Here is a 57,671-nt window from a genome sequence, read left to right as displayed (position 1 = left end):
CATAATGTTAAAAGCACTTTTTCCAGATAAACAGTTACTGATCCGCCAAAACGGTGACGTAAAATACCTTACTTTGCCAAGCTGGCTGCAAGTAATGCTATTTTTCGTAGGTCTTGCTGTGTGCGTTATTGCTGGTGCGGGTAGCTATCAATACGTTGAGCTAAATGGCGTGATCACCGAACAACAGCAAGTCATTGAGCAAAAACAATCTGAACTCGATGCGCTACACCTATCCTATCGTGAAAAACACAGCGAACTTTCAAGTCGCATTTCTCAAATTGATGAAAAATCACAACTAATGACCAATATGCTTGAGTCATTACCTGAAGCACAGCAAGAAGAATTTCAGGCGCAACAAGACGCCACGCAAAAAGAAAATGCTCCTGTTCAACCAGAGCAACAAGCGAAAATATCTGACACCGAAACAAAGCCAGAAGACGCTGACGTTACAAAAAAAGCGCAAGATAAAAAACAAGATAGCAAACCTGAGCCTAAGGCTGAAAGTGAAGGTGAATCTGACACGCAAGATGACAGCACTAGCGAAGAAACCATTGAAAATGACATCGCGCGTGAAAACCAACTGCTTGATACTCAGTTTACTACCCTTGCTCAAGTTGTCGATGGCCGTACTGAGAGCCTATTAAAAGCGTTGGAAAAAGCTGGAGTTGACCACACAACCTTAATTAACAAAGAGTTAGATGAAACAGCTCAAGGTGGTCCATTTAATGCGGTTGATGCGTCTGTACTGAGTAAAGATCAGCAAGCGCTATTAGATAAAATCGTAGTACTTAATCAGCTAAGCGGTAATCTTGAATTACTACCGACCAGTTTGCCGGCTAAAGCATTTTATGTTTCAAGTAGCTATGGCCTACGTACCGACCCTGTTACCAAGCGCAGAGCAATGCACCGCGGCGTTGATTTAGCTGGCTGGCACAAAACTGAAATTTTTGCCCCAGCACATGGCACAGTAAAACGTGCAGGTCGCAATGGCGGCTATGGTAAATTTATCGAAATTGAACATAAGAATGGATTCGTAACACGCTACGGGCATTTAGCTAAAATTAACGTAAAACGTGGACAAGAAGTACAAAAGGACCAAGTTATCGGGTTAATGGGTAACTCAGGACGCAGTACAGGCACCCATTTACATTATGAAATTTTACACAATGAAAAACATATTAACCCGTTAAAATTAACTAAGGCATTTGAGAATGTTCTCCAATAAGAAAAAAAATTCGTTTCCTTCTATTATCTCATCAGACGTTGAAATCTCCGGGACAATTAACAACTCAGGCACAATTCAGTTAGAAGGCTGCATCATTGGCGAAGTGAATGTACAAAGCCTAACTATCGGCAATGACGGTCGTGTAGAAGGCGATATTAACGCGCAAGAAGTAATCGTAAAAGGCACTGTTAAAGGTACTATTAAGGCTAAAAAAGTAGTACTAGAGCAGTCGGCAAATGTAGTTGGCGATATTTTTCACGACACTATTAGCATTCAAGAAGGCGCTTCAATTCAAGGCTCTATGACACAAGCAGCAAAGCCTGTAGTAACAAATACTGAAGAAAAAGAACCGAAAAAAGAAAAGAAGACAGCCTAAATGACTTTATTACGTAATACCCTACTCGCGCTCACATCAGCCGCTATTTTATCTGCATGTTGGTTTCAAGATCCTGCTGTAAAGCAAGTTGAGCAATTTATTAGCGAACAAAAAGTCGATAAGCAAGACGAGAAATGGCGCACTAAACTAACGCTGCCGCCAAAACTTGAATTTGCACCAGACACAACCTACTACTGGGTACTTAAAACAAGTTTAGGCGAAATGAAATTTGAACTGTTTCATAAAACAGCGCCTATGCATGCCTCAAGTACGATTTATTTAACCAAGCTTGGCTTTTACGATTCACTGACGTTTCACCGTGTTATTACCGATTTTATGGCGCAAGGTGGCGACCCACTTGGCAATGGACAAGGTTTCCCAGGGTATCGTTACAGCGGTGAATTTGAACCTTTAGTATCGCATGATCAAAAAGGTCTATTGAGTATGGCCAATGCCGGTCCAAATACCGACGGTAGCCAGTTTTTTATTACCTTTCGCGCAACCCCGCACCTAGATGGCAAACATACCGTATTTGGCAAGCTAGTTAGCGATGAAGCAGTGTTAGATCTGTTTAACGAAAACGCGACACGCTTTGGTAAGCCAAAACAACAACTGATTATCCAATCAGCGCATATAATTACTGAATAACAAATCATTTAGTAACCAAGCGCTAACCACAAGCCTTGAGCCAACGCTTAAGGCTTGGATCTTCTAAGCATAACGTATACAATTCACCGCCCCTGATAATTGTAGTGAGATTATGCTAAAACTCGCCCTCGTTCTGCTTGTCATCTTTTGTCCAATGGCAATCGACCTTTACCTACCAGCCATGCCTCAGATGGCTGACAAACTCGATACGTCAATTACCAATATTCAATCAAGCATTACCGTTTATATGTTATGTGTGGGCTTTGGACAGCTCTTACTTGGCCCGTTAAGCGACCGTTTTGGCCGCCAAAAAATAGCGATATTTGGCGTTTTTGCTTACTTTATTGGCTCAGTACTTGCGGCGTTTTCCGATACCGTCACCTTGCTAATTATCGCCCGTATCATTCAAGGCATTGGTGCCGCAGCAACATTTGTTAGCACATTTGCGTTAGTACGCGACAATTACAATGCCAACAAAAGTGCCCAAGTAATTTCATACTTAAATGGTATAGTGTGCTTTATTCCTGCACTCGCCCCTATTTTAGGCGCTTGGCTAACCTTGCAATTTGGCTGGCAAACTAACTTTTACTTTTTAGCCGGATTTGCCGCAATCGGATTTATCGTGTTGTTGGTTGCGATTCCTAAACGCCCTGCTATTGCAACTCAGCAACAAACTGAAGAAAAACAGTCTTATTGGCAGATAATTTCACACCCAACGTTTTTGTTTAATGCCACCATTTGCATGCTGGCAATGGGCGCTATTTTGGCATTTGTCGCACAGGCGCCTAACTACTTAATTAATCAACAAGGACTAACAGAGCAAGAGTTTACGCTCTGGTTTAGCATCAATGCCACAGTCAGTATTATCGCCAGTTTCACGGCACCGCAACTGATCAAGCGCTCTACATCACTCGCCTTGTTATGTGGTTTATTGTTGATGGTTAGCGCTGCGTGTTTAGTTTTACTATTTCAATTTACGCTTGCCAATGTAAGTAGCTTTATGGCTGCTATTTTTGTCGGCTCAATTGGCTTTTCGTTCACTATGGGCGCAGCTGCAGGTAACGCGCTAGGGCCTTTCAAAAAGCAAGCAGGCAAAGCCTCAGCCTTGCTTGGCATGATGCAAATGAGCGGCGCTGGATTAATCGTTAGCTTAACCCAATACCTACCGCTTGCGATTCCATTTATTATTGCGCTGCACTTACTCAGTGTGCTGCCTTTTTTATTAACGCTAAAACGCTATCAAAGCGCGGCAAAACCAACGTACAACTAGAGACATCAATTAATGATTAACTTTGAATCGCTGCTGTCATTTATCACCTTAAGCTTTTTACTAGCGGTGTCTCCGGGGCCGTCAAATGCATTTTTAATGGCGCAAACATTTGCTAAGGGCAAAGACGCGGGCATGCAAACAGCATTTGGCTTCGCCACTGCGGGTGTAATACACACAATATTAGCCGTTGCTGGCCTCAGTGTTATTTTAAAAACATCTCAGTTAGCGTATCAAACAGTGCTGATAATAGGTGCGCTTTACCTTGTTTATTTAGGTGTCACCAGCATTATTGATAGCTTACGAAAACCAGAAGTTATTCATTGTGAGCTATCAAATAAAAAAGAAAAAAACATCTTCGTACAAGCTATGCTTACCGAGATTTTTAACCCAAAAGTTGCGCTCTTCTTTTTAGCCTTTATTCCGCAATTCGCCGACAGTTCGCTAAGCACACCGGTATGGTTACAGTTGCTTATTTTTGGCTTGCTGTATCCAATTTTGGCTTTCCCTATTGATGTGTTGTACGTAAAAAGCGGGAACAAGATTGCAGGTTACTTTAAACATCACCCAAGCGCGCAGCAATGGATTGATCGTATTGCCGGTAGTATTTTTGTTGTATTGGGGTTACGCTTGGTGTTCGAAGTATTTTAAAGTGTGAAAACATGGAACAAATTACCACTGCGATCCCTGCCAAAAAAAGCATTGCGCTTGTTGCCCACGATGGTAAAAAATCAGCGCTAACTCTGTGGTGTCAAAAACACCAAGATGTACTCAGTCAGCACAATTTATACGGTACCGGTACAACTGGCCACATAATTGAAAAAACCACTGGGCTGGCGGTTGAAAAGCTTTTAAGCGGTCCTATGGGCGGCGACCAACAACTTGGTGCTAAAATCGCCGAGCATGAAGTCAACCTACTGATTTTCTTTTGGGATCCTCTTGCTTCTCAGCCTCACGACCCTGACGTGAAAGCATTATTGCGACTAGCTGCGGTGTGGAATATTCCCGTTGCCTGTAATGAAGCAACAGCTGATATGCTAATTGCCAGCGAGCTGATGTCGCAACAAATACATCGCACAATTCCTGACTACCATAATTATTTGGCCGATCGCCTCGATTAAATCACTCAGAGTGCCTGACACGCAGAAACCGTGCAAAACGAGGCTTGCCGTATTTCGTCAAGCCATTGTAACGATATGTCACCATTGACCCTATCTCGGGCGGTGTGTTTCTCATAACATCTGACAAGCCACTGCCCAGTTTGATTTGTTGACCACTTGGCAGCTCAACAATCAATGCGCCAACTAACCCATGGTATTTTCCTTTACCCGGACTGTAACCCACTACCTTCGCTTCAGCATCCTGATGCGGCTTGAGCTTAAGTAAGTTATCACTGCGGCCATCGCTAAACTGAGCACGTTTTGCATGCAGCATAATGCCTTCGGCGCCTTGATTTATTCGGGCTTGATAGTAGGTATCCAACTCCTGATAAGTAGTAAATTGACGCTGTTCAATTGCCGCCAAATAATCAGAAGGCGTGGCTTCTATCAATGTTTTGTAATTCAAGTAGCGCTGGTGAAATGCTTGGCTGTGATTCGGCATATCAAATACATAAAACCTGATTTTACGCCACGCTTGATGATTTGCCTTGATATCGAGTACCGTGCTGGCAATAAACTCAAAACCACCATGGCTACTCCACAATTCACCATCAAGCCACTCGCTCGGCCAATGTTCAGTAAACCAAGTGGGCGCATGAATAACGTTACCATTTCGCGTCACAAGCTGGTTATTTTTCCATATGGCACGAACGCCATCAAGCTTTTCGCTCACTAGGTAATCATTAATGGGCTGTTTTTGATAAGATTTGGCAAGCTGCACTTCGACACAGTAAGCAGCAGATGTAACAAGTGAGAAGATTAAGAATAGAGTAATTTTAAGAGCCATCATTTCCTCCTTGAAAATTCAACGGCTCTTTAAAGTGTACTTTAAAATTTAAAGTTTGCTGGCAATAAGTGCCTGAACATCAAGTAACGATGAACAGCGACTATCAGCGTGTGAAAAGTCAGCGCTTAGGCTGTATTTATTAGGCACCACAACAGTGTATAGTTCAGCCGATTTGGCACTGCTAGAGCCGGTTACGGTATCTTCAACCGCAAGCCCTGAACTTGCTGTTAATGAAAAGTGCGCGATTGCCCTTAAATAAGGCTCTGGATGCGGTTTTGGCTGTTCAACATCATCACGTGTGAAAATCACATCAAAGTACTTTGCAAGATCATGTCCTGTCAAAATAGAATGCGCTTCTTCTTTTGCACTCCCGGTCACTAACGCAACCTTTAGTCCCTGCTCACGGCACCACGCTAGCAACGCTTTTGCACCCGGTAATAATGCGGGTAAATGCAATTTAGATATCTCAGCGAATACAATGTGTTTCTTCTTTGCTAATGCCGATGCGGATAAACCCAGCTGGTGCTCTTCAACAAGCACTTTTGCCGCTTCAAGCGTTGGTTTACCAGCAAACTGCTGGCAAAACTCAGTCTCACTAAAATGTAAATCAAACATCGCAAGTACCTTGTTCCAACTAACGGCATGCAAATGCTCGGAATCAACCAATGTACCATCTAAGTCAAAATAAACTGCACTTAACGACATTGGCTTAGCCTTGCTCTTGTAGTGACTCTGGCACTGGCGAACTTGCCACGTCGCCACTTTCCACTTCTACCAATTCATAACCACGCACTAAGCGCTTTACGGTGAGCACTGGCTTTTCTAACGCCTGTTTTTGACGCTCAATATCTTCTGCTAAGCCCGTTAAGCTTGTACCAAACGAACCCTCAGCCGTTTCAGACCAATTAACTGCTTTACCATTAATATTGTATTCAACAACATGTACTTGAAACAGTGTACCTTCGTCACTTGGGCATTCAATAACGCGATAATTCCAAAATGCAGACATAATATTTTCCTCTAGTTAACGCGCGCTGACTGTAGCATATTTCACCTCAGATATGGATAGCTAATGTGCTGCAAACAGCTATTTATGCTGGCGTCTATTTAACCTTATATAAATCAAACGAAATGTTTCGTTTGCAAAGCTAAATTAATCTAGTTTGGTCGCTCAAAATAAATAAAACGCGATACAAGTAACGAAGTAAACACAAAGTTCGCAGCATACAACTGCTTAAAGCTTGCATAAATATGCGCAAACTGTTTGTATAGTGAATAAATAAGCAATTTAGTGTAGAAAGTATGTGGTTGCAAAAAGTAGTTATATTGCTGATATTCGTGTTTAGTGTTCAATCTATCGCTAAATCAACAGAACTTATTGATGTACCCGTTTTAATCGCTGAAGACGTCAAACTACACTTACAACGCTTAAGTAAACAGACCGATATTCTGACTATTTCAGATTTTTCAAATTTACCGCAGGGGCGCGATTTAGTTGATGTTATTCTGCTCAACCAAGCATTGCACTTGGGCAAATGCCAGTGTCGTTTAGTATATTTTGATAATTCGGTATATGGCCGCAATATCGAACTGCTCAAAAGCGGAAAATACGCATTAAGCGCCGACACGCTATGGCTCTCTGATATTACAAGTCATGCCACTACATTACGCTCGAGCCAAGCGGTTATTCGCAATGGTGAATACGATGTTGGTTTATATACGTCAGTAAATAACGAGCGTGCATTAAAAGCGCAAAATAAAGAGGACATAGCGCGCTTAACCGCAATCTCAAATCGCTTTTGGAGTGCTGACTGGCAAGCAATTAATCAGTTAAACCCAATCAAGCTGGCACATATCGAATCATTTCCAAATATGAAGCGCCTTGTTAAAAGTGAAATTGCCGATTTTACCTTGCTGCATTTTCGCATAAATGATGATGATTTAAGCTTTGAGCAGTTAACGCCTATTCCAAATGTAAAAGCGGTACTGTGGGATAGCCGTCATTTCGCAATATCAACTCAATTTCCTAATTATCAACGTATTGCAGAAGCATTAAATAAAGGGCTTGAGCAACTTCATCGCGAAAATAAAATAACGAGCGCTTATTTGGCGGTGGGCATTAATCACCCTCTCACTTCAGACTGGAAAATACTAAATGCATCGGATGCACCCAATTACCAAATACAATCACCGTAAGCCATTCAGCAAGTGTAAGCGTATTGTTTTCTTAACAAGATATACTTAAGAAACCACGTATTAAACAATCGCTAAACGAAAAAAAGCCCATCAACTGATGGGCTTTTTGCTATGAAATCTAAATAAATAGGTGTTTAGAAAAATGACACCTTAAACTCAACACCCATAATACGAGGTTGGTTTACCATAGCAGCATTGTTTGAGAAATCTACACCACCAATGAATACTTGCTCATCAGTAATATTTCTAACAAATGCAGATACTTCGTATTCATTGTCGCCAGCTTCCCACAGGTAACCTGAGCGAATACCGCCTTCAAGTAATGCTTCGCCTTCAAATTCAACTGACTCATATAGGAAGAAGTCAATTGCACTGCGGTAAGACCAATCAGTGTATGCGAAGAACTCACCATCGCCAATTTCTTTACTGTAGCGTAGTGTGAAGTTAGAGATCCACTCTGGTGAATGCGGTAAGCTGTTGCCGTCTAAGCTATAGCCTTTACCTTCAACAAATGGGTCTGTAATTGTACAGTTAAAGCAGCCTTGCAAGAACAGTGAGTTGTCTTGTAATTCAGTTTTGTTGTAGCTGATATTGAATGTCGCGAATAGCTCATCAGTTAAAATCCACTCTGAATCTAACTCTAGACCGTAACCAACTGTTTTATCAGCGTTAAGTAAACGGTTAAAGTTTGCAGAACCACCTACTGCAGTTACTTGCTGGTCATCCATCTGGAAGTAATACGTTGTCGCGTTTACACGGCCACGGCCATCTAATACATCTGACTTAACACCAAACTCAATTGAGTTGATAGTTTCAGAATCAGCTACAGTTACTTCGTCACCAAATAAGATACGACCTTGAACACTTGGTGCACGGAAGCTATTTGCTGCACGTGCGAATAGGTTTACATCATCAGTAAGCTTATAAGCTGCACTTAAGTCCCATGATACGTGTGAATCTTCTGGGTTAGCAGATTTTTCTAGGTCGATATTGTTGAAATCGCCCGGAGTTACAAGACGTACCGCTCTAAAATCACGCTTGTCATCTGAATAACGAAGACCACCGCTCACTTTTAACTTATCTGAAACGTGGTAATCTGCTGAAGCAAATACAGCCCAAGCCGTTGTATCTTGCTCTTGGAATACATAACCCCAGTTGAAGTCGCCACCTAAACCATCAAAACCAAAGGTTTCAATTGTTTGTTCTTCGTTGTAGTAGTACGCACCCACTTGGTAATTAAAATCACCAGCAAAGTTACTTGCTAAACGAATTTCTTGTGAGATTTGGTCGTGTGATGGAATTGCGTCAGCACTTTCTGATGCAAGGAAAATGAAGCCAGGACCCATTTCAGGTGTTGGACAACCAAATACAAAGTCGTTACCACAACCATAACCACCATCAACGTCTGCACGTGAGTAAATCTCAGCGCTTTCCCAACCAGTGATTGACGTAAGCGTATGATCTTCAAAATCATACTCTAATTTAAGGCTTGAACCTTGTGACTCAACTTGCTGTGTAGCAAATTGAACTGAGTCTTGGTAAATCACTTCAGGATCAAAACCTGCAACAGGCTTGTTTGTGCCTTTTTCAATTGCATTTGCATGGAAAACAATTGGCTTACCATCTAAATCACGCGTGTGGTAATTTAGTAACGCAGTGAAATCACCTGCCTCATATAAAAATTGAATACGTGCCGCTTGCTCATCGTAACCACCGGTTACATCATTGATGAAGTTATTTGGCGCACGGTTATCAATATAATCGTCGCGCGTTTGCTTAAGTACTGAAACACGAGCTGAAAGGTTATCGGTTAAACCACCGCCTACAGCACCTTCAAAATCGACTGAATTAAATGTGCTGTAAGATAATGCACCGTAACCTTCAAATTCTTGCGACGGCTTAACTGAGTCAAACTTTACAAGACCTGCAGGCGTGTTACGGCCGAACAATGTACCTTGAGGACCACGAAGTACTTCTACACGCTCAACATCAAATACCGGAAAACCTTTTAAAATTGGGCTTTCTTGTACAACGTCGTCTACCACTAACGATACTGGCTGTGATGCATTCAGATCGAAATCGGTGTTACCTAAACCGCGCACGTAAAAACGTGGGAAAGTACGACCAAAAGAAGATTCAACTGATAAGCTTGGGATTTTCGCGTTCATAAAACGGATATCCATACCAGCAGAACTGTATGCGTCTAGGTTATCGCCTTGTAGCGCAGAAACCGCAACAGGCACTTCTTGCGCGTTCTCAACACGTTTACGAGCAGTTACTTGAATCACTTCTAATTGTGCAGATTCAGCGCCTGCTTCTTCACCCTGTGCAACCGCAGCACCTGATAAAACTAATGATGAGAATAACGAGCCTTGAATTAATTTAGCTAGCTTTGACTTTTGTAGATATTTCATGGTGGTTTAAAACCTTGTGCACTCAAAATAAAACGTTTGATTAGCTGAACTCAGTTGTCTTGAGACAGTCATAATCATGCTTGTATCCTTTTAAAGTGAATGGCGAAGTTCAACTTTACACGTGTTTAACGCGGACCCATCAATACGAGTACTTAATACTGCGGGTTGAACATCGCCGCAACAGCCAGCCTTCCGGTTAACATGTTGTTTACACCCGTATCCATTTGCGGCAAAAATAATACAAATTGCCACCGTTTAAAAAGGACATATATCCTTGAAAAGTTTTAACAGATCGAATATGAAATATAGTTTAAATGCACTTTTTTGCATCTTTTAGCAGCATTTTTTGCAAAATACTCTAAAAAAGTACATTTAAAGAAAGGACAAATGGCCGCACAGAAGTTACATGAAATTTACATTTCTATGCTGAGAGTAACTCCGGTGATGCCAAAGTAAGTTGATGTTGATGCAACAATGCCATAATTTGAAAGTGAATTTCATCACTAACTTGCAAGTAGGTTTCGAAGTTTGTGGTAGCAATATACGACAGCACGTACAATTCAACGGCAAACGGGCTAAACCCTTTAAAATAAACACGACACGGATTTTCATCTATCAACTCGTGGTTATCTAACAAGGCCTTTAGCGCCACATTAAACTGCTCCAACTGACTGTTTGACTCTGGCATCGCAAGCAATAACTTAGGGCGAAATGCCATCTTTTCACGTTCCGAAAAGTTTTCAATTTCCATATCAATAAACTTAGCGTTAGCAATGTACACCACTGTACGTTCGATAGTGCGCACGCGAGTGGCGCGTAAGCCAATCTCTTCAACTGTGCCAATAAACTGGCCAATACGGCATAAGTTCCCCACTTTAACGGGCGTTGATGAATAGAGAGTGATCGCCCCAATTAAGTTCTCGACCGACTTTTGCGCCGCAAGTGCAACAGCCAAACCGCCAATTCCTAAACCAGCCATAATGGTAGTGGCACTGAAGCCTAAATTCTCAAGCCAAATTAAGGCAGCTGCAATCACCAATAATGACTTAATGACATTGCCCGCAGGCCTTAGTAAGTAGGTTGCATGATCTTTTCCCTCGGCAATCAGTTTTTCTGAATACTTTTGCTTGAACAAATCGGCAATGCGCCATAAAAACCACAACCACGCAAAAATAGACAATGTCGACGCTTCAGCAACGGCTTTTACCGCAAAAGTTACATTCGAGGTATCTGCGTAATTGCGCGCTAGAATCGTGGCAGTCAAAAAGCTAAATGGGCCATAAAGAAACTGTATATAATTAGTGACTTTAAGATTGGCAAAACGGGTAACACGGATTAAAAGCCAAAAGCCCACTGAGGCAAGCACCACATAAAGCAGCAAGGTTACCGAAAAATAAAGCCATTGCCATAACATCACCCCCATAAAGCGATAACTTGGCAAATTCATCGATAGCCATTCACCTAACTCACTGTAGCCGTAGTACTTATCGAGCAACGGGGTTTTTGCCACCGTTGCATTTGAGATTTTCCAAATTCGATTATCGTTAAACGGAACTCGTTGCAGCAACACAGCAACTTTGCCTTCGGGCGTATCTATGGTGCCAACTAAATCGCGATAGTCAGGTACATTTTCAGGCAAGGTGCCCAATGGATCGTTCGACAAGCCATCAATATCAACCCACAGCGCACGGTCTAAACTGACATGGAGTTGGCGGGCGATTTCAGCTTTATGTGTCTCTTCTACCTTAAATGGTAGATTGCGAAAATCGAGGTAATTTGCAGCCTGCTCATAATCTGATTGACGTGCGGCGGTTAAAAACCCTTGCATGCTGCCGCGTGGTGTTTCGCGACCAAGCATATCCCAACCGATAAAGGTATTAAGTGACTTGTCTTGTGAATGAGTTTGCTCAACGTTTTCTTGTTCAAGCAAATCTTTAACGGTTACTTCGTTTTTCGACTGCGCTAACGCAACACCGAAAAACAGGAATAAACTCAAAAGCAAACTGTGCCAGATTGTGTGTTTCATGTGCTACATTCCCTATTCACATTTGAGTTTATTTTAGCGATTAACTGTGGCTTTTTGCCTTATTAAATAAAGCTACTTGCTCGTCACTTGGTTCATCAGTAAGACGACTGACAATCACAATCGCCAAAGTAGCAATAATAAAGCCAGGTACGATTTCGTACATTAAGCTACTTAAGCTATCACCATTTACACTAATTGGTAAATAAATCCACAGTAATACTGTCACCGCACCCGAAATAATCCCCGCAAGCGCGCCCTGCTTAGTCATACGCGACCAATACAAACTAAGTATAACAACTGGTCCAAACGCCGCACCAAAGCCAGCCCAAGCATTACTTACTAAACTTAAAATTGAACTGTCACGGTCATAAGCGAGGAAGATAGCAAGTAGCGCGACTGCAAGCACTGAAATACGGCCTACCGTTACTAAGGTTTTTTGTGACGCTTGTTGATTAAAGAACGCTTTGTATATGTCTTCTGTAAGCGAACTAGACGTTACCAACAGCTGTGATGAAATCGTACTCATAATCGCAGCTAGAATTGCCGCTAATAAAAAGCCTGCAATTAATGGATGAAACAATACTTGCGATAATAAAATAAAGATGGTCTCCGCATCTTTTAATTCAGTGCCCGTTTGATTGACATACACAACACCAACAAACCCTGTCGCTAATGCACCGATAAGCGACACAATCATCCAACTCATGCCAATACGGCGCGCAGTCGGTAAATCTTTAACTGAGCGAATAGCCATAAAGCGCACAATAATATGTGGTTGTCCAAAATAACCCAAACCCCATGCCATCGCAGAAACAACACCCAGTACAGAAACACCCGACGCAAAACTGAGTAAGCTTGGGTTAATTTGTTCTACCGTTGCCACCGCATTAGATAATCCGCCAACTTCACTTAGTACCACAAACGGCACTAACACTAAGGCTAAAAACATAATGCAACCTTGTACAAAGTCAGTCAGGCTAACCGCCAAAAACCCACCAAACAAAGTGTACACAACAACAACGCCAGCAGTTACATACAAACCTAACTCGTAGCTTAAGCCAAAACTTGATTCAAACAGCTTGCCGCCTGCAACCACACCAGATGAGGTGTAAAGTGTAAAAAATACAATAATTACAATTGATGAGATAACGCGTAGCACGCGCTTATCATCGTTAAATCGGTTTTCAAAAAAATCAGGAAGCGTAATTGAGTCATTTGCCAATTCGGTATAACTACGCAAACGCGGTGCAACAATCAGATAGTTAAGATACGCACCAATAATCAAACCAATGCCAATCCATGCACTACTGAGTCCCGACAAGTACATTGCACCAGGCAGACCCATTAGCATCCAGCCACTCATATCGGATGCGCCCGCCGATAATGCCGTTACACTTGGGCTTAAATTTCTACCGCCGAGCATATAGCCTGATACGTCACTCGTTGACTTTTTATAGGCATAAAAACCAATGCCTAACATCACGATAAAATATAAGGCTAACGAAAAAATTGTGCCGAATTCCAAGTTATCTCTCCTAGGTACTAAACTTAGTACTTTATTCGCATTTTCACATCAAATGCGAGCTGTCATAATATTTCACTATATCAAAACATTACTTTGATTTGTTTATTTCTTGCGATTAATGCAACTGATAGTGCGTCAAATTTGTTCACCTAGGAAAAAATAACCAAAAACAGGTGAAATGCACACTCAATTATCCTATATTCAAGTCATAAAAAATTCTAAAGACAACATACAGGACCTCTGCTTTTATGTATTTTTATGCAGCGAGACAGCCTATTCTAAACCGAGAAAAGAAGCTAATTGGCTACGAACTACTTTTCAGAGACAGTTTAGAAAATGTATTTCCTAATATAAACGAAGACGAAGCAACATCACGTTTAATTGAAGGTAGCCAATTAAGCCTTGGTTTAGAGGATATGACAGGCGATAAGCCTGCGTTTATCAATTTCACTCTTGAGACGCTACTTAAAGGGTATGCAAAAACCCTTGAGACAAAAGAAGTGGTTGTTGAAATACTTGAAACCGTACAACCGGGTAAACGCCTATTAGCCGCCGTAAAAGAACTTAAAGAAATGGGCTATACGATAGCGTTAGACGACTACAAACATGCCCCCGTATGGCGTCACTTCTACCCTTTCGTCGATATTATCAAAATTGACTGGCTCGACACCTCGCTTGAGCAAATACAAGAAATCATTGCTCAAACAAAAGACTTCCCAAGCATCAAATTTCTCGCAGAAAAAGTAGAAACTCCTGAGCAATTTGAAAAAGCAATGGAACTTGGATTTGATTACTTCCAAGGATTCTTCTTTGCTAAACCAGAAGTGGTACAAAGCCGTGCGCTAGCGCCAAACGAAATGACATTGGCTGAACTGCTTTACCAAACATCAAGCCCAGATATGGACTTAAAGAAAGTAACCGAAGTATTTGAGCGTGATGTTAACTTATCGTACAAGTTATTACGTTATTCAAATTCAGCGGCATTTAAGCGTCGCGCAGAAATCAGTACTATCAAGCAAGCGTTGGTTGTACTGGGTGTAGAAGAGCTAAAACGTTTCTTATCAGTACTATTTACGGCGCAGGTTGCTTCAGATAAGCCACCTGAACTAATGCGCCTTTGCTTAACACGCGCGAAGTTCGCTGAGCAATTATCTGAACAATCAGGTCAGTTCCAAGAATCATCTAAAGCGTTTTTAACTGGCATGTTGTCGCTTATCGACGGTATTTTAGATCAGTCTATGGACGCCATTTTAGAAAAGCTACCGCTCTCTGAAGAGATTAAACTTGCCATTCTAAAGCGTGAAGGCCGTTTAGCAGACTACCTTGGTTTGGTTGAAGCGTATGAACAAGCAAAATGGCAAGAAGCCAATGAGATTCAAACCAAACTGAACTTAAATGCAGATGATATTCCAACTGCTTACCACGATGCATTGCAGTGGGCTAATTTACAAATGGAAGCAATGAGTAACTAAGCTCAGAGACAATCTATTTTGCCCATAAAAAAACCGACAATTAAGTCGGTTTTTTTATGTCTTAAGCGAAATAGTTTAGCACTTTACAAGTTCTCGAAGAAATCGTCATTAGCAGTTTCCTCTTCGGTCTTTTCGACTTTTGGTAAAGGTGGATTACCATCATGCAGTTCGTAAAGCTGACGCTGAAGATAAATATCTTTCATAAACAAATATGGATCGAGTGATTCGTTCAGCAAAGCCTCCTGAGGAATAAGCGATGCACGCGCCTCTAATACTTTGATCACCCACTTACCAATTGTGGCTGGCGTACCAAGCGAGATACTTGGCAATACAAACGCATCCATCACATCACCAGAGATATTTCTCGCCGTACTTGGTCCGTAAGCAGGAAACATTAAATAAGGCCCGTCGCCAGCTCCCCATACACCAAGTGTTTGGCCAAAGTCTTCCGGCTCTTCAACCAAACCAATCTCTGAGGCAACATCAAAAATACCAAAAATACCCACAGTTGAGTTCACTAAAAAGCGTGCAACGCTAACGCCCGAATTTGAAATCTTGCCCTGCAGCAACGAGTTTGTTGCATCAATCGGCGCATCGAGATTATTCGTTGCATTAACTAAACCATTACGCACAGGCTGAGGCGTTACCTTGCTGTAACCTACCGCAGCTGGGCGCAATACGTACGCATCCAACACATCCATATTAAAGTCATAAATCGGACGGTTCATCGATTGCAACGGATCTCTTGGATCGTCTTTTTCTGGTGGCACCTGTGCGCAACCCGTTAACAGCAGTACAATAACTGCCGCTAATAGACTAAACACAGACTGGATTTTTTGATTAAGCACTCAGTATCCCTATTAAAACTTAAAGTAATGTATCAATTGTTAATTCAACTTGATTGACTTGCTCGATATCAAAACCTTTGGTCTGTCCTTCAAGTTCGCCAGCTTGCGTATCAACTTTATCGTCATTACTCACACGCGCTACCACTTTAACGCGTTTAAACTCAGCAAAGCTCATGCCCGCAACCATCGCATCACTTTCTGATAACGTTACTTGCAGCGGTAATTGCCATTGTGATTTTTTCACAACAGCTAACGGCATTGGTGGACCGCTTTCGGCTTTTGCAAATACAAATAACACACCATTACGCGGTAATTTGTCTTTCAGTTCATCTGATAACGTAATATTTACCGCGACTGAACGCACTTGTCCAAGTGAATTTTGTTTAGAAGTGTTAGATTGCTCAGCAACTTTCGCTTTTAACTCTTCAACGCGCGCTGACAACATTGCGTAGCTCGGGTTGGTTGTCGACATGCGTCCCAAAATAAGCTCAAACGCAGCAAGTGACTGCTGCCAATCACCACGCTCATAAGCAATTAGTGCGAGCATTGAGAGTGCGTCAGTATTGCTTGGTTCTAACTTTAATACTTGAGAAACCGCCTTCGCTGCTTGATTCATCGAACTTTCTGAACCTTCTAGCATCAGCACTTGTGCCTTACTAACTAGCGCGTTTACGCTTTTTGGGTTCATCGCAAGCGCTTTATCAAACGACATATTTGCTGCTTCAAAATCATTTAGCATAAGCATAATGCGGCCAAGTAACAACCAAGCCATCTCGTCGTCGCCCTGCTCGGCTAATTTAGTACGCAGACCTAACGCCAGCTGTTGCATCTCATTATTAGACAAAGGTTCGCCCTGCTGCAATACCGCACGCTTGCCGAGCTCTGGTAAGTTATCTTTCGCTTGCTGCCACTGAGTAAGTAAGTTATAGCTGCCTGTCATTAAATAAAACACCGCGCAGAATGTTAGCGTAAACATACTTGCCGTGAGCGCAATAACCGAACGGTTACCGCGCTGGCTTAATTGTTGCTCAGGCGCAAGCTCTTGTAATAAAGCTTTTTTTTGCTCAATTACCGCAGTGTTATAGGCATCGTCACTCAGTTTACCGGTATCAACTTCTTGTTTTAATTCATCAAGACGCGACTCATAGTCTGAAATACGAAGTGCGTTTGCATTAGGACTCGTTTTTACCGCTTTTTCTTTACGAATAAATGGAAAAACGACGAACAATAAACCAAATACAATTAACGCAGCAGCATAGATATAAAATGACGTGATCATGCTACTTCCTTATACTTGGCAATCAGTTTTGACAGTTTTTGTTCATCTGCATCCGTCCACGTTGAACGACTTTGTGCTTGTTTCTTTTGCTTAAATAAAATAAACACAAAACCAAGCAACACAAAGCCAAGTGGTAACACCCAAAGAAGCAGTGTTAACGGTGTCACTGGCGGCTTGTAGTGAACAAAATAACCATAGCGATCGATCATATAGTCAACCACTTGGTCTTTAGTATTACCCTCTTGTACTAGCTGAAGCACTTTATCACGTAAGTCTTTAGCAACCACTGCATCGGAGTCTGCAATATTTTGGTTTTGACATTTTGGGCAACGTAATTCAGCCGTTAATTGGCGAAATAATTGCTCTTCTTCTGCGCTATTAAATTGATATTGGTTCTCGGCGGCAAATAGCTGCGCAGCAAATACCGTTAATAAAACCATTAAAAAATTCTTCATTACTGGAGCTCTAATAACTTAGGTGCAAACTTGGCACGCCATACTCGTTCATTAATATCACCGGTGTGATGTAAAATTATCTTACCGTTTTTATCTACTAGGAAGTGCTCTGGCGCACCCGAAACACCTAAATCTAACGCCAGTGTGCGATTAAGATCGAGAATGTTAAATTGATACGGGTCACCTGTGCGCGCCAACATACCCTTTACTTCACTTTGCAATGCAGGTAAATCAAACACATCACCAAAGTCTGGGTCATAGCTTTGTTCGTAATACAAACCGATAATTTTTACACCTTGTCCGCGCAATTTAGTCAAATAAGGTAATTCAATTAAACACGTTGGGCACCAAGTCCCCCACACATTTAATAAGTACACTTCGCCGAGTAAATCTTTATCGCTCCAGCGCTTATTCTCATCCATTAGATCCGGCAGACTGAACGTTGGCATAGTGTGCCCTATACGCCCAGTTTCAATTTCCTTTGGATTACCAAATAAACCTTTCAGTAAAAAGACACACAGCACAGCAAAAATAATAAACGGCACTAACATTAAAGTTTTGTTTTTCATGCAATAGCCCCTTTAATGGTTGCCTTAGATGCCGCCGTTTTACGGCGATAGCGCTTATCAAGCATCATAAATACACCAGCAAGCGACATTAAAATACCACCAAGCCACATCCAGCGTACAAACGGCTTTTCGTAAATACGCAGTGCCCACGCGCCGTTACTTAGCTGTTCACCTAACGCAAGGTATAAATCACGACTTAACTTGGCATCGATAGCCGCTTCAGTCATTACTTGCATGCCTACATCGTATTGACGTTTTTCGGCGTAAAGCTCTGTTACTTTTTGGTTATCTTTAAAGACAGTTACAACGCCAGCATGACCTTTATAGTTAGGGCCAACAATGGCTTTAACACCGTCAAAACGATAATTGTAATCATTGAGTTGAACTTGCTCACCAGGGTTAACTTTTACTTGTTTTTCTACCGAGTAAGCTGACGTTAGCGTGACACCGAGTACCACAAAAGCAAAGCCTAAGTGAGCAGTATGCATCGCCCAAAAACTGTTACCCAATTTTGTCAGTGACATGCCTTCTTTGCTTAACTTTTCAAACAAATCAATCGCCACTGTTAAACAAACCCAAAGGGCAAAGAAAACACCCACTAAGGTGGTAGTCGACACATTTTCATAACTTGAATAAAGCCATGCAAAAGTAACGACAGCTGTCACAACAAGTGCACCAACCAGCTTTTTCATAACATGAGAAAACTTATTTTGTTTCCAGCGCAGCATAGGCCCTAAGCCTAATAGTAAAGAGAACGGCATTAACAAGTAGAAGAACATTTGATTAAAGAAAGGTACACCAATTGAAATTGTGCCCATTCCAAGCTCTTTGTGCACCATAGGCAATAAAGTACCAAGCAGTACTATTAACATTGAAACACACAATAATAAGTTATTGAGCCATAGCGCTACTTCACGAGAGAAAAACTTATAACGCGACGTCGATTCGACCGTGCCCGCTCTTAATGCATAGAGTAGCAAACTACCGCCTACAACAATGGCAAGGAACGACAGAATAAACGAACCACGACCTGGATCAGTGGTAAAGGCGTGTACCGATACAATAATACCCGAACGCACAATAAAGGTACCAAGCAGTGTTAACGAGAACGCTGCAATCGCGAGTAATACCGTCCACGACTTAAATACGCCTCGTTTTTCAGTTACCGCAAGTGAGTGGATAAGTGCAGTTGCTACAAGCCATGGCATTAGTGATGCATTTTCAACTGGATCCCAGAACCACCAGCCGCCCCAGCCAAGCTCGGCATAAGCCCACCAAGAACCAATCGTAATACCAAGTGTTAAGAACAACCACGCGGCCATAGTCCAAGGCCGTGACCATTTTGCCCAGGTATTATCTAACTTGCCCATTAACAGCGCCGCAATCGCAAATGCAAACGACACCGATAAACCTACGTAACCCATGTACAATAAAGGTGGGTGAATAATCATGCCCGGATCTTGTAACAATGGATTTAAATCGTGCCCTTCGATTGGGAAATAAGGCAGTAAACGTTCGAATGGGCTCGACATTAGCAGCGTATAAAGAATAAAGCCTAGGCCTAAAAAGCCTAAAATAGACAGTACGCGCGCACGCAATTGCCACGGTAATGATTTAGACGCAAATGCAACAATCGCCGTCCAACCTGTTTGCATTAATACCCAAAGTAATACCGCACCTTCGTGACCGCCCCAAGTAGAGGTTACTTTATAGTACCATGGCAAGGTTGTACTGCTGTGACTTGCAACATAAGCAACCGTGAAGTCATCTATCAAGGTTACATAAATTAATATACCAAATGAAATCGCAGTAAAAACAAACTGCGCTAAAGCAAACGATGGTGCGCTTTGCATTAGGCGTAAATTGCCTTTTACAGCACCATACATAGGATACACACTGAGTAATATCGAAAACGCTAGCGCCAGCGTTAACGATAAATAACCTAATTCAGCAATCATAATTAGTAACCGCCGTTATTTAGGTTATATTTTGGTTTTTCGTGTTTAATGCCCTTAACTGCTTCAGCAACATCAGCAGGCATGTATTCTTCATCATGCTTAGCAAGTACTTCGAACGCTTCGATGACATTAGGTTCAATTAGCACGCCCTGTGCCACAATACCCTGACCCTCACGGAATAAGTCTGGAAGAATACCGTGATAACGGATCGTTACTAAAGGACCGGTATCAATCAGTTTAAATTCAACATCTAACGATTCTTCGTTACGTACTACTGAACCCGGTACAACCATACCGCCAATGCGTAACTTTTGACCGACAAATGGCTTTTCTTTATTTGGCCCTTTACCTTCAATTAGCTCTGACGGGGTATAAAATAAGTTGATATTTTCTTGCAACGCGTAAAGCGTTAAGCCAATTGCCGAGCCAATACCCAAAAGCACCGCAATAATGGTAAACATTCGTTTTTTACGTCTTGGATTCACAGCCCCTGCTCCTTCGCCTTTTTAATACGTGCTTCGCGCGCAATTTGCGATTTTACATCTTCTAAAATTTTGCCGTGAGTGCGTTTACTCGATATAAAAATACCTAATAAAATCACTGCACATGCCCCATATGAGAGCCAGACATAAAAGCCATAGCCACCCATCGCGAAAAATTCTGAAAGCGAGTTAAACTGCATTTTTACCTCCACTCACTAAATTACGCACCCAGGGGCGGTGCTTTTCTCTTTCTAAAATTTCATTCTTTAAACGCATTAGCACGATAACAGCCATTAAGCATGCAAATGCCAAAATATTAATAAGCAATGGATATAGCATGCTGCTATCAATTGCTGAACCATCAAACTTGGTAATCGTTGAGCCTTGGTGCAAGGTGTTCCACCACTCTACTGAGTAATGAATAATAGGCACATTAACTACACCAACCATGGCTAAGATACATGATGCGCGACCTGCTGCACCTTTATCTTCAAAAGCGTGATAAAGCGCAATCACACCAACATATAAAAACAATAAAATCAGCATTGTGGTTAAGCGAGCATCCCAAACCCACCAAGTACCCCACATAGGTTTACCCCATGCAGCACCAGTGATTAAGGCAATTGCTGCGACTGCTGCGCCCACTGGTGCAATAGCAATTACGGCCAATTCAGCATTTCGGATCTGCCACACCATGGCAATAAATGCGGTAATTGCCATTGAGGTGTAAGCCCCCATTGACAATATGGCGGAAGGAACATGAATAAAGATAATTCGATAACTGTCTTTTTGTTGATAGTCAGCTGGCGCATACGCAAGACCCCAAGTCCAACCCACAATCAAACCAATCACGGCAACGACGGCAAAGTACGGCATCAAGGTATTGCATACTTGATACGCTTTTTCTGCTTTCGCATATGGATGTAACCACTTCCACATAACTAACTTACACTCACTTTTAAAGATGATGAAACGGCAAATGGCGCTAATACACTTGCACCGGCAAGCAGCGCCCCTAATATGGCTAGTTGACCCGAGTAGTCAAGCGACATAGAACCTGCGTCGATTGCAGATGTCGCAAAAATTAGTACCGGAATATACAAAGGCAATACCAACAAGCTAAGCAGTACGCCGCCTTTTTGTAATCCCACAGTTAACGCCGCACCTATCGCCCCAATTAGGCTTAACAACGGCGTACCAATCAGTAGCGTCAACAAGGTCGCCGTTAACGCTTCGCTTTCTAAATTAAGTAATAAGGCGAACATGGGTGTCATTAGCACCAAAGGTAACCCAGTAACCGTCCAATGTGCAGTAACCTTAGCTAACACGGTCAATGATGTTGGAAATGGACTTAACATCATTTGCTCTAACGTACCATCCACGTAATCATCGCGGAACATTTTATCTAAACCTAGCATGGTAGAGAGCAATGCAGCTACCCAAATGATTCCTGGTGCCATACGCGCTAATAGATTAGGCTCAGGACCAACCCCTAACGGAAATAAGGTGATCACAATGATAAAAAATAAAACAGGATTAATAATTTCTGAGCGCTGACGAAATGCCAACGTCAGATCTTTTTTATAGATACTTGAAAATAAGCGCCAGTAAGAATCGTGAGTTTTCATTTAGAAACGGTACTCCAATACTAAGCGCGACAGCTCGGGGAAATGTTCTGTTAGGTCTTGGTGGCTAGTTAAAATAATCGCGCCACCTTGTGCTAAATGTTTTTTGAATTGCTGCTGCAATAGCACCACGCCTTTTTTATCCACCGCAGTAAAGGGTTCGTCGAGCATCCAGAGTGTTGCTTTGTTAAGCCAAAGGCGCGCCAGTGCAACACGACGTTGTTGCCCAGCCGAGAGTAAACGTACTGGCACATCTTCAAGGCCTACTAATCCAAGTTGCGCTAATACATCGTGTAAATCTTGCTGTGTTTCTAAACCATGGGTTTCAAGCCAGAAGGCAAGATTTTCAACTGCAGTTAATTGACCATTTACCCCAGTTTTGTGACCAATATAAAGCGTATCACTTGCAAATTGCAGATTATCTTTGGCAATGTCTTGACCTTGCCACAAAACCTTGCCCGATTCAGCACGCACAAATCCCGCTAGAATACGTAGTAGCGAGGTTTTACCCGCACCATTTTGCCCTTCTAACTGGACAATTTGCCCTTGATGTAATTCAAAAGAGAGATCTTCAAATAAACATCTATCTTGCCGAATGCAGCAAATTGAATCTACTTTTAACAAGTTTAATCATCTCTCGACCTAAAATTGGGCATTAGTCTAACATAATGGTATTGTAAAACGTAATCTCCTCGATAAGAGAAATTGGCAATAGCTTGATTTAAAACAGATGACCGATATTCAATCTTTGCTAAATGTTGTTAGTAGCGCCACTGTTGATACAGAGCAAAGCGCGTTATCGCAATTAAGCCCCACACAGCAAGACCAAGTAAAACAATTGCAACAGTTAATGCAGCAGTTGAATTTACCCACAAAAACAAGTCAAAAATTGCTCACTGCACTGCTAAACGAAACACTCAATATTAGCAATGTTGATATTAGTAAAAATAAGCTGTCGTTTAATTTACCTCAACTAACACCAAAGCTTATTGAGCTAATTATTCCTAATCAAACAATACAGTTACAGACAGATAAGGCACAGGTAACATTAAGCACCTCGCTAACTGACTTGTTAGTCTCTCTGCCAAAGCATGAAATTAAGTTACCAAACAACGTGGTTTTTCAGCTTCTTAAACTCGCCACAAACGATATCAGTGCACAGCCTACGCTCAAATTACCAGCTCACATTGTCAATCAACCCAATTTACTTGCGGTTGAATCGCAAAAAGCCTCAATCACCAGTGATTTACCAAAAAACTTAGTCAGTTTAGTTAAGCACAATCAACCCGCAATAATTGAAATAGCGACTAAACAAGAGAAATTTAGCTTTAGCGTAAAACTCGACAAACACAGCCAACCGGTGCTAACCCAACCTTTGTCGATGAAAAAAGTAATTGATTTGATTAAGCTGCAAAATGCACCGCTACAACTTGATACCGCGAAAGCCCCAACGATTAAAATTAACCAAAATGCCGTTCAATTGCCGTTAGAAAATCATCTTGTATCAAATCAGATACTCAAGCCGAATCTAAAAAATTTAGGTAATAAGGCGGTGCTAACGGTGCCAAAACTTGAAATGACAATTAAATTAGTTCAATCAGATACTAAACAGCTAAAGGCGCAAGACTTTATTGCTGCACCTAAGCCACAAAGCCATCAGCTACCCGTTATTAATCAACTTACATCGTTAAAAGCAAGTGTCGCTAAACCGCTACTTGAACCCATTATGGCAAGTATCCGCTCGCTATTATCAGGACGAGAAGTCACGATTAAACATGCCGCACAAGGCAGTATCAACATACAAGTGACTACAACAAACCAAAATGCAAAAGCAGATGTTACCTTAGCTAAATTTGAGATAAAAAGCGGCACTGAAAAACTTCCTACATCGCCTATTCAAAGCAAAGCGCCAGTTCAAAAAGCACCGATTTACGCTCGCCCTCTTGTCACCACTCCCTCGCTTAAACCAAGCGCGAGTCTACAAGTTCCAATTGTTGCGCCCAATCAAAGTGCAATTAATATTAAATCGAATCATAGCGAGCTTACTGCCAAACTAGAGGCTACAGCAAAACAAAATCCACTCAGCATTTTGACCCAGCAAATTAGTAAACTTGCGTCAGAACCAAAATTGCCTGAACCATTAGCCCGATTAGTAAATCAAGCGTTTACACGAATAATCAGCGAAGGCACAGCGGTGCCACAAACTGTGCTGCAATTGAAATCGGTAGTAGCACCACTGCAAAATACCCAAACTGATACATTGCAAACGCCTTTTGGCGCGATGGAACACGCCAAAATTTCTCTTGCAAGCAACGGCGTTTTACAACAAGCAACGCTCAATCATGAGCTGCAAGGCAAACTTGAAAATTTACTACCCATTTTACTTGGACTGTCGAAAGGGCTAACAAATAAAAAAGACAGTAAATCCCTAAAAGGCCAGTTAGCGCTGCCAGCATTACTACAAAAAAATATGACAGACAGCCTTAGCGCGCTACAAAAAGGGTTGCAAGGAAATGCCAGCAGCACATCACAACAAACGAGCAGTACCGAACAACCACAAGTCAATATGCAGTTTTCAATACCCATGCAACAAAATGAAAAACTAGCCACAGCACCTATTTCAATTGAAGAAGAAAAACGAAAAACGAAAAACGGCGAATTGGTATCTGTATGGCGTATTAATTTAGCGTTTGAAGTAGAAAATTCAATTCTAAATATTGGTGCAGAGCTTATTAAAAAGCAGTTATCTCTCAGTTTTAACTCATCCCATACGCGATTGATTGAAAAAGCAAAAACCCAAGCGCCTTTATTACAACAAAAACTGACGCAACACGGTATTGAAGTAACACAAAGCGAATTTCATGTATCAGAACAACAATCACTGTCAACACGCTCCGGCATAGTTAACATTAAGGTGTGATATGACAACGCAAAAATCAGCAATCGGCTTAATATATGATGGCCAAGGCGCACCAGAAGTAAGCAGTAAAGGGTTTGGTGAATTAGCCGAATACATAATTCAGTATGCGAAAGACAATGATATTTTACTTCATCAAGACGAAGCGCTAGCAAACAGCTTAGCAAACCTCGAAGTGGGGCAAGAAATTCCAGAAGAGCTTTATTATGTTATTGCTGAACTCATCGCATTTTCATATGTACTGCAAGGAAAATTCCCACCGGGCTGGTTAGCACTGCACAATAAATTAGATGTAAAGGTGTAAGCTTATACCAATTTACTTATGTAGCTGTTCATTCTAGCGGACTAAATATCACGCTAACTGCGTTAGAATTTATCAATGCACAACAACTACATAGGAAAAATTCCGCCGTGTTATCATTTCATTTATCCTGCGCTATCCCTGATCTCATGCTTAACAGAATTGGGATTATTTGCACTTGTGTATGCATAAGTACATCAATATACAGAGGTAAACGCTAAAGCTAATTGAACCGTTGTGAATTTAGTTCTATATCGAAGCCTAGCGTTAATCGGTTATTTAATGCAGTTTGAGGCGCAATGGAAAGGTAACCTAGAGCAGCCGCCCTAGGTTAGAAAGTAGTAATTACTCACCTTCTTTTTGGTGAAGCGTAAATAACAACTCAGCTTCTGCGCGAGGCAATTCACACTCTCGCATCACTTCTTCAATATCAGCCCCAAGCTCAATCATTTTCACTGCGCGTGAGTAAATTTTAGACTCAGGATCAGCCAACTGAATATCTTGTTGTTTTTGTTTTAGCTCTTGCGTTTCAGATTGAAGTTCCATCACATGCTTACCAATTTTAAGTAGGCCCGAGCGGATCTCTTCTATTTCGTTTTTATTAATTGTTTGCTGTTTGGTTAACTGCGATTCACTTTGTGAGTTAACAATTTGCACCTGCTTTAAACGCGAAAGCGCGCGAAACGCAACAACACAGGCACAAACCGCAACACAAAGCGCAAGAATAGAGATAATTTGCCAAATCATTAGAAATTACTTAGCTCATCCCACTCTTCATCACTTAGAAGTTTATTTAGATCGACTAAAATCAGTAATTCGCCATCGCGATTAGAAACACCTTGGATAAACTTAGCACTTTCTTCAGTGCCGATATTTGGTGCGCTATCGATTTCAGATGTGCGTAAGTAAACTACTTCTGCAACGCTATCAACCAAAATACCAATCACTTGCTTTTCAGCTTCAATAATCACAATACGCGAGTTGTCGGTAACCTCTGCACTTTGTAAACCAAAGCGAGTACGTGTATCAATTACTGTAACCACGTTACCACGTAGGTTAATAATACCTAGCACATAACCCGGAGCGCCTGGTACAGGAGCAATTTCACTGTAACGCAACACTTCTTGCACTTGCATTACATTAATACCGTACGTTTCTTCACCTAAGTGAAACGTAACCCATTGCAATACTTCATCATTTACGTCGGTTGCATTTGACGAAAGAACTCTTTCTTCACTCATTTTTAAGCTCCTATCCAATGTGGATATGTATTAACTGCTACTAACTAAACGACTTAGCGCTATGCGTCATCGTCTTGGCTATCTAAACCTTGATCTAATAATTCAGTCATTGCTGATACATTAATTAAAGCACACATTTTCTCTTTAATTAATCCCGCTAGCCATGGTCTACGACCACCTTTATCACGCCATTTAATATCTTGATGCGATAAACTGACATTATCAATTAAACGCTCAGCTAACAGCCCCCAGTTAGATTCACCTAACATTATAAGATACTGATAGTTTAGCGCTTCTTCTAACTTTTTGTTATATTTTTCTGGCATTACCCAACGCGCAGAATCAACTACGTTGAGCTTTTGTTCACGATGAAGCATCACCCCTTTAAACCAATCTGGCTTGCCAAATATTTGATTTACTTCACCTAATTGGTAGATTCCACCTAATGCCTTAAGCGGTACAGCAAGCGTTAATCCTGCAACTTCAAAGTAAAGCGCCTGAAATTCGTCATCATCATATGTGGCATCTTGCGTGCGTGCTGGCGGTAAAGCAACTTCAACCGCTTCAACCACCTCTACCTTAACTTCCGGTGCAATTACAAGCTCTTTTACAACTGGCTTTGCTATTACCTTTTCAGTTGTAGCCTGCTGATGCTCGGCAGCTTTAACTTCAACGTCACTTAATAAATTTTCAACTGGGTTAGCGACTGAGTCGCGCGCAATATCTTCTTGCAATAAGGCATCTAGATACTGCTTCATTACCTTTTCATTTGCAAAAAGTTGCTTAGTCATTCACTGCCTCTTCAATGTGTTCTAGCAAAGAAGTATAAGCAAATACCCCGCGTGATTTAGGACAATATTTGTGTGGTGCCTGCATGGCTAAACTTGCATCTCGTAATTTAGTATCGACCGGAACGACGCCCGGCCATACTTTTTCGCCATAAGTGGCACGTAATTTTTTATATGCTTCAAGTGACGCTTTAGTGCGCTTATCGTACATAGTAGGGACAATCGTATAGTTATACGATTTATTTTGTGAACTTTGCATTAGTTCCATAGTGCGCATCATACGGTCTAGGCCCTTTAGTGCTAAAAACTCGGTTTGCACTGGAATTAATACGCGGTTGCATGCAGCGAGTGCGTTAACCATTAATACACCAAGTACTGGTGGGCAATCCAAAATCGCAACATCGTATTCGTCACTAATTTTATCGAGTGCATTGCGCAAAATAAGACCCATACCACTTTTTTTACCGAGACTTCTATCTAGTGTGGCAATTGCCATAGTAGCTGGCAAGATATCTAAATTTTCTACCCCTGACGGGCACAGAGATTGCAAAATTTCTTCACGAGCCATGGTTTTACCACGTGAGAAAATATCAAACACACTCACTTCTAGCTCTTCAGAGTCAATACCAAAATAATAAGTCAATGACGCGTGTGGATCGGTATCAATCAGCAACACACGTTTACCACGAGACGCTAATAAGCCTCCCAAGGTGACTGTGGTTGTGGTTTTACCCACACCGCCTTTTTGATTTGCTACCGTCCAAATTTTCAAGCGAATACCTATTGTTCTTGTTCTCGGGTTGTTATGCGAATACCACCATTTGGTAATTCGATTACTTTAAGTGAATCGTCTTTTTCTGCATCCTGCTTTAACTTCTCCACCGCTTGCTCAGTGGTTTGTTTTGCGTTAGCTGTTATCTCAGTTCCATCGGTTTCTGGCAATGCATATTTTGAAATTGCGATCACCACCTTGCGATTTTGCTGACGCCCTTGTTCATCATTATTATCGCTAAACGGCGAGTACTCACCATACCCTTCAATAGCCATTCTTGCAGGGATTATGCCGAGATACTCAAGCCATACCAGCACTTCGGTCGCACGGGCTACCGATAAATGCCAATTAGAACGAAATACTTCATTATTTATCGGCTGATTATCAGTGTAACCACGCACTCTTAAGTAGTTTCGGTTAGCATTTAAAATTGGCAGTAATGAACGTAAAACAGTTCTTGCACGTTCAGTGGCAACCGCGCTACCGCTGGCAAACAACAAGCTTGAACTCAGCTCTATGGTAAGCCAATTCATGTCCTTTTCTAACTGCGCTTGCCCCGCTTCAATTTCATCAGATATCGCTTTTTTTAGGTCTTCTTCAAGCGCATCGAGCGGCTGGCCTAAATACTTTTGCTGTAAATTACTCAGCTCTCCTCGTCCATCGACAAGTTCTGGCCCTTTTTCTTCATTTACAATACTAATGCCGTGCAGTTGCGAATCAACTTTTGGTTCGTTGCTCGTAAGAATGCCTTCACCAGATACGCCTTTTCCCGTACCTTTGCTAAATTGGTCTGTTGTTTTAAACACATGAGAAATTGTGTCTGACAACACTGAAAATTTTTCTTCTTCGATAATGGCCATCGCGTACATCACAACAAATAACGCAAACATTAATGTCATGTAATCGGCATAAGAAACTAGCCAGCGATGTGTGTTATCGTTTTGTTCGGTTTGCTTAAAAGGCTTAAAGCGTGGCATACACGACTACCTAAACAACGACTTATTATTTTTTTCGATTAAGTACGCCGAAAGCTTTTGTTCAATGGCATTAGGCGTATCACCTTGAAGAATGCAAAACATCCCCTCAGCTAACATTTGATGATAACGGCAATGTTCATCCACTAAATAAGCCAACTTATTGGCAATTGGAATATAAAGAAGATTGGCAAAGCCAACACCGTAAATAGTAGCAACAAACGCAGTGGCAATACCCGCACCTAACATATCGGGTTGTTGAATAAAGTTCATTGCTTGAATAAGACCGAGTACGGCGCCGAGAATACCGAGAGTTGGACTATAGCCCCCCATGGCATGATACACTTGGCTTGACTCGTTAAGTGCATTGCGACGTTGCAAAATTTCGTTTTCCATGGTGTCAAAGAACTGCTGCTCGTCACTGCCGTCAACAAGCAAATTTAGGCCTTTTGATACAAAGTTATCTTTTTCATCAATAGCAAGGTTTTCTAACGACAAATAGCCGTCATGACGTACTTTTGCCGCCCAGTTTTTTACTTGCTCAATGCCTTTTGCAAAATCATGCTTAGGTGGCGTTATCACCCAAGGCAGCATTTTAATGGCTGTGGTAAACTGGTATTTAGTTGCCTGCAACATTACCGCGCCAAGCGTACCGCCAAACACAATTATGAATGCTGACAAATCAAACAAATTCGCCAGCACACCACCTTCAATGGTATACCCTAAGCCAATTGCTACAAACGCTATAATCGCACCAAAAACGGCTAGTTTATCCACAACCTATTTCCGTGTTGATATGTTTAGCAACGTCATCCAATGCGATGCTTTTCTCGCTTAAACCAGCACTTGCAACCGCTTGTGGCATACCGTATACAACGCAAGAGGCTTCATCTTGTGCCCAAATTTTAGAGCCCGCCTGTTTTAGCATGCGTGCACCATCTCGGCCATCAGCTCCCATACCGGTAAGTACAATTGCCAACACAGAATCACCGTAACTTTTTGCTGCACTAGCAAAAGTGATATCAACGCTTGGTTTGTAAGTGACACGAGCGCTATCATCTTCATAGATTTTTAGCTTTTGATTGCCGCTACGACCTTCAACTAGCATTTGCTTACCACCAGGTGCTAAATATGCAACGCCTGGTCTGAGCAAGTCGCCGTTTTCTGCTTCTTTAACTTTGATTCGACAAAGTGAATCCAATCGCTGTGCAAATGCCGGTGTAAATGCACCTGGCATATGTTGAATCAACAAAATTGGATGAGGAAAGTTGGCTGGTAACTGCGTAAGCACTTTTTGCAGCGCAACCGGACCACCTGTAGAAGTACCAATTGCCATTAACTTATATTGTTTACCAGATGCTTTTGGTCTTTCGCTTTTAGTTGCCGCACGCGAATCAACCGGTGTGGAGCGAGCAGCAAAAGTTCTATCAGGTTGACGTAACGTTGGGCTAGTGCTGCGTTCAGGTGTTGTTCTTGCCGTTGGCGCTTGATTTAATGTTGCACGCTGTGGTCTAAAACCACCTACTCGGCGACGGCCTATTTCTTTAACTTTTTGTTGAAGTACTTTCGTTGCTTCTTCTTTGTCGCGAGCAATATCTTCAAACTTTTTAGGTAAAAAGTCTAACGCGCCGGCATCAAGTGCATCAAGCGTTGCACTTGCTCCATCATGCGTTAACGAAGAGAACATTAATATTGGTGTCGGCGTTTGCTGCATTATTTGCTTTACAGCGCTAATACCGTCAAGCACAGGCATCTCAATATCCATTGTGATAACCGATGGTCGTAATTCGGCAGCTTTTTCAACCGCCTCTTTACCATTGTTAGCTGTGCCAATCACTTCAATATTGGGATCTTGACTCAAGATTTCACTCACACGACGGCGAAAAAAGCTTGAATCATCTACTACTAAAACCCTAATTGTCATTAAGTGCTCTCTTACTTTTTATTGCGACCTTGGCCTGCGTAGTGCTTTAACAAGCTTGGTACATCTAAAATTAGTGCAATGCCACCATCTGACGTAATTGTTGCACCCGCCATACCCGGCGTACCTTGCAATAAAGCATCTAATGGCTTGATTACCACTTCTTCCTGACCAATTAAGGAATCAACCACAAAGCCCATTTGTTGCGTACCTAATTGCACAATAACAACATGCCCCTGCGAACGCTTTTGTTCGCTGCGAGGATTCCGTAACAACCATTTTTCTAGATAGAACAACGGAATCGCTTTATCACGGACGATAATCGTTAGCTGCCCATCAACTAGATTTGTTTTAGTAAGATCTAAGTGGAATATCTCGCTTACACCCGCAAGTGGCAATGCAAACGTTTGCTGACCAACTACGACCATTAAGGTAGGTAGAATAGCGAGCGTCAGTGGTACTTTAATTTCAAGTACTGTGCCTTTACCTTTTTCTGATTCAATATTCACTGTACCGTTTAATTGGGTAATTTTGGTTTTAACCACATCCATACCCACGCCACGACCAGAAATATCAGAAATCTCTTCTTTGGTAGAGAAACCTGGCGCAAAGATTAAGTTATACGCTTCGTTGTTTGACAGTCGAGCTGCCTGATCGGCATCTATTACACCTTTACCAATCGCTATACTTTTCAGCTTTTCTGCGTCCATACCCGCACCATCATCTTCAATGGTAAGCAAGATATGATCACCTTCTTGAGATGCTGACAGCGTCACCGTACCGGTGCGTGGTTTACCTGCAGCTTCACGATCGTCTGGCATTTCAATACCATGATCCACCGAGTTACGTACAAGGTGAACTAGTGGATCTGCAAGTGCCTCAACAAGGTTTTTATCTAAATCTGTTTCTTCACCAACTAGCTGTAAATTAATTTCTTTTTTCAAGCTGCGCGCTAAGTCACGTACAACGCGAGGGAAACGGCCAAATACTTTTTTGATTGGCTGCATCCGGGTTTTCATTACCGCGCCTTGTAAGTCTGCGGTCACCACATCTAAGTTAGAAATGGCTTTACCCATACTTTCATTACTAACGTTAGCACCTAAGCTGACAAGTCGATTTCGAACCAATACCAGTTCACCGACCATATTCATGATTTGGTCAAGGCGTTTGGTGTCAACACGCACTGTCGTTTCAGCCGGTGGCGCTGCCGGTTTAGCTGGTGCTTTACTTGGCGCTGCAGCTGGTTTGGCTGCACTTGGCGCAGCAGGCTTATCAGCTACTGGTTTTGGTGCTGAAGCTTGTGGTTTCGCCGGCGTTGGCTTAGCCGCAGGAGGTGGTGTTGGCGTTGCCGGTTTTGCCGCTACCGCCTCAGTATTAAATGATTTTTCAGCAGTGCTTGGCGCACTGCCCTTGCCATGAAGTTCATCAAGTAAGGCTTCGAATTCATCTTCGGTAATGTCTTCATCGTCACCCGATGAAGCCGCAGGAGCTGCGCTTTCTGGCGCACTTGTCTCAGACGCGCCACCGAATGAACCAGCGCCATGTAATTCGTCGAGTAAGCTTTCAAATTCATCATCAGTGATTTCATCAGAGTCGCTACTTTCACTCGCTTCTGGCGCTGCATTAGAGGCTGGGCCATTACCAGAGCCGTGTAACTCATCTAATAAGCTTTCAAATTCTTCTTCTGTGATATCGTCAACGCTATCGCCAGAAGATTGTGCTTCATCACTTGGCGCATCAGCATCAAATAAAATATCAACAAACGGGTCTTCTTCGACTGCTTCTGGTTCGACAATTTCTTCTGCTGGCGCTTCGGCTACCGGTGCTTCATCTGCGCTTTCAGGCTGACTAAGTCTATGTAGTTCTGCCAGTAGCTGCGGGTCAGCAGGATCGGGCTGAGCGCGATTTTGAATGTGAGCAAACATTTCATTGATGGTATCAAGTGCCTGTAAAATCACATCCATTAATTCAGGAGTAACCCTGCGTTGGCCTTGTCGTAAAACATCGAAAATATTTTCTGCGCCGTGACATGCATCGACTAGCTCTGTCATAGACAAGAAGCCAGCGCCCCCTTTTACGGTATGAAACCCTCTAAATATCGCATTCAGTAAATCAGCATCTTCTGGATTATTTTCCAGTTCAACTAACTGTTCTGAGAGCAACTCTAAGATTTCACCGGCTTCGACTAAAAAGTCTTGTAAAATATCTTCATCGACATCAAAGCTCATGCATTTTTCTCCGATTAGAAGCCCAAACTAGACAGCAGATCGTCTACTTCATCTTGACCTGAAACCACATCTTCACGTGATTCAGCATTTATAATTGGACCTTCAGCTACTTGGTCTAATTCACCATCAGCAACCATTTGTTGTTCTTGTTGTATTGTCGTTTCAGGCGATTCATCATGTTCTACAGGTGTGCCAAACACAGTTAACATATGAATCAGGCTATCCTCGACTTCTCGGACAAGCTCGATTACGCGTCGAATAACTTGACCTGTGAGGTCCTGGTAACCCTGGGCCATGAGCACTTCTGTCATTAATGCATTTAATTTATCAGAATTTGTTTTTGCTTCGTCCATAAAGCCGTTTAGCTCATGACATAACACTTTAAACTCACCAACTTTAAGATCTCGCGACATTAATTTGTCCCATTTGGGCTTAATATTGTTGAGACCTGTTTGCAAGTTATCGGCAATAGGCAGCGATGCTTCAACGGCGTCCATCGTTGTATTCGCAGCTTGCTCTGTCATTTCCATAACATAATTGAGACGTTCTTTTGCGTCAGGGATAGACTCAGTTGTTAGCGCCGATAAAGTGGTATCAAGTTGAAAATTTTTCAATGAATCATGCAGTTGACGAGTTAGTTTGCCTACCTCACCAAATAATTCATCTTGCTCAATTGCCGTAACTTGCTTTAGCAGCTCTTGCGCTTGTTGTTGCTCATCGTTTTCAAGAAACGCAACTAGCTGCTTAGCTTGTTCTAAGGTAATTTGAGGCGCAGCACTTGCTGACATAAACCTCTCCTTCCCGTTAGCCTAAACGCTCAAAAACTTTATCAAGCTTTGTTTTAAGCGTTGCTGCTGTAAATGGTTTAACGATATAACCGTTTACACCTGCTTGCGCTGCAGCAATGATCTGCTCTTTTTTGGCTTCGGCAGTTACCATTAGTACCGGTATGTGTTTTAGACTGTCATCCGCGCGAATCGCGCGCAGCAAATCTATACCTTGCATACCTGGCATATTCCAATCCGTAACTACAAAGTCAAACTCTTGGTTTTGCAGCATTGGTAGCGCAGTGCTACCGTCGTCTGCTTCTTGCACGTTTGTGAAACCAAGATCTCTTAACAGGTTTTTAATGATTCTTCTCATCGTTGAAAAGTCGTCAACTACAAGAATTTTCATGTTTTTATCCAAAATATCCTCCAGTGAGGTATGCACCTAATTGTTTACTTACTACTTTTATTCTATATCCAGTCATGGACTTTTGCTTTAAGGCGCACCATGGCCTGACTATGTATTTGGCTCACTCTTGATTCACTCACTTCAAGAATTAGCCCAATTTCTTTTAAATTCATTTCATCATTGTAGTAAAGTGACAGCACTAACGCTTCTCTTTCTGGCAAAGTTTGTATTGCCTCTACTAACGCTTTATTAAATTTATCCTGTTGAATATCAACTAATGGATTTTGTTCTTTATTGCCGAGCCCTGCGTCGATGACATCTTCATCAACACCGAGATCTTCAATGCCGATAATTTTACCATTGCTTATATCCCTTAGAATATGATGGTACTCATCTAACGTAATATCAAGTTTTTCAGCTACTTCACTGTCTTTTGGTTCACGTCCGAGTGATGATTCTAGCTGATTGATGACCGCGGCGACTTCACGGGCGTTTTTATGTACTGAGCGAGGTACCCAATCTCCTTTACGCGTTTCATCAATTATTGCACCGCGAATACGAATACCCGCATAGGTTTCAAAGCTCGCACCTTTACTGCCATCAAAGTTCTTAGCAGCCTCGATTAATCCTATCATGCCTGCCTGAATGAGGTCTTCGACAATAACGCTCGCCGGCAGACGCGCTAAAATATGGTAGGCAATGCGTTTAACCAACGGCGTATGCTGTTCGACAAGTTGCGATAATTGATTTTGATTAGCATAGGCAGCGGTTCTTTTCATAGGCGTTCCTAATTACTAACCAGTTTCTCAATGAAAAACTCTAGGTGTCCTGACGGCTGATTTGGAATTGGCCAGCTCGCCGCTTTAGTTGCAAGTGCTTTGAACGCAATTGCTGCAGGCGATTTTGGAAATACGTCAACAATGGTTTTTTGTTTACGAATCGCTTTTCGAATATTTTCATCAAATGGAACTGTTGCGACTAGCTCAAGCGATACATCTAAAAAGCGGTCGGTTACTTTTGATAATTTTGCGAAAAGCTCTTGGCCTTCTTTTAAGCTGCGTACCATGTTCGCAACTATTTTAAATTTGTACACACCGTGCTCACGGCTTAACACTTTAATCAGTGCGTAAGCATCGGTTATTGATGTTGGTTCATCACACACAACAACAAGCACATCTTGTGAAGCGCGAGAAAAACTAAGCACCATATCTGAAATACCGGCCGCAGTGTCAACGACTAATACATCATAGTGTGAGTCTAATTCGCCAAAAGCGCGAATAAGGCCAGCGTGTTCAGATGGTGTTAATTCCACCATATTTTGAGAGCCAGATGTCGCAGGTACAATTTTCATACCATACGGCCCTTCAACTAAGATATCTTCGAGGTCACATTCACCTGAAAGCACGTGAGAAAGATTACGCTCTACACGCAAACCCAGCATTACATCACAGTTTGCTAAACCCAAATCGGCATCGAGTACCAGTACTTTTTGGCCTTGCTGAGCCATGGCGATTGCCATGTTTAGAGAGACATTGGTTTTACCAACTCCCCCTTTACCTCCAGTTACCGCAATTACTTTTACAGCCTTGTTGTTGTTTTTCATTTTCCGCAGGCCACTAGCTTGATCTAATTCTGGGTTAATCATACATTCCTACTGCTTGATGCGCCATGCTTGATGCACGTCTTGCTTGCGCGTTTGTTCGTTTTGCATACAACTGCTGAGCTTTGCTGACCAATTTTTCCGCATTTGCCACACGAATGTCCTCTGGTACACGCTGCCCATTGGTAAGATAGCCTATTGGCAGACGATTTTGAATGGCTACACTGATAATTTCACCTAAACTTAGACATTCATCAAGTTTTGTGAAGATACAACCACTTAACTGTACCTGTTTGAACTGTTTAATCGCCTCTTGCTGTACTTCAAGCTGTGCTGTTGAACTTAACACAAGGTAACTGCGAATATCTACTCGGCTATTGCGCATTAAGGTGTTGAGTTGTTCAGTCAAACGTATATCTCGTTGGCTCATTCCTGCTGTATCAATTAATACTAGACGCTTATTTCTTAAATGATAAAGAATTTCAGTGAGTTCTTCTGCATTTTTAACTTGCTTTACTGGGCAGCCAATAATACGACCATAAGTCGATAATTGCTCATATGCGCCAATACGATAAGTATCTGTTGTGATTAGTGCGATATTGTTGGCGCCAAATTTTTGTGCGCCAAGTGCAGCTAGCTTTGCAACTGTGGTAGTTTTACCTACACCAGTAGGACCAACTAGCGCATATACGCCACCACGACGCAAAATCTCATTATTTGCAGTGTATAGCTGTTTGCTCAGCATATTAAGTGTTTCTTGCCACGCTTGACGCGGTGCAACGTCATCTGGAATAAAACACGCAAGCTGGTCCGCTACTGCTTCACTGATACCCATACCTTTCAAACGGTCGAGTAAAAGAGCACGAGTTGGGTCACGGCGCGCCATATCTTCATTCATTAAGCCAGAAAGTTGGTGCTCAAGTAACTGTCTGATCGATGCCATTTCATCACGCATTGCTTGCATTTCATCAAGCGACTGAGCTTGGTTGCCATAACTGCTTTGTTGCTTTGGCTTAGCAAAGCTATCAAGGGCATCTTGCTGTGTCGATGTGAGTGAATCATCGTCATCAAACCAATTACGAGGCTGCTTTGGCTCAGGTGCTTTATCAAATTGAGGTGATTTTTTCGCTTGGCGCTCAAGTAATGCCGATAAACTATCTGCTACCGCTGCTTGTTTTTCAGGGGTCGCTGTTTGTGGTTTTGGCTTAACAAAATTATTACTAAAACGAGGCTTTTCTTCGCTTAACTTAGGCGCTGCAGGTGCAGCTTGCACTGACTTTTCATAATCAACAGCTGCCACAATTTCAACACCATCAGCCATGCGCTTATTTGACATGATAACTGCATCAGGACCTAGCTCATGCTTTACTTCATTCAACGCGCTGCGCATATCTTTAGCAAAAAAACGTTTAATTTTCATGTGACACCTCGTCTCTACTTATCACTGTTGACCGACTGAGCAAACAATTTTGATCTGCTTTTCTTCAGGTACTTCCTGATATGACATCACGCGCAAACCCGGTAGGCTGTGTTTCACAAATCGCGATAACACGCTGCGCAACATACCTGATGTCAACAGTATTGAAGGTTCACCCGCCATTTCCTGGTTTTGATGTGCATCGCCGAGAGAATTTTGTAGTCTTTCTGCGAGCCCTGGCTCAATGCCAGCACCTTCGTCACCTGCACTTTGAAGGGACTGATGCAACATCTGTTCCAACTCAGGCGCCAATGTTATGACAGGGATTTCTGGTGCATTGCCAGCAACGTCTTGAACGATTAATCGACGCAGTGAGATTCTAACTGCAGCCGTTAGTACGTCTGGGTCTTGGCTACGAGGGCCGTACTCAACGAGGGTTTGAACAATCGAACGCATATCGCGAATTGGCACACCTTCATTAAGTAAGTTTTGCAGTACTTTTACAATTGTAGTGAGCGGTAAAATATCAGGTACTAAGCCTTCAATTAAACGCGGATGCGACTTGGCTAGCATATCAAGTAAGTTTTGTACTTCTTCATGACCCAATAACAAGGCTGCGTTATTGTGTAATAACTGAGAAATATGTGTTGCAACCACAGTTGCAGCATCAACCACGGTATAACCAAGTGATTGTGCTTCATCTTTTTGTTCTGGTGCGATCCACACAGCATCTAAGCCAAATGCAGGGTCTTTGGTCGCAACCCCTTTTACTTCACCAAATACTTGGCCTGGGTTAATCGCCAATTCGTTATTGTGTTTTAATTCACCGTTACCACTAGAAACCCCCATTAATGTGATGCGGTATTCGTTCGGATCTAGCTCTAAATTGTCTCGAATATGAACCGGCGGTACTAAAAAGCCAAGCTCTTGAGATAACTTTTTACGCACCCCTTTAATGCGGCTCAGTAATTCACCACCTTGTGCTTGGTCGACAAGTGGAATTAAACGGTAACCAACCTCTAGGCCAATTACATCCACTTGCTGTACATCATCCCAACCCAACTCTTTTTGCTCAATTTGCGCTTGCTCTTGGCCGGGTGAACCGCCTTTTGCAACCTGTTTCGATTCTTCTTCTGCTTTTTTCGTTTTAATGCGCTGATTCACATAAGCCACACCGCCAATTAAAAAGCCTAACCCCAAGAACGCAACTTTCGGCATGCCTGGCACTAACCCCATTACAATCAAAATACCTGCTGCAATATAAAGGGCTTTATCATTGCCTAATTGGGCGTGAAATTGCTCGCCCATGTTTTGCGATTCATTTTGACGCGTTACCACAATCGCGGTACCGATAGATAAAAGTAGCGAAGGTAATTGAGCAACAAGGCCATCACCTATCGTAAGTAGCGTATATACTTCCATTGCACGACTAAACGGTAAATCATGCTGGATCATGCCAATAAATAAACCACCAATAATATTGATAACAAGAATGATAATACCGGCAATAGCATCCCCTTTTACAAACTTACTGGCACCATCCATTGAGCCGTAGAAGTCTGCTTCACGAGTTACTTCGGTGCGGCGCTCTCGCGCTTGTTCCGCGGTAATAAAGCCTGCATTTAAGTCTGCATCAATCGCCATTTGTTTACCTGGCATTGCATCTAAGGTGAAACGTGCAGACACTTCTGAAATACGGCCTGCACCTTTGGTAATTACCACAAAGTTAATAATAATTAGAATCAAAAATACAACTAAACCAACAGCATAGTTACCGCCGATCACAACTGAGCCAAATGCTTCAATTACCTTACCCGCTGCATCGCCACCTTCATGACCTTCAAGCAACACGACTCGGGTACTGGCTACATTCAGCGCAAGGCGTAAGATAGTGGCTATTAGCAAAACGGTTGGGAAAATACCGAAATCGAGAGGCTTCAAGGTATACAAGGTAATAAGTAGAACGACCAGCGATAACGCTATGTTAAAAGAGAACAGTATATCGAGTAAAAACGCAGGCATTGGCAACACAACCATACCGAGCGCAGCAAGCACAAGAATAGGTGTACCTATACCTTTCAGGTAATCCGATTTATTTGCGTTTAGTTGATTTAATGTGGCCTTGAAGTCCATACAGCAGCTATTCAATATATTGACACTGGTATAGCTAAAGCAAATACCGTTCCAACAAGAAAAGTAGCGATAACTTACTGTTTAGTATTTGAAATCTTCAGGTATTGGTAGCTCTTTAGCGAGTTTTTCTGGGCGTTTACCACGCCCTTTATTAAACTGTTTTAATTGGAAAACATAAGCAAGTACTTGTGCCACCGCAACGAACAACTGCTCCGGAATTTGCTGACCCACTTCACCGGTGTGGAACAATGAACGTGCCAATGCGGGCGATTCGACAATCGGTACGTCAAAGCGATCTGCTATTTTTCTAATTTGCAGCGCTATTTGGTCACCACCGATAGCAATAACCATAGGAGCGCCGGCTTTAGCGGTATCATATTTAAGTGCAACAGCGTAGTGAGTTGGGTTTGTAACTACCACATCGGCATCTGGCACATCTTGCATCATTCTGCGCTGCGACATTTCTCGCTGGGTACGACGAATACGGGCTTTGATTTGAGGATCACCTTCGCTGTTTTTGTATTCATCTTTAACCTCTTGCAAGGTCATTTTTAGCTGTTCGTTATGATTCCACTTTTGAAATGGTGCATCAATTGACGCTATAACGATTAGCGTCATCGCCAGGGCAAAAAACATCCACGCCAAGATCCACAATGCGTGTTCAATATTACCAGGCACAGCCTCTAAGCTCAGGGTAAGAATTTCGGGGAAATAGCCTTTGATTAAGTAAACAGCAACCGTTGCAATCAGGCCAAACTTTAATAATGCTTTAACTAATTCAATGCCCGCTTGTTTACCGAACATGCGGGCAAAGCCTTTGAGAGGTGACATTTTACTCACTTTAGGTGCAGCTGCTTGCCAACTAAAATTAAAACCACCTAAAAATGTATTGCCAATTACACCTGCAACCAATAAGCACAACACAAACATTGTCATGCCATACCAAAGTTCACTTGCAACTTCGCCCCACACCGAGAACATCTTGGTTGTGTCATAGACTTCATTACGATTCAGCGAAAGCAAACGCCCCATCACATTATATAAGCCTACAGCGATGTCTTTACCAAACAGTAAAAAGCTCACGGCAGCAGCAATCAAAACAAAGGTTGTGCCCGTTTCTTTTGAGCGCGCCACCTGTCCTTTTTTCGCTGCATCTTGCAGCTTTTTGGGGGTGGGTTCTTCGGTGCGTTCTTGATCTGAGCCTTCAGCCATATCCGTTCCTTACACCTGACAACCAACAAGATCGCACATTAATTCAACCATTTTTAGCCATTGAAATTCAAATTGCGCAGTAAAGTTAGTCATTGTCGCCCAAATAATTACAAGGCCTGCAAGCAATGTAAACGGGAAACCTATAGTAAAAATATTAAGTTGCGGCGCAGCACGAGTCATCACACCAAATGAGAAGTTAATAACTAGCATGGCAGTTAACGGCGCTAGCGATAACACTAAGGCTGTCACAAACATCCAACTGCCCCATAACGCCAGTTTTTGAAAGTTTGCAACAGGCCACCAGGTGCCATCAATCGGTAACGCAGTAAAGCTATGTATCAGCATTTGAATCATCATTAGATGACCGTCAAAAACCCAAAATAGTAAGGTTGCAAGAATTAAATAAAACTGACCGACCGCAGGCACACTTTGCCCATTTGCAGGGTCAACAATTGAAGCAAAACCAAGGCCTGTTTGCATTGCAAGTATTTGACCTGCAAGAATAAAGGTATTAAGCATCATTACTGACGCAAACCCCATGGCAACACCAATCAAGATCTGCTGCAGCACCACAATGACCATTTGAAAGCTGAATAGCTCGTTAAATTGACTAGGTGGTAAAATCGGCATTACTAGCAAGGTCACCAGTACCGATAACCCAACTTTTACGCGCGTCGGAACAGTTTTCACACCAATACCTACCATCACCATAAACATTGCCGCAATGCGTGATAACGGTAACAAAAAATCCGAAAGGTATTGTACTAATTGCGAAAATAAAATTTCCATAAAGGCCTATTTTAACCAGCAATTTGCGGAATAATCTCCACCATCTGACGGAAGTAATCAGTCAATTCTTGGGTGATCCAGTGAGCACCAAAAATAAGCGCAAGTAAGGTTACAATAAGACGCGGTAAAAAGCTTAAGGTCTGCTCGTTAATTGAAGTTGCAGCTTGGAAGATTGCAACAATTAGCCCCACAATTAAGCTTGGTACGATAATGGCTGCAACCAACTTAATAACCAGAAAAAGCGCATCGCTGAGTACTTCTACAAAAACTTCGGGTTGCATTTAGCCTCCTATTCGCGGGTATGTTATTGCCACAGTACTACGTACCTAACCCATAACTACGCGCGAGCGTGCCCATTACCAACGACCAGCCATCAACCAAAACAAACAGCATAATTTTAAATGGCAATGACACAATCATTGGCGATAGCATCATCATACCCATAGCCATCAACACACTGGCAACCACCAAATCAACAATCAGAAACGGAATAAAGAACATAAAACCAATAATAAACGCGGTTTGTAATTCACTGGTGATAAATGCAGGAATAACAACAATAAATGGCGTATCTTCTGGGGAGTCGAGTTGTTCGTAGCCGGCTATTTTGGCAAAGGTTTCTAAATCTGAAATACGTGTTTGCGAAAGCATAAATGCTTTAAGTGGCTCTTTTGCTTGGTCAAGCGCCTGTACCGACGTAAGCTCTTCTTTGAGATATGGCTGAATTGCGCGGTCATCAATTTGCTTGTAAATGGGCGCCATAATAAAAATGCTCATAAACAACGCCATACCCACCAAAAGCTGACTCGACGGCGTTTGCTGTAAACCAATTGCTTGGCGCAAAATAGCCAACACCACAATAATGCGGGTGAAAGATGTCATCATAATCACAGCAGCTGGAATAAAACTCAGCGCCGTCATCATAATTAAAACTTGGAGCGTAACCGAGTATTCCTGCGCACCATCCGCATTAGTTTTAACCGTTAGCGCCTGCAAAGCATCATTCGCCCATACCATCTCTGGCAATAACACTAACAACACAAATAGCACTACATTGAAACACGTCCGGTTCATATTTTATTTCTTATTTTTAGGATTCATAAAATGCGCCAATTGTTTGGCGAACTCAGGCATTTGCTGCTCAGCCAACGGCGTTTCTAATTGATATAAATAGTTTATAGAGCCTGAAGTTACACCGAGTACATGATGCTTGTTATCCATTTCCACCACCAGCAGACGTTCTTTACTGCCAATGTTGATGGAACGAATCACTTTAAACTCGTCACTGGGCGTCATTTGTGGGTTAAATCGCTTGATTAACACGGCAAGCAAAACAATGCAGCCAACCACAAGCAGCAGCGACATAATCATTGAAGCCAACTGTTGAAATCCAGCTGGCTCTGCCGCTAACAGATTAAACGGTACTATCAGTAACGTACTGAGTAAACCGATATTTTTTTTCATCGTAACTTTTTGATCCGCTCGATTTGACTGATCACATCTGTTAAGCGAATACCGAATTTATCGTTAACAACAACCACTTCACCGTGAGCAATTAAGGTACCATTTACGAGTACATCAAGTGGTTCACCCGCTACGCGGTCAAGTTCAACCACTGAGCCCTGGTTTAATTGCAGTAAGTTACGAATGCTAATTTTAGAACGACCCACTTCCATCGAAATGGTAACTGGAATATCTAAAATGGTATCGAGCTTACGCTTTTCTTCAGTCGTTAAATCGGCTTTCGAATCTTCAGACAGCTCTTCGAGTTCAGCAACTTCGGCATCACCACCGTCTTCGCCTTCTGCTTCGGCTAGGGCTGCAGCCCATTCGTCCATTGTATCTTGATCATCGCTCATACTAAATTTCTCTCAGTTAATTACCAGTCGAGGTCTACACCATCTGATAAATGTAAATCTTCTTCCAATTGCTCCAACTCAGCATCTGAGTCGAGCTTTTTCCCGCCCTTTGTAAATACATGTAGCTCTGATTTAACAGATTCAGGGCGTTTAATCTTTTCACTAATTTGCAGCGCAACGTTATCGCGAGAACGACCCATTTTGGCGCGGTAAGTCGGCAAGTCTTCAATGAATACCGTAATATGTTCTGGCATTTCTACCGGAATAATATCACCTTCTTTTAAGTCCATAATTTGTTGCAGACTTAAATCCACTTCAAGCATACGCGTGCTCAAATCAACTTCTACATCCATAATTTCATCGCGCAGTGCTTTAGACCAACGTAAATCGGTGTCTTCTGTATCTGACTGCACTCCGGCATCAAGTAATTCACGAATTGGCTCAAGCATTGAGTAAGGTAGCGCAATATGGAAATCCCCGCCGCCGCCATCCAGTTCAATATGAAACGAACTGATTACCACAACTTCTGTCGGGCTTACAATGTTGGCCATTGCTGGGTTCACTTCTGAATCAAGGTATTCAAAAGACACATCCATCACCGGTGCCCACGCTTCTTTATAATCTTCAAAAATGATTTTAAGTAGCATTTGCACAATACGGCGTTCGGTTGGTGTAAATTCACGCCCTTCAATTTTGGCATGGTAACGTCCATCACCACCAAAAAAGTTATCTACCAAAATAAACACTAAACGCGCTTCCATGGTAATAAGACCGGTGCCTTTTAACGGTCTAAAGCGCACCATATTTAAACTGGTTGGAACAAATAAAGTGTGAATGTATTCGCCAAATTTGATCATCTGCACGCCGTTAATCGACACTTCTGCAGTGCGGCGCATCATATTAAATAGGGATATACGCATGTGGCGAGCGAATCGTTCGTTAACGATTTCCAGCGTCGGCATACGGCCACGAACAATACGATCTTGAGAAGAGAAATCGTATTGCAGCGCGGACGAATCGCTATCACCGCCTTCGTCTATCTCTTCTTCATCAACATCATCGACGCCATGTAAGAGCGCGTCGATTTCGTCTTGAGATAATAAATCGCTCACCTAAACTCCTAATTATTGCATTACAAAGCCAGTAAACAACACGCGTTCTACGACTTTACTGTCTTCAATTTCTACCAGTGCATTTTGCACTTCGGTTAATGCGTTATAGCGCAGTGCTTCTTTTCCAGCTGTGGTGCTTAAATCATCTGCATTACTTGCTGAAAATACGCGTAATAAGGTATTTTCAATCAGTGGAATATGGCGTTTTGCGGTTTCTTCGTTAACATCGCCACGCACTAACAATTGCACTTTAATCTGTACCAAACGGTCTTTATTTGAACCCGGTACATTAAACACAAATGGTCTTGGCATACCGACGTACAACGCGCTGCCAATTTCAGCACTATTACCACTTGGTTTACCTTCGCCACCTTCGGCAGATGCGGTTTCCTCAGCAAGCGTTTCTGCAGGGGCACTGTCATCGCCACCTAAAAAGAAAAATGCGGCGCCGCCACCAGCGAGCAATACCACAACAGCAATAATGATAATCATCATTTTGCCGCCTTTTTTCTCTCCACCTTCTTCAATTTCAAGATCTTTTTCTTCTGCCATTGTGACGTTTCCGTAGCTGCTATTTATTATTTTATATAATAGTGCGTTTATTTCCGTTTAATAGCAATTAGTGTTATGCGTAAAAATCGATTCCATCTTGCTGTTTGCTGACAATTTGTTCACTTACATTACTAACAGGCTCGTGCTCACGCTCTGAGCTCGACGAATGACCCGACTGCTCGGCCATTTGCTGATCACCTTGCCCTTGTTCAGATACACTACTTTCACCTAAATTAATGCCCTGTTCGGCAAGCATTTCTTTTAGTCGCCCCATTGATTGTTCAAGTACATCTTTCGCTTGCTGACTTTGCACTACAAAGTTTATTTGTGCTTGTTCGGCATCAGAACGAATGCGAATTTGCATCGAACCTAATTCTGGTGGGTCTAATCTAATTTCGGCTTCTTTCAAGTTTAAGTTTAGTAGCATATTTGCTTTATTAAATAATGCTTTAGCTGCATCACTTTTGGCAATATTGACCGGTTGTTGCAATGCTTGCTCAGCACTAACTGTGGTTTTTTTTGTGTTTTGGATCATTTGTGCAGTTTGCATCGCTAAGTGCTGCTGGTTGATTTCGCTTACTTCAGCCTGCTGTAGTTGACTCGCTTGAATGTGCGAGACTAATTGCGATAGCACTGGTGTATTCGCATTTGTTTTTAAACTATTAAGCAATTTTGCAAAACTTTGCGGTTGCTCTGTGCTTGCCTCTGTCTCAAGATTTGGCTCATCCACCAGCTGAGTTGTATCAACCTTAACATTACTTTGTTTAGCGCTGCTGGTTTGCTCATTGCTCGCTTGTAATTTTTCCGCAGCTTGACTACTCAACGACACAACACTTGCAGGCGCTGGTTTTGTTGCCTGTTGATTAATTAGCTCTACGGTAGCTTTCTGTACGTCGAGATCAACGTTTTGCTCTTGTGCCACCGCTTTAGCAACCGCAGTCACATTATGTGGGACTTGTGTATCTGGACGTGTAATGGTTTGTTGTTTATTTGCCACAGCTACAGTCTCACCAAGAGGACGTGACGCTAACGTACTTTGCAATTGTGCTTGGTCGTTATCACTTTCCGTTACAAGGTCATCCGGTGTGGCATTTTGTTCAACCGCTTGTTGCGCGGTATTTGACTTAGCTGATTGTGCAGTAAGTACTGATTGCAAAGTGACAGGCTGCTCTTTTGCTTTTGACTCAGCTTTTGCAATTGCCACGTTTAACTTCTCCATAACTAAGCGGAGATCGTGTTTAGAAAGCCCCTGTGGTATTTCGCTTTCTTTATCGAGCTGTGTAAAAAATTGCTTAAGTGTTTCAAGGCCTTCTTTGTCTAATTTGGCAAATTCATTATCAAGCGACACTAAGTTTTGAGCGAGATTGACCTTAGTTGCACCGTCTTTCACCGAATCGCTTTCGGCGGCACTGTCACTATCGACCGACGCTTTTACACTTTGTGCTTGCTCTGTACTTTCACTGCCTTTCGAAATACTCACATCAAAAGACTTACTTTTAGTTAGTTGTTCAAGCAGTGAGGTAGCTGCATTACTATCGTTGCTTGTTGCTTTTTGTGTTTGTTCAGTTTGTGCTTGTTGAGTATCTGCCTGTTTAGTTTCTTCAACTGGCATTGATTTTACTGGGGTTGATTCAGAATCCCCTTTGCTAGTATTCGCACTATCATCGAGCTGTTTACATTCGGATGAGCGAGTCACTGACATATCATCTTGCGTATGCGACTCATCGATATTGGCAACGGCAGATTCAGTTTGTTCACCTTCATCAGTGACATTATCTGAATCGTCTATTTGCTTGGGTGTATCATTTTCGTCCGACAATTGACTATCATCACGACTATTTTGCTCTTCATCGGCGGATGCATGTTTGCCCTGCACTTCATTTTGCACAGATTCAAAAACAGCTAAAAAACCGCTTTTATTTTCGCTTTCACTCGTTGTTGCCGTGGAGTCTAATCCAACATTTGTAATGCTTAACTGCGAATTTATCGTTGCCATAACACACTTCTTCTTTAACTAAAGATTGCCGCTTTTAATGCCTTGCTAAAAATTAAGCAAAAATTAAGCCAGTGTTTTTCGATTTCGTACAAATATATTGGTAGCAAACTCGTCAAGCTGCTTTTGCTCTGCCTTTGCCAACGCAGCTTGCTGTTTATCTAATTTGCGCTGTTTGAGTTTTTGGATTGCTTCTAATTTTGCTTTTTGCGCTAACCACAGCGACTCACGCTGTTTTAACACCTTGTTTGCCGTATTAATCGCGTTTAGTTGTTGCTTTAACGCATCATCTAACTTACCGATAAATTGCTGAAACTGATTATAATAGCTACCGCCAACACCTTGCGCAGCACGACTTTGTAATTGAGCTAAATAGTCTGAGCGAAACGACTCGATACCCGTTAATTGACGCTGCAAATTAGCAAGGTGCTGCTGCGCACCAACAAAATCGAGACGCAGTTTTTCTTCTTTGTCAGATTCAAGCTTTATTAATAATGCTAGTTGGTCACGCGCCATTAGCCTTGTCCTAGAATACGAGCCAAGCTAGTTAACCCTTCATCATAAGGAATAACATCTGTCATGCCTTGTTGTAAGAAGTGGTTTATACCCGGCATCATTTCGATAGTTTTATCAAGCATAGGGTCGCTGCCTTTTTGATAAGCACCCAGCGTAATAAGATCTTTATTCTGTTGGTAAAGTGAGTAGATTTGTTTTAACACGCGCGCTTGCTGCAAATGTGCTTCGCTAATAACTTGCGGCATAACACGACTAATCGACTTTTCAATATCAATCGCGGGATAGTGCCCTGAATCGGCCAGTTCGCGGGATAATACTATGTGCCCATCAAGAATCGCACGGGCTGCATCAGCGATGGGGTCTTGCATATCATCCCCTTCGGATAACACGGTAAAAAACGCCGTAATGCTGCCTTGCCCTTCGCCACCATTACCCGCGCGTTCAACCAAGGCGGGAAGTTTTGCAAACACAGAAGGTGGGTAACCTTTAGTTGCAGGAGGTTCGCCTACCGCTAGCGCAATTTCGCGCTGCGCCATGGCATAACGAGTTACTGAATCCAGCAGCAACAGTACGTTTAACCCCTGATCACGAAAATATTCAGCAATCGTTACGGCGGTTTCACAGCCTTTTAAACGCATCAGCGGTGATGCATCCGCAGGAGCCGCGACTACCACTGAACGTGCTCGCCCTTCTGCGCCTAAGATTTCTTCAATAAATTCTTTAACTTCGCGACCACGCTCACCGACTAAACCAACCACAATCACATCGGCATTAGTACCTCGAGTCATCATGCCAAGTAATACTGATTTACCCACACCACTGCCCGCAAATAAGCCCATACGCTGGCCTTGACCTACGGTAAGTACAGAATTAATGGCACGAACACCGACGTCCATCGGTTGTTTAATCGGGCGTCTGGCTAATGGGTTAATCGGTTTTGCTGCGAATTTTAATTTAGCTTCTGCTTTTACAGGGCCAAGTCCATCAAGCGGTCGCCCTAATCCATCAACAACGCGACCTAACAGCCCCATACCCACAGGTAAACCCACATCTGATTGTTGAGGGATAACACGCGCCCCAGGTAATACACCCGAAATGGCATCGTTTGGCATCAAGTAGAGAGTCTCGCCGCTAAAGCCTACTACCTCAGCATCGACTAAGCCCTGCTGGGTTTCAATTTGACAACTGCTACCAACTGGTGCTTTTAGTCCTTCGGCTTCAAGCGTAAGCCCAACAACACGCTTTAAACTGCCGGCAACTGCTGGGCGGTGAGTTTTAATTTTTGATTGGTAACTAGCAAGACGCTGTGCAAGCCCTTGGCTCATAATTAACCGTCGTGTTTTTGACTATCGATACCTGCTTCTTGCAAAAAGCTCTCCAGTATTTCTTTAAGGCGCAATTCTACCGAGTAATCAATTGATGAATTGTCAGAATTGATATGGAGGCCACCTTTAGTAATACTCGGCTCAACAACTAGCTTCCAATTTCTATCGGCGAGTTGTCCGGCTGGGATGGCTTGTTGTACCAATTCAAAATCTTCTGGATTCAATAACACTTCAAGGGCACGGTGTTGACCTTTTAATGCATCAGTTGCCACTTTCATGGCGCTGAAAATAGCTTTTTCATTAATGCTAAGTTCGCCATGAACTACCGCTTTCGCCAGCTCAGATGCTAAAATCACAACTTGCTTTTCAACTTCGTCACTCACTTGCTCAAAGGGCGTGGCTATTTCATCTAACAGCTTGGTAAGTTGCGCGATTTTCTCTTCGACTTCAGGTTTTGCCAGCTCAAGTCCTTCTTCTTTACCTTGCTCTAAACCTTCTTCATAGCCTTTTTGCGCACCTTCTAACTTACCTTGTTCAAAACCTTCCTGATAGCCAGCTTCTTTGCCCTCAGCGTGTCCCTCTTGGTACGCCTCTTGTCGAATTTGTTCAATTTCTTGAATGCTTAGTGGCGTAAACTCTTCTTCTGGCTCGGGTTCTTGTTCGGCTTGTTTTTTCTGATAGAGCTCTTCTAGCGACTTGCCCATTGCCGTTGAGCGGCCTCTTAGATTGCGTCTTTCATCCTTAACATCCGGGATCGGCCAATTCTCAAGCAGCGTTTCTATCGCCTCAGCATTTTCGATTTTATGCCCTGAGCGGTACTTGCCTAATTTCATAAATTAGAGGAACTCCTCACCACCGCCGCCGCCAAGCATAATTTCGCCTGAATCAGCCAAGCGTCGTGCTATGCTCAGAATTTCTTTTTGTGCCGCTTCTACTTCACTAATGCGAACTGGACCCATTGCTTCAAGGTCATCAGCCATCATTTCAGCCGCACGTTTAGACATATTCTTAAGGATCTTATCTTTAAGCCCTTCGTCTGTGCCCTTAATTGCTTTCATTAGTACATCTTGCTGTACTTCACGTAGAATCGCCTGAATACCACGGTCATCGACGTCAATTAAGTTATCAAATACAAACATCAAGTCTTGAATTTGCTGCGACATTTCTTCGTCATGTTCACGAATTGAATCCATCAACTGCCCTTCAACATTGGTATCTAGGTAGTTCATAATATCTGCCGCTGCTTTTAAGCCACCCATTTTAGCAGCTTGCGCACCAGCCTGACCTGCAAATTGTTTTTCCATAATTTCATTCAATTCTTGCAGTGCGGCAGGTTGCACTTCTTCAAGATTGGCAATACGCATGGTTAAATCAAGACGCACTTTTTCAGGGAATTGATTAATAATTTCAGCAGATTGTTCTGGCTCTAAATAAGCCAAAACAATGGTTTGGATCTGCGGGTGCTCATTACGAATAATATTCGCTACTTGTTTTGAGTCCATCCATTTCAGTGAATCAAGCCCTTTCGCACCTGAGCCCATGATAATTTGGTCAATTAGGTTCGCTGCTTTTTCTTCACCGAGCGCTGCGGTAAGCGCTTTCTTGATAAAGTCTTCAGATTGGAAACCAATAGTACTAAAGCTTTGGATTTGGTCGATAAACAGCTTGTGTACTGCGGCAATTTTGTCTTGGCTTAAATCATCCAAGCCCGCCATCGCCATACCTACTTTTTGTACTTGCTTTGGTTCTAAGTGCTTTAAAATCTGTGCGGCATCTTCTTCAGATAAACTCAGTAATAAAATCGATGCTTTTTCTACACCATCAAGTTTATCTACGTCAAAGCCGCTACTTGTTGTTTGTTCTGCTACTTGCGTATCTTGATCAGTCATCTTCAGTTAACCACGCTTTAACTACTTGAGAAGAAAGTTCTGGCTCATTTGCCACTAATGCTCTTACTGCTTTCAGTAAGTCTTCATCACCATGTAAGTCTGGTAATTGTAACGTACCATCTGGGCTAAAGCCGACTGCCGATTCGTCAAATTCTTGACTTAGCATATCAATGGTATCATCACCTAAGTCTACACCTGCTGATAGGCTTGCGTCATCATAATCCTCTGTCGTGTCTTCTGGATTAATCAACTTGCGTAACATTGGACGCACTACTGCAAGAATAAGCACGATAATAACCAAGGCACCTAAAGCTAGTCTGATTACTTTGAAGAACCAAGGTTGCTCCCAAATTGGTAGCTCAATCGCTTCACTGAATTCTTCTTGTACAAACGGAATCGTCACGACTTCTAACGCATCGCCACGCTGCATATCAAAGCCGATGCCACCTTGCAATAAACGGCGAATGTTCGCTAATTCTTGCTGAGTACGCGGATCGCGTGTCGCTTCGCCACCTTCAGCTACACCGTTTGTGTAGTTCACCGCAACCGATACACTGATACGACGGATCACACCGGTTTGCTGACGCTTATGTGAAATGGTGGTATCGAGTTCATAATTACGGGTTGCTTCTTTACTGTTTCTACTTGGCAATGTGTTTTGTGCTGATTCATCGCCTGTTTGTTCTGGAATTTGCGAGTTAACTGGCGGTTGATTAGTTAACGCACCAGGAATGCCCACCGCAAGGCCACCAATGTTGGTGTCTTCACGTGTCATTTCACTGCGTACCGCAGGTAAGTCTGGGTTAAAACGCTTCTGCGTTTCTTCTATTGAACTGAAATCCATCACTAGATCGACCTGCGCAGTATAGTTACCTAAACCAACAACAGGGATCATAATTGAATCGATTTTTTCTAAGTATTCTTGTTCACGTTTACGTTCAATTTCATATTCTTTACGCGAACGCGCGGTAAGTGAGTTTTGTGAGCCCGAGTTAAGTAAGCGACCATTTTGGTCTGTTACCGTTACTCGGCTAGGCTCTAACCCTTGTACCGCAGAGGCGACCATATCTACAACAGAATCAACTTCTTCACCGTCAAGTGTACGACCGCGTCTTACCGTTAATACAACCGTTGCACTTGGCTTTTTCTCTCGGCGAGCAAAGACATTTTCTTTTGGAATCGCTAATAGAACTTTAGCGCGCGCTACTTTACTAAGCTCTTCAATAGTACGTGCAAGCTGCTGCTCACGTGAGTGCTTTAAACGCTCACGCTCTAGACGCTGACTCACGCCAAAGCCCATATCTTGCATTAAAATTTCGGTGCCCGATGAAGGTACTTGCTCAAGACCCTCTTTAGCCATCAACAACTTAATATTTTGATACGCTTCAACCGGTACTGAAACAACATTGCCATCGAGCTTGTATTCCACTTTTTGTGCGTCTAAGAATTCAAGCGTTTGGATCAGTTCATCCATTGGCATTTTGCCAAGAGGGCGCATATCAGGCTCTTTCGCCCAAATCATGATAAATACGGCAATTGCGACACAAATTGTTAGTGCGATAATGAGCGTGACTTGGCGCATTACATCAACACCACTTAAGCTGCCAAGAAACCCTGATTTTTGTTCTTGATTACCACCACCTACATCGCCGACACCTAAGTCGTTAGCATCTAGTGTTGATAAATCTGTTGATGTATTAGCCACAACCCTACTCCACTATTTCTTATACAGGCATGTTCATAATGTCTTTATAAGCTTCAATAAGCTTATTACGCACTTGAACGGTTGCTTCAAACGCCACCGAAGATTTTTGCGATGCGATCATTACTTCAGCCAGTGACACATTGCGGTCACCCATTTCTAACGCCGTTGCTTTCGCTTTAGAGTCTTGCTGTAAACCGTTAACCGTATCGAGCGCATCTTTTAATAGATTATTAAATTCAACCTGTGAGCTACCTTGAATAGATTCTATAGGCTGTTTCGGTTTAGAAAAGTTACTTGCTTCTACCGCAAGTGACTGCATTTCTTGATAAAGATTGTTTGGTGAAATGTTCATACTAACAAACCGTAAAAATTGACTTAATACGATTAATGCAAGCTTGATGCCAAAAATAAAACATTTAAAATCAAGAGTTTATAATGGCATTTTTTTGACTTTGATAAAGTTTAGACAGAAATAAAGCCTCCAGTCAGAGGCTCGATTTAAAAAGTAGGTGTATCTGTTGTGCTCAGTACAATGATTTTTTATGCAGGTAATTCAATTCCCATCTCACGCATTTTTGCAAGTTTATAACGTAGTGTTCGCGGGCTCATACCAAGACGCTCAGCAACGTCTTTACGCTTGCCATCACACGCGCGAAGCATATCTAAGATAATTGAGTTTTCTTTATCTTTAAGCTCTTGTTTATAACCCTGAGCATCATCTACTTGGGTTGATTGCACAGTTGCGACGTCTGGTGCTACTTGCTCAGGTTCTTCACAAGTCAGCTGTATCTTTGGCGACAGGCTTGTTGGTTGCATGCTTGCTACCGAGCCTAAGAAAATATCATCTGCGGTAATCATTTTATGGCTTTGCAAAATCAGTGCGCGCTGCACAACATTTTCAAGCTCGCGAACATTACCTGGCCAGTTGTAACTAAGTAATTTTTCTTTAGCTTGTGCGTCAAACTGCACCGGCATGTCATTATTATGACGCTGAATTAAATGCTCAGCCAACGGGACGATATCCCCTGGACGCTCAGCAAGTGGCAGCCACTCGAGCGGAAAAACATTAAGGCGATAATATAAATCTTCGCGAAAAACGCCTTGCGCCACCGCCTCTTTTAAGTCGCGGTTAGACGTTGCAAGCACACGTACATCTAAATTAATGGTCTTGCGAGAGCCAAGACGCTCCACTTCACGCTCTTGCAGTACACGCAGTAATTTCGCCTGTAGGCTCAAATCCATCTCAGTAATTTCATCGAGTAAAATAGTGCCACCTTGCGCTTGTTCAAACTTACCAGGACATGCTTGAATAGCGCCAGTAAACGCGCCTTTTTCATAGCCAAATAAAGTGGCTTCTAGCATATTTTCAGGAATCGCCGCACAGTTAATCGCAACAAAGTTCTGCTCTGCACGCGGTGAACTATCATGAATATAACGTGCCATCACTTCTTTACCTGAGCCACTTGGCCCAAGCACCATAACGGATGCATCAGATTTCGCCACTTTCTCTGCAAGTTGCATCAGCGCTTTACTAGCTGGGTCTTCAACAATTGGCCCATCTTTAATGGCTTCTTTTTCTGGTAAATAACGACTTACCATGTTTAATAACACTTCTGGTGCGAATGGTTTCGCCATGTAGTCAATGGCTCCTAAGCGCATCGCTTCAACCGCATCATCAATAGTCGCGTAAGCTGTCATCATTAACACAGGTAAATCAGGGTAGTTAAGCTTAATACTTTTAAGTAAATCGATACCTGACATAGTGCCCATTTGCACGTCACTGACCACCATTGAAATACCGCCTTCTTTAAGCTTAATAATTGCTTGTTCGGCACTGTCGGCTTCAACACAATTAATATCAGCCAATGCTAGGGTATCGACTAACGCTTCTCGTAAACCAGAATCATCTTCTACGACTAATACTTTTGCATCGTTCATAATCACTCCTAACATGCTGTTTTAGAGATAATCGGTAGGTACAAGTTAAACTCAGCCCCACCAAGCTCACTATTGCCTGCTTTTACAAACCCTTGATGGCTGTTAGCAACCGATTGAACCACGGCAAGACCTAACCCGGTACCGTGTGATTTAGTGGTGAAGAACGGCTCAAAGATCTGTTGGATAGCCGTTTCACTTAACCCCGTGCCGTTATCTTTCACCGAAATTTTGACGTGATCTGCGAATTTTTCAGACCGCGTTGCACTTAACTCAATTTTTCCACCTTGGCCACAAGCTTGCACCGCATTGTGCACTAAATTGCTAATTGCACTGCTCAGCGCAACTTTATTAGCGATAATTTCAATATCAGGCTCAGGCAATTTAAGGTCGAGAATGCATTGTTGGCGCATAATCATTGCTTCTGAAGCATGCGTTACATCCGTTAGCAAAGCTTGCATAGACACAGGTGCAAGTACTTGTTGCTCACCACTTTTGGCAAATAACAGCATATCGTTTACTTGGCTTTCTAAATCTTGCAAACGCGACATCAACTTTTCATGAAAATTGCTGCGCGCCGTTGGGTTTAATTTTTCTGACGACAGGTTAGCGGCATATAGCATTGCCGCTGATAACGGGGTTCTTACTTGGTGTGCTAAGGATGCAACCATTTTACCAAGCGCACTCAAACGCTGCATATGTGCAATACGTGACTGTAATTGGCGTGTTTGCGTAAGATCGGTCATTAAAATTAACTGACCTGGTTCAGGTGTGAGCGGTGAAATATCAAGTTTCACTAATCGACCATCACGAAGCGTTACCTCGTGACCATCACTACCATTGGGCGCAAAAGAACGCTGAATAATGGTAAACCAACGCTCGCCTTCTAACGGCTCTCCGAGTAAATCAATTGCGATTTGATTGGCCTTTGCTACCATGCCGTTACCATCAAGCACAATGACGCCCGCAGGCATGGTATCAACCAAATGACTAAGCCAACTTGCCTGTTTTCTTAATTCACTAAGTTCACCCACGTACTTTTCCTGCATCAAACACGGGTTGTATACCTCTTGAAATTGTTGGGGTATGATTTGAGCTAACGCCATAATTACACCAAATAATTTACTCTAACTAATCGGTGTAGATACACAAAACGTGCCAATTTTTATTTTCAATAAATACAACAAGTTAAATTAAAAAATAAGACGTCAATTATTTGTCTAGGGGATTTTTATGTGTTTTAGATGCGAGTGGTTAGATACCACTAAAGCTGATTATGTAGCCTATCACGATACCCAATGGGGCGTGCCTTTGTTTGATGATAATGCACTGTTTGAATTCCTCACACTAGAATCAGCGCAAGCTGGACTGAGTTGGTACACAGTATTAAAAAAACGCGATAACTACCGCAACGCGTTCGCCAACTTTGACCCAACTGTGGTTGCCCAATTTGATGAAGCAAAAGCGCTTGCCTTAATGGAAGATAAAGGCATTATTCGCAACCGCTTAAAAATTAATGCCGCAATTAACAATGCACAGTGCTTTTTAGCAATACAAAAAGAGTTTGGTAGCTTTGCTAACTATCAATGGCAATTTGTAAACAATAAACCGATTGTCAATAACATCAACAGTAAAGCTGATTACCAAGCCACCACTGCCGAGTCGCAAGCTTTTGCGAAAGACCTTAAAAAACGTGGCTTTAAGTTTTTAGGACCGACCACTGTGTATGCTCATATGCAGGCATGCGGCATGGTTAATGATCATCACAATCAATGCTTTCGCAAAGACGAAGTGATTGCACTTTACTCATCGCTTTTCTAATACCCTTTCAACTTAAACACCTCTATTAATAGTCAAAAGTGAACAATGAATTCACTTTTGAGCTATTCACATTCAAATGAAGCTCAATTAAAGTGTTTCTATCTATTTAAGGAAATGATTATGCTTCTCGATTCCAACACTAAATTCGGTACTATTAGTAAGCTACTTCACTGGCTTAGTGCACTTGTTATTTTTGCATTATTCGGCGTTGGATTTTGGATGGTTGATTTGAATTATTACAGTGAATGGTATCGCACAGCGCCCCATTGGCACAAAAGTATTGGCATTATATTGCTGGCATTCACGCTAGTGCGCATTGGTTGGAAAGTGATTACGGTATCACCTAAGCCCGTCTCTACCCATTCACCTAAAACTCGCGTTGCGACAAAACTAGGTCATACGGCCTTGTATGGGATTTTATTGATAATTTTGACCAGTGGTTATTTGATCTCAACCGCTGATGGTCGCGCAATTGCTGTTTTTGACTGGTTCGAAGTAGCAAGTTTAGGCGAGTTAATTGCAAATCAAGAAGATATTGCAGGCAGTATTCATCAATATGCCGCTTATAGCTTAATGGCAATTGTCGGTATTCATATATTAGCGGCGTTAAAGCATCACTTTTTTGATAAAGATGACACGTTACGCCGAATGATTAAGTAACCTCTGATTTGGCTAGTCAAAGCTCAGGTTGTATAAATTTAAAGGAAACAATTATGAAAAAAACACTTTTAGCAACAGCTCTTACGATGGCAAGCTTAACAATGCCAGCAATGGCTGCAGATTATGTGATTGACACCAAAGGCGCTCACGCATCAATTAATTTTAAAGTGAAGCACTTAGGCTACAGCTGGTTAACAGGCCGTTTTAATACCTTCTCAGGTGAGTTCAGCTACGATGAGAAACAACCTGAAGCAAGTAAAATTTCAGTTAATATTGATACCACCAGCGTTGACTCAAACCATGCAGAGCGCGACAAGCATTTGCGCGATAGCGACTTTTTAGATGTTAAAAAATTCTCTACAGCGACATTTAACAGCACAAAAGTGAAAGATTTAGGTGATGGTAAACTGGCGATTACCGGTCTTTTAACGCTACAAGGAATTGAGAAAGAAATTACTATCGATGTAGAAAAAATCGGTGAAGGTAAAGATCCTTGGGGCGGTTACCGCGCTGGTTTTGCAGG

60 protein-coding genes (1 of these 60 running past the window's edge) are annotated in these 57,671 nt (G+C 42.3%); 13 read left to right on the top strand and 47 right to left on the bottom strand.

What is annotated here, in order from left to right; genetic code table 11:
* Positions 1-4 precede the first annotated feature (4 nt).
* The 6 genes from PSPO_RS04935 (at position 5) to PSPO_RS04910 (ending at position 4,637) form a co-directional block, all read left to right on the top strand.
* Positions 5-1,225, top strand: a complete 1,221-nt coding sequence (locus PSPO_RS04935) for a M23 family metallopeptidase (RefSeq protein WP_010560533.1) — start codon at positions 5-7, stop codon at positions 1,223-1,225.
* Entirely contained in the window at positions 1,212-1,601 is a 390-nt protein-coding gene (locus PSPO_RS04930; protein WP_010560534.1) for a bactofilin family protein, read from the top strand. The genes PSPO_RS04935 and PSPO_RS04930 overlap by 14 nt, the downstream gene beginning before the upstream one ends.
* Positions 1,602-2,249 carry a peptidylprolyl isomerase gene (locus tag PSPO_RS04925; RefSeq protein ID WP_010560535.1) on the top strand — a complete coding sequence of 216 codons (648 nt, stop codon included), beginning with the start codon at positions 1,602-1,604 and terminating at the stop codon, positions 2,247-2,249.
* Between the two features lie 112 nt (positions 2,250-2,361).
* On the top strand, positions 2,362-3,519 hold the full coding sequence (locus PSPO_RS04920; protein WP_040642463.1) for a multidrug effflux MFS transporter: 1,158 nt from the start codon (positions 2,362-2,364) through the stop codon (positions 3,517-3,519).
* 12 nt (positions 3,520-3,531) lie between these two features.
* Complete coding sequence (locus PSPO_RS04915) at positions 3,532-4,167, top strand: LysE family translocator (RefSeq protein ID WP_010560537.1); 636 nt, start codon at positions 3,532-3,534, stop codon at positions 4,165-4,167.
* A gap of 11 nt (positions 4,168-4,178) precedes the next feature.
* On the top strand, positions 4,179-4,637 hold the full coding sequence (locus tag PSPO_RS04910) for a methylglyoxal synthase (RefSeq protein ID WP_010560538.1): 459 nt from the start codon (positions 4,179-4,181) through the stop codon (positions 4,635-4,637).
* A gap of 1 nt (position 4,638) precedes the next feature.
* Here PSPO_RS04910 and PSPO_RS04905 read toward each other — a convergent pair whose 3' ends face one another.
* Genes PSPO_RS04905 through PSPO_RS04895 form a run of 3 tightly spaced genes read right to left on the bottom strand, consistent with a single transcriptional unit; the run spans position 4,639 to position 6,472 of the window.
* A complete protein-coding gene (locus tag PSPO_RS04905) occupies positions 4,639-5,463 on the bottom strand; it encodes a DNA ligase (RefSeq protein ID WP_010560539.1) in 825 nt (274 codons plus the stop codon).
* Between the two features lie 48 nt (positions 5,464-5,511).
* Positions 5,512-6,168, bottom strand: a complete 657-nt coding sequence (locus PSPO_RS04900; protein WP_010560540.1) for an HAD family hydrolase — start codon at positions 6,166-6,168, stop codon at positions 5,512-5,514.
* A 4-nt stretch (positions 6,169-6,172) separates the two neighbouring features.
* Positions 6,173-6,472, bottom strand: a complete 300-nt coding sequence (locus PSPO_RS04895; protein WP_010560541.1) for a hypothetical protein — start codon at positions 6,470-6,472, stop codon at positions 6,173-6,175.
* Positions 6,473-6,765: 293 nt separating this feature from the next.
* On the opposite strand from PSPO_RS04895, the gene PSPO_RS04885 reads away from it, so the two are divergent.
* On the top strand, positions 6,766-7,659 hold the full coding sequence (locus tag PSPO_RS04885; RefSeq protein WP_010560542.1) for a hypothetical protein: 894 nt from the start codon (positions 6,766-6,768) through the stop codon (positions 7,657-7,659).
* Between the two features lie 134 nt (positions 7,660-7,793).
* On the opposite strand, the gene PSPO_RS04880 is transcribed toward PSPO_RS04885, so the two are convergent.
* The 3 genes from PSPO_RS04880 to putP all read right to left on the bottom strand — a co-directional run bounded on the left by PSPO_RS04880 (position 7,794) and on the right by putP (position 13,624).
* Positions 7,794-10,073 carry a TonB-dependent receptor gene (locus PSPO_RS04880; protein ID WP_010560543.1) on the bottom strand — a complete coding sequence of 760 codons (2,280 nt, stop codon included), beginning with the start codon at positions 10,071-10,073 and terminating at the stop codon, positions 7,794-7,796.
* Positions 10,074-10,494: 421 nt separating this feature from the next.
* Positions 10,495-12,099, bottom strand: a complete 1,605-nt coding sequence (locus PSPO_RS04875; protein WP_010560544.1) for a mechanosensitive ion channel family protein — start codon at positions 12,097-12,099, stop codon at positions 10,495-10,497.
* A gap of 40 nt (positions 12,100-12,139) precedes the next feature.
* Positions 12,140-13,624, bottom strand: a complete 1,485-nt coding sequence (gene putP, locus PSPO_RS04870; protein ID WP_010560545.1) for a sodium/proline symporter PutP — start codon at positions 13,622-13,624, stop codon at positions 12,140-12,142.
* Positions 13,625-13,872: 248 nt separating this feature from the next.
* Here putP and PSPO_RS04865 point away from each other — a divergent pair, with 248 nt between their 5' ends.
* The gene (locus PSPO_RS04865) at positions 13,873-15,096 is read left to right on the top strand and encodes an EAL and HDOD domain-containing protein (RefSeq protein WP_010560546.1); all 1,224 of its coding nucleotides are present in this window, start codon (positions 13,873-13,875) and stop codon (positions 15,094-15,096) included.
* 83 nt (positions 15,097-15,179) lie between these two features.
* On the opposite strand, the gene PSPO_RS04860 is transcribed toward PSPO_RS04865, so the two are convergent.
* Genes PSPO_RS04860 through ccmA form a run of 10 tightly spaced genes read right to left on the bottom strand, consistent with a single transcriptional unit; the run spans position 15,180 to position 22,936 of the window.
* A complete protein-coding gene (locus PSPO_RS04860) occupies positions 15,180-15,944 on the bottom strand; it encodes an MlaA family lipoprotein (RefSeq protein ID WP_010560547.1) in 765 nt (254 codons plus the stop codon).
* Positions 15,945-15,963: 19 nt separating this feature from the next.
* Positions 15,964-17,223, bottom strand: a complete 1,260-nt coding sequence (ccmI, locus tag PSPO_RS04855) for a c-type cytochrome biogenesis protein CcmI (RefSeq protein WP_010560548.1) — start codon at positions 17,221-17,223, stop codon at positions 15,964-15,966.
* Entirely contained in the window at positions 17,220-17,678 is a 459-nt protein-coding gene (locus PSPO_RS04850) for a cytochrome c-type biogenesis protein (RefSeq protein WP_010560549.1), read from the bottom strand. Before PSPO_RS04850 ends, ccmI begins: the two co-directional genes overlap by 4 nt.
* A complete protein-coding gene (locus PSPO_RS04845) occupies positions 17,678-18,247 on the bottom strand; it encodes a redoxin family protein (protein WP_010560550.1) in 570 nt (189 codons plus the stop codon). The genes PSPO_RS04850 and PSPO_RS04845 overlap by 1 nt, the downstream gene beginning before the upstream one ends.
* A complete protein-coding gene (locus PSPO_RS04840; protein WP_010560551.1) occupies positions 18,244-20,205 on the bottom strand; it encodes a heme lyase CcmF/NrfE family subunit in 1,962 nt (653 codons plus the stop codon). Before PSPO_RS04840 ends, PSPO_RS04845 begins: the two co-directional genes overlap by 4 nt.
* 2 nt (positions 20,206-20,207) lie before the next feature.
* Positions 20,208-20,690 carry a cytochrome c maturation protein CcmE gene (gene ccmE / locus PSPO_RS04835; RefSeq protein ID WP_010560552.1) on the bottom strand — a complete coding sequence of 161 codons (483 nt, stop codon included), beginning with the start codon at positions 20,688-20,690 and terminating at the stop codon, positions 20,208-20,210.
* Positions 20,687-20,887 carry a heme exporter protein CcmD gene (gene ccmD / locus PSPO_RS04830; RefSeq protein ID WP_010560553.1) on the bottom strand — a complete coding sequence of 67 codons (201 nt, stop codon included), beginning with the start codon at positions 20,885-20,887 and terminating at the stop codon, positions 20,687-20,689. Before ccmD ends, ccmE begins: the two co-directional genes overlap by 4 nt.
* Entirely contained in the window at positions 20,877-21,626 is a 750-nt protein-coding gene (locus tag PSPO_RS04825) for a heme ABC transporter permease (RefSeq protein WP_010560554.1), read from the bottom strand. Before PSPO_RS04825 ends, ccmD begins: the two co-directional genes overlap by 11 nt.
* A gap of 2 nt (positions 21,627-21,628) precedes the next feature.
* Positions 21,629-22,315, bottom strand: coding sequence for a heme exporter protein CcmB (gene ccmB / locus PSPO_RS04820; RefSeq protein WP_010560555.1), 687 nt, complete (start codon positions 22,313-22,315; stop codon positions 21,629-21,631).
* On the bottom strand, positions 22,316-22,936 hold the full coding sequence (gene ccmA / locus PSPO_RS04815; RefSeq protein WP_010560556.1) for a cytochrome c biogenesis heme-transporting ATPase CcmA: 621 nt from the start codon (positions 22,934-22,936) through the stop codon (positions 22,316-22,318).
* A gap of 106 nt (positions 22,937-23,042) precedes the next feature.
* Between ccmA and PSPO_RS04810 the strand changes: the two genes are divergently transcribed.
* Positions 23,043-25,232: a hypothetical protein gene (locus PSPO_RS04810; RefSeq protein WP_010560557.1), complete on the top strand. Its 2,190-nt coding sequence runs from the start codon at positions 23,043-23,045 to the stop codon at positions 25,230-25,232.
* Between the two features lies 1 nt (position 25,233).
* Entirely contained in the window at positions 25,234-25,533 is a 300-nt protein-coding gene (locus tag PSPO_RS04805; RefSeq protein ID WP_010560558.1) for an EscU/YscU/HrcU family type III secretion system export apparatus switch protein, read from the top strand.
* A 342-nt stretch (positions 25,534-25,875) separates the two neighbouring features.
* Here the strand turns inward: PSPO_RS04805 and PSPO_RS04800 are convergent, their stop codons facing one another.
* The 31 genes from PSPO_RS04800 to PSPO_RS04650 form a co-directional block, all read right to left on the bottom strand.
* Positions 25,876-26,277 (bottom strand): DUF2802 domain-containing protein, encoded by a 402-nt coding sequence (locus tag PSPO_RS04800; protein WP_010560559.1) that lies wholly within the window; start codon positions 26,275-26,277, stop codon positions 25,876-25,878.
* Positions 26,277-26,771, bottom strand: coding sequence for a chemotaxis protein CheW (locus tag PSPO_RS04795; protein WP_010560560.1), 495 nt, complete (start codon positions 26,769-26,771; stop codon positions 26,277-26,279). Before PSPO_RS04795 ends, PSPO_RS04800 begins: the two co-directional genes overlap by 1 nt.
* Positions 26,772-26,830: 59 nt before the next feature.
* A complete protein-coding gene (locus PSPO_RS04790) occupies positions 26,831-27,562 on the bottom strand; it encodes a chemotaxis protein CheW (RefSeq protein ID WP_010560561.1) in 732 nt (243 codons plus the stop codon).
* Complete coding sequence (locus tag PSPO_RS04785) at positions 27,555-28,331, bottom strand: ParA family protein (protein ID WP_010560562.1); 777 nt, start codon at positions 28,329-28,331, stop codon at positions 27,555-27,557. The genes PSPO_RS04790 and PSPO_RS04785 overlap by 8 nt, the downstream gene beginning before the upstream one ends.
* Positions 28,332-28,339: 8 nt before the next feature.
* Entirely contained in the window at positions 28,340-29,308 is a 969-nt protein-coding gene (locus PSPO_RS04780) for a flagellar motor protein MotB (protein WP_010560563.1), read from the bottom strand.
* A 6-nt stretch (positions 29,309-29,314) separates the two neighbouring features.
* A complete protein-coding gene (locus PSPO_RS04775; protein WP_010560564.1) occupies positions 29,315-30,082 on the bottom strand; it encodes a flagellar motor protein in 768 nt (255 codons plus the stop codon).
* Positions 30,075-31,229, bottom strand: coding sequence for a protein-glutamate methylesterase/protein-glutamine glutaminase (locus PSPO_RS04770; RefSeq protein WP_010560565.1), 1,155 nt, complete (start codon positions 31,227-31,229; stop codon positions 30,075-30,077). The genes PSPO_RS04775 and PSPO_RS04770 overlap by 8 nt, the downstream gene beginning before the upstream one ends.
* A gap of 11 nt (positions 31,230-31,240) precedes the next feature.
* On the bottom strand, positions 31,241-33,454 hold the full coding sequence (locus tag PSPO_RS04765) for a chemotaxis protein CheA (RefSeq protein ID WP_010560566.1): 2,214 nt from the start codon (positions 33,452-33,454) through the stop codon (positions 31,241-31,243).
* A gap of 14 nt (positions 33,455-33,468) precedes the next feature.
* Positions 33,469-34,242: a protein phosphatase CheZ gene (locus PSPO_RS04760; RefSeq protein WP_010560567.1), complete on the bottom strand. Its 774-nt coding sequence runs from the start codon at positions 34,240-34,242 to the stop codon at positions 33,469-33,471.
* Positions 34,243-34,258: 16 nt separating this feature from the next.
* Positions 34,259-34,642 (bottom strand): chemotaxis response regulator CheY, encoded by a 384-nt coding sequence (gene cheY / locus PSPO_RS04755; protein ID WP_010560568.1) that lies wholly within the window; start codon positions 34,640-34,642, stop codon positions 34,259-34,261.
* 50 nt (positions 34,643-34,692) lie between these two features.
* Entirely contained in the window at positions 34,693-35,409 is a 717-nt protein-coding gene (locus tag PSPO_RS04750) for an RNA polymerase sigma factor FliA (RefSeq protein ID WP_010560569.1), read from the bottom strand.
* An 8-nt stretch (positions 35,410-35,417) separates the two neighbouring features.
* Positions 35,418-36,275: a MinD/ParA family ATP-binding protein gene (locus PSPO_RS04745; protein WP_010560570.1), complete on the bottom strand. Its 858-nt coding sequence runs from the start codon at positions 36,273-36,275 to the stop codon at positions 35,418-35,420.
* Positions 36,268-37,650 (bottom strand): flagellar biosynthesis GTPase FlhF, encoded by a 1,383-nt coding sequence (flhF, locus tag PSPO_RS04740; RefSeq protein ID WP_010560571.1) that lies wholly within the window; start codon positions 37,648-37,650, stop codon positions 36,268-36,270. The genes PSPO_RS04745 and flhF overlap by 8 nt, the downstream gene beginning before the upstream one ends.
* A 21-nt stretch (positions 37,651-37,671) precedes the next feature.
* On the bottom strand, positions 37,672-39,780 hold the full coding sequence (gene flhA / locus PSPO_RS04735; RefSeq protein WP_010560572.1) for a flagellar biosynthesis protein FlhA: 2,109 nt from the start codon (positions 39,778-39,780) through the stop codon (positions 37,672-37,674).
* 81 nt (positions 39,781-39,861) lie between these two features.
* A complete protein-coding gene (flhB, locus tag PSPO_RS04730; RefSeq protein ID WP_010560573.1) occupies positions 39,862-40,992 on the bottom strand; it encodes a flagellar biosynthesis protein FlhB in 1,131 nt (376 codons plus the stop codon).
* A 9-nt stretch (positions 40,993-41,001) separates the two neighbouring features.
* Positions 41,002-41,781 carry a flagellar biosynthetic protein FliR gene (fliR, locus tag PSPO_RS04725; RefSeq protein WP_010560574.1) on the bottom strand — a complete coding sequence of 260 codons (780 nt, stop codon included), beginning with the start codon at positions 41,779-41,781 and terminating at the stop codon, positions 41,002-41,004.
* An 11-nt stretch (positions 41,782-41,792) separates the two neighbouring features.
* Positions 41,793-42,062, bottom strand: a complete 270-nt coding sequence (gene fliQ / locus PSPO_RS04720) for a flagellar biosynthesis protein FliQ (protein WP_010560575.1) — start codon at positions 42,060-42,062, stop codon at positions 41,793-41,795.
* 37 nt (positions 42,063-42,099) lie between these two features.
* Positions 42,100-42,798, bottom strand: a complete 699-nt coding sequence (gene fliP / locus PSPO_RS04715) for a flagellar type III secretion system pore protein FliP (RefSeq protein ID WP_193437080.1) — start codon at positions 42,796-42,798, stop codon at positions 42,100-42,102.
* Positions 42,799-42,858: 60 nt separating this feature from the next.
* Positions 42,859-43,245: a flagellar biosynthetic protein FliO gene (gene fliO / locus PSPO_RS04710; RefSeq protein ID WP_010560577.1), complete on the bottom strand. Its 387-nt coding sequence runs from the start codon at positions 43,243-43,245 to the stop codon at positions 42,859-42,861.
* A complete protein-coding gene (gene fliN / locus PSPO_RS04705) occupies positions 43,242-43,640 on the bottom strand; it encodes a flagellar motor switch protein FliN (protein WP_010560578.1) in 399 nt (132 codons plus the stop codon). Before fliN ends, fliO begins: the two co-directional genes overlap by 4 nt.
* Before the next feature lie 20 nt (positions 43,641-43,660).
* Positions 43,661-44,752 carry a flagellar motor switch protein FliM gene (fliM, locus tag PSPO_RS04700; RefSeq protein ID WP_010560579.1) on the bottom strand — a complete coding sequence of 364 codons (1,092 nt, stop codon included), beginning with the start codon at positions 44,750-44,752 and terminating at the stop codon, positions 43,661-43,663.
* A gap of 12 nt (positions 44,753-44,764) precedes the next feature.
* Positions 44,765-45,304: a flagellar basal body-associated protein FliL gene (gene fliL, locus PSPO_RS04695; protein WP_010560580.1), complete on the bottom strand. Its 540-nt coding sequence runs from the start codon at positions 45,302-45,304 to the stop codon at positions 44,765-44,767.
* Between the two features lie 73 nt (positions 45,305-45,377).
* Positions 45,378-47,300: a flagellar hook-length control protein FliK gene (locus PSPO_RS04690; protein ID WP_010560581.1), complete on the bottom strand. Its 1,923-nt coding sequence runs from the start codon at positions 47,298-47,300 to the stop codon at positions 45,378-45,380.
* Between the two features lie 63 nt (positions 47,301-47,363).
* On the bottom strand, positions 47,364-47,813 hold the full coding sequence (fliJ, locus tag PSPO_RS04685) for a flagellar export protein FliJ (protein ID WP_010560582.1): 450 nt from the start codon (positions 47,811-47,813) through the stop codon (positions 47,364-47,366).
* On the bottom strand, positions 47,813-49,138 hold the full coding sequence (gene fliI / locus PSPO_RS04680; protein WP_010560583.1) for a flagellar protein export ATPase FliI: 1,326 nt from the start codon (positions 49,136-49,138) through the stop codon (positions 47,813-47,815). Before fliI ends, fliJ begins: the two co-directional genes overlap by 1 nt.
* Positions 49,139-49,140: 2 nt before the next feature.
* Positions 49,141-49,971, bottom strand: a complete 831-nt coding sequence (gene fliH, locus PSPO_RS04675; RefSeq protein WP_010560584.1) for a flagellar assembly protein FliH — start codon at positions 49,969-49,971, stop codon at positions 49,141-49,143.
* A 3-nt stretch (positions 49,972-49,974) separates the two neighbouring features.
* The gene (gene fliG / locus PSPO_RS04670; protein ID WP_010560585.1) at positions 49,975-51,027 is read right to left on the bottom strand and encodes a flagellar motor switch protein FliG; all 1,053 of its coding nucleotides are present in this window, start codon (positions 51,025-51,027) and stop codon (positions 49,975-49,977) included.
* Positions 51,020-52,732, bottom strand: a complete 1,713-nt coding sequence (gene fliF / locus PSPO_RS04665; RefSeq protein ID WP_010560586.1) for a flagellar basal-body MS-ring/collar protein FliF — start codon at positions 52,730-52,732, stop codon at positions 51,020-51,022. The genes fliG and fliF overlap by 8 nt, the downstream gene beginning before the upstream one ends.
* Positions 52,733-52,751: 19 nt before the next feature.
* Entirely contained in the window at positions 52,752-53,084 is a 333-nt protein-coding gene (gene fliE, locus PSPO_RS04660) for a flagellar hook-basal body complex protein FliE (protein WP_010560587.1), read from the bottom strand.
* 188 nt (positions 53,085-53,272) lie between these two features.
* Positions 53,273-54,670: a sigma-54-dependent transcriptional regulator gene (locus PSPO_RS04655; protein ID WP_010560588.1), complete on the bottom strand. Its 1,398-nt coding sequence runs from the start codon at positions 54,668-54,670 to the stop codon at positions 53,273-53,275.
* An 8-nt stretch (positions 54,671-54,678) separates the two neighbouring features.
* Positions 54,679-55,773, bottom strand: coding sequence for a sensor histidine kinase (locus PSPO_RS04650; protein ID WP_040642454.1), 1,095 nt, complete (start codon positions 55,771-55,773; stop codon positions 54,679-54,681).
* Between the two features lie 127 nt (positions 55,774-55,900).
* Between PSPO_RS04650 and PSPO_RS04645 the strand changes: the two genes are divergently transcribed.
* The 3 genes from PSPO_RS04645 to PSPO_RS04635 all read left to right on the top strand — a co-directional run.
* Positions 55,901-56,488, top strand: a complete 588-nt coding sequence (locus PSPO_RS04645; protein ID WP_010560590.1) for a DNA-3-methyladenine glycosylase I — start codon at positions 55,901-55,903, stop codon at positions 56,486-56,488.
* Between the two features lie 120 nt (positions 56,489-56,608).
* A complete protein-coding gene (locus PSPO_RS04640) occupies positions 56,609-57,148 on the top strand; it encodes a cytochrome b (RefSeq protein WP_010560591.1) in 540 nt (179 codons plus the stop codon).
* A 53-nt stretch (positions 57,149-57,201) separates the two neighbouring features.
* Positions 57,202-57,671: the 5' portion of a YceI family protein gene (locus PSPO_RS04635; protein WP_010560592.1), read on the top strand. 91 nt of this gene lie beyond the right edge of the window; 470 of the gene's 561 nt are visible here — the first part of the coding sequence; the start codon lies at positions 57,202-57,204; the stop codon falls past the right edge of the window.

It is taken from the genome of Pseudoalteromonas spongiae UST010723-006 (genome assembly GCF_000238255.3).
GTDB lineage: Bacteria > Pseudomonadota > Gammaproteobacteria > Enterobacterales > Alteromonadaceae > Pseudoalteromonas > Pseudoalteromonas spongiae.
This window is presented reverse-complemented; position numbering and strand designations above follow the sequence as displayed.

Excerpts from the sequence above, each read along its gene's own strand:
- flhA (WP_010560572.1), bottom strand. The coding sequence starts at position 39,780 with ATGGACTTCAAGGCCACATTAAATCAACTAAACGCAAATAAATCGGAT.
- fliG (WP_010560585.1), bottom strand. The coding sequence starts at position 51,027 with ATGACTGATCAAGATACGCAAGTAGCAGAACAAACAACAAGTAGCGGC.
- PSPO_RS04655 (WP_010560588.1), bottom strand. The coding sequence starts at position 54,670 with ATGAACGATGCAAAAGTATTAGTCGTAGAAGATGATTCTGGTTTACGA.
- fliJ (WP_010560582.1), bottom strand. The coding sequence starts at position 47,813 with ATGGCGCGTGACCAACTAGCATTATTAATAAAGCTTGAATCTGACAAA.
- PSPO_RS04650 (WP_040642454.1), bottom strand. The coding sequence starts at position 55,773 with ATGGCGTTAGCTCAAATCATACCCCAACAATTTCAAGAGGTATACAAC.
- PSPO_RS04845 (WP_010560550.1), bottom strand. The coding sequence starts at position 18,247 with ATGAAAAACAAAACTTTAATGTTAGTGCCGTTTATTATTTTTGCTGTG.
- PSPO_RS04805 (WP_010560558.1), top strand. The coding sequence starts at position 25,234 with ATGACAACGCAAAAATCAGCAATCGGCTTAATATATGATGGCCAAGGC.
- fliI (WP_010560583.1), bottom strand. The coding sequence starts at position 49,138 with ATGAGCCAAGGGCTTGCACAGCGTCTTGCTAGTTACCAATCAAAAATT.
- fliH (WP_010560584.1), bottom strand. The coding sequence starts at position 49,971 with ATGAAATTAGGCAAGTACCGCTCAGGGCATAAAATCGAAAATGCTGAG.
- PSPO_RS04750 (WP_010560569.1), bottom strand. The coding sequence starts at position 35,409 with ATGAAAAGAACCGCTGCCTATGCTAATCAAAATCAATTATCGCAACTT.
- PSPO_RS04925 (WP_010560535.1), top strand. The coding sequence starts at position 1,602 with ATGACTTTATTACGTAATACCCTACTCGCGCTCACATCAGCCGCTATT.
- PSPO_RS04865 (WP_010560546.1), top strand. The coding sequence starts at position 13,873 with ATGTATTTTTATGCAGCGAGACAGCCTATTCTAAACCGAGAAAAGAAG.
- PSPO_RS04875 (WP_010560544.1), bottom strand. The coding sequence starts at position 12,099 with ATGAAACACACAATCTGGCACAGTTTGCTTTTGAGTTTATTCCTGTTT.
- PSPO_RS04760 (WP_010560567.1), bottom strand. The coding sequence starts at position 34,242 with ATGTCAGCAAGTGCTGCGCCTCAAATTACCTTAGAACAAGCTAAGCAG.
- PSPO_RS04780 (WP_010560563.1), bottom strand. The coding sequence starts at position 29,308 with ATGCCACGCTTTAAGCCTTTTAAGCAAACCGAACAAAACGATAACACA.
- fliE (WP_010560587.1), bottom strand. The coding sequence starts at position 53,084 with ATGAACATTTCACCAAACAATCTTTATCAAGAAATGCAGTCACTTGCG.
- PSPO_RS04800 (WP_010560559.1), bottom strand. The coding sequence starts at position 26,277 with ATGATTTGGCAAATTATCTCTATTCTTGCGCTTTGTGTTGCGGTTTGT.
- PSPO_RS04690 (WP_010560581.1), bottom strand. The coding sequence starts at position 47,300 with ATGGCAACGATAAATTCGCAGTTAAGCATTACAAATGTTGGATTAGAC.
- fliO (WP_010560577.1), bottom strand. The coding sequence starts at position 43,245 with ATGAAAAAAAATATCGGTTTACTCAGTACGTTACTGATAGTACCGTTT.
- PSPO_RS04810 (WP_010560557.1), top strand. The coding sequence starts at position 23,043 with ATGACCGATATTCAATCTTTGCTAAATGTTGTTAGTAGCGCCACTGTT.
- PSPO_RS04895 (WP_010560541.1), bottom strand. The coding sequence starts at position 6,472 with ATGTCTGCATTTTGGAATTATCGCGTTATTGAATGCCCAAGTGACGAA.
- PSPO_RS04840 (WP_010560551.1), bottom strand. The coding sequence starts at position 20,205 with ATGATTGCTGAATTAGGTTATTTATCGTTAACGCTGGCGCTAGCGTTT.
- PSPO_RS04770 (WP_010560565.1), bottom strand. The coding sequence starts at position 31,229 with ATGACAATTAGGGTTTTAGTAGTAGATGATTCAAGCTTTTTTCGCCGT.
- PSPO_RS04885 (WP_010560542.1), top strand. The coding sequence starts at position 6,766 with ATGTGGTTGCAAAAAGTAGTTATATTGCTGATATTCGTGTTTAGTGTT.
- PSPO_RS04795 (WP_010560560.1), bottom strand. The coding sequence starts at position 26,771 with ATGAGTGAAGAAAGAGTTCTTTCGTCAAATGCAACCGACGTAAATGAT.
- ccmI (WP_010560548.1), bottom strand. The coding sequence starts at position 17,223 with ATGATCACGTCATTTTATATCTATGCTGCTGCGTTAATTGTATTTGGT.
- PSPO_RS04930 (WP_010560534.1), top strand. The coding sequence starts at position 1,212 with ATGTTCTCCAATAAGAAAAAAAATTCGTTTCCTTCTATTATCTCATCA.
- PSPO_RS04765 (WP_010560566.1), bottom strand. The coding sequence starts at position 33,454 with ATGAGCTTTGATGTCGATGAAGATATTTTACAAGACTTTTTAGTCGAA.
- fliQ (WP_010560575.1), bottom strand. The coding sequence starts at position 42,062 with ATGCAACCCGAAGTTTTTGTAGAAGTACTCAGCGATGCGCTTTTTCTG.
- PSPO_RS04825 (WP_010560554.1), bottom strand. The coding sequence starts at position 21,626 with ATGTGGAAGTGGTTACATCCATATGCGAAAGCAGAAAAAGCGTATCAA.
- PSPO_RS04905 (WP_010560539.1), bottom strand. The coding sequence starts at position 5,463 with ATGGCTCTTAAAATTACTCTATTCTTAATCTTCTCACTTGTTACATCT.
- flhB (WP_010560573.1), bottom strand. The coding sequence starts at position 40,992 with ATGGCTGAAGGCTCAGATCAAGAACGCACCGAAGAACCCACCCCCAAA.
- fliR (WP_010560574.1), bottom strand. The coding sequence starts at position 41,781 with ATGGAAATTTTATTTTCGCAATTAGTACAATACCTTTCGGATTTTTTG.
- PSPO_RS04935 (WP_010560533.1), top strand. The coding sequence starts at position 5 with ATGTTAAAAGCACTTTTTCCAGATAAACAGTTACTGATCCGCCAAAAC.
- PSPO_RS04920 (WP_040642463.1), top strand. The coding sequence starts at position 2,362 with ATGCTAAAACTCGCCCTCGTTCTGCTTGTCATCTTTTGTCCAATGGCA.
- ccmB (WP_010560555.1), bottom strand. The coding sequence starts at position 22,315 with ATGAAAACTCACGATTCTTACTGGCGCTTATTTTCAAGTATCTATAAA.
- fliN (WP_010560578.1), bottom strand. The coding sequence starts at position 43,640 with ATGAGCGATGATCAAGATACAATGGACGAATGGGCTGCAGCCCTAGCC.
- PSPO_RS04900 (WP_010560540.1), bottom strand. The coding sequence starts at position 6,168 with ATGTCGTTAAGTGCAGTTTATTTTGACTTAGATGGTACATTGGTTGAT.
- fliP (WP_193437080.1), bottom strand. The coding sequence starts at position 42,798 with ATGGTATGGGCGAATGATGCTTTGCAGGCGCTAACGGTTAAAACTAAT.
- PSPO_RS04880 (WP_010560543.1), bottom strand. The coding sequence starts at position 10,073 with ATGAAATATCTACAAAAGTCAAAGCTAGCTAAATTAATTCAAGGCTCG.
- PSPO_RS04910 (WP_010560538.1), top strand. The coding sequence starts at position 4,179 with ATGGAACAAATTACCACTGCGATCCCTGCCAAAAAAAGCATTGCGCTT.
- PSPO_RS04640 (WP_010560591.1), top strand. The coding sequence starts at position 56,609 with ATGCTTCTCGATTCCAACACTAAATTCGGTACTATTAGTAAGCTACTT.
- fliL (WP_010560580.1), bottom strand. The coding sequence starts at position 45,304 with ATGGCAGAAGAAAAAGATCTTGAAATTGAAGAAGGTGGAGAGAAAAAA.
- PSPO_RS04850 (WP_010560549.1), bottom strand. The coding sequence starts at position 17,678 with ATGAAGAATTTTTTAATGGTTTTATTAACGGTATTTGCTGCGCAGCTA.
- PSPO_RS04915 (WP_010560537.1), top strand. The coding sequence starts at position 3,532 with ATGATTAACTTTGAATCGCTGCTGTCATTTATCACCTTAAGCTTTTTA.
- PSPO_RS04790 (WP_010560561.1), bottom strand. The coding sequence starts at position 27,562 with ATGACTAAGCAACTTTTTGCAAATGAAAAGGTAATGAAGCAGTATCTA.
- PSPO_RS04645 (WP_010560590.1), top strand. The coding sequence starts at position 55,901 with ATGTGTTTTAGATGCGAGTGGTTAGATACCACTAAAGCTGATTATGTA.
- PSPO_RS04745 (WP_010560570.1), bottom strand. The coding sequence starts at position 36,275 with ATGATTAACCCAGAATTAGATCAAGCTAGTGGCCTGCGGAAAATGAAA.
- ccmD (WP_010560553.1), bottom strand. The coding sequence starts at position 20,887 with ATGCAGTTTAACTCGCTTTCAGAATTTTTCGCGATGGGTGGCTATGGC.
- flhF (WP_010560571.1), bottom strand. The coding sequence starts at position 37,650 with ATGAAAATTAAACGTTTTTTTGCTAAAGATATGCGCAGCGCGTTGAAT.